The organism is Paenibacillus sp. GCM10027626 (genome assembly GCF_042676285.1).
Taxonomy (GTDB): domain Bacteria; phylum Bacillota; class Bacilli; order Paenibacillales; family Paenibacillaceae; genus Paenibacillus_Z.
Genome location: NZ_JBHTHC010000006.1, coordinates 57,672 through 115,342 on the forward strand (window position 1 = coordinate 57,672; position 57,671 = coordinate 115,342).

Annotated in this window: 49 protein-coding genes, 1 tRNA gene and 1 pseudogene (2 of these 51 cut by a window edge); 31 read left to right on the top strand and 20 right to left on the bottom strand. The window is 49.2% G+C overall.

The genetic code is table 11. From position 1 onward, the window contains the following. Both ACFQ0N_RS13375 and ACFQ0N_RS13380 read right to left on the bottom strand, forming a co-directional pair. A protein-coding gene (locus ACFQ0N_RS13375) for an MFS transporter (RefSeq protein ID WP_379326786.1) crosses the window boundary here: on the bottom strand, positions 1-1,108 show its 5' portion. It extends 137 nt beyond the left edge of the window; 1,108 of the gene's 1,245 nt are visible here — the first part of the coding sequence; its start codon is at positions 1,106-1,108; its stop codon lies off the left edge, out of view. A gap of 65 nt (positions 1,109-1,173) precedes the next feature. After that, a complete protein-coding gene (locus tag ACFQ0N_RS13380; RefSeq protein ID WP_379326788.1) occupies positions 1,174-1,773 on the bottom strand; it encodes a TetR/AcrR family transcriptional regulator in 600 nt (199 codons plus the stop codon). 385 nt (positions 1,774-2,158) lie between these two features. Between ACFQ0N_RS13380 and ACFQ0N_RS13385 the strand changes: the two genes are divergently transcribed. The 6 genes from ACFQ0N_RS13385 (at position 2,159) to ACFQ0N_RS13410 (ending at position 11,200) form a co-directional block, all read left to right on the top strand. Further along, positions 2,159-3,976 carry a sensor histidine kinase gene (locus tag ACFQ0N_RS13385; protein ID WP_379326790.1) on the top strand — a complete coding sequence of 606 codons (1,818 nt, stop codon included), beginning with the start codon at positions 2,159-2,161 and terminating at the stop codon, positions 3,974-3,976. Continuing rightward, the gene (locus tag ACFQ0N_RS13390) at positions 3,948-5,606 is read left to right on the top strand and encodes a response regulator transcription factor (RefSeq protein WP_379326792.1); all 1,659 of its coding nucleotides are present in this window, start codon (positions 3,948-3,950) and stop codon (positions 5,604-5,606) included. The genes ACFQ0N_RS13385 and ACFQ0N_RS13390 overlap by 29 nt, the downstream gene beginning before the upstream one ends. A 99-nt stretch (positions 5,607-5,705) precedes the next feature. Further along, the gene (locus ACFQ0N_RS13395; protein ID WP_379326794.1) at positions 5,706-7,427 is read left to right on the top strand and encodes an extracellular solute-binding protein; all 1,722 of its coding nucleotides are present in this window, start codon (positions 5,706-5,708) and stop codon (positions 7,425-7,427) included. A gap of 83 nt (positions 7,428-7,510) precedes the next feature. Further along, on the top strand, positions 7,511-8,425 hold the full coding sequence (locus ACFQ0N_RS13400) for an ABC transporter permease (RefSeq protein WP_379326796.1): 915 nt from the start codon (positions 7,511-7,513) through the stop codon (positions 8,423-8,425). Positions 8,426-8,443: 18 nt separating this feature from the next. Continuing rightward, a complete protein-coding gene (locus ACFQ0N_RS13405; RefSeq protein WP_379326798.1) occupies positions 8,444-9,331 on the top strand; it encodes a carbohydrate ABC transporter permease in 888 nt (295 codons plus the stop codon). Between the two features lie 165 nt (positions 9,332-9,496). After that, complete coding sequence (locus ACFQ0N_RS13410; RefSeq protein ID WP_379326800.1) at positions 9,497-11,200, top strand: glycosyl hydrolase family 28-related protein; 1,704 nt, start codon at positions 9,497-9,499, stop codon at positions 11,198-11,200. Positions 11,201-11,409: 209 nt separating this feature from the next. Here ACFQ0N_RS13410 and ACFQ0N_RS13415 read toward each other — a convergent pair whose 3' ends face one another. Next, positions 11,410-11,781 (bottom strand): hypothetical protein, encoded by a 372-nt coding sequence (locus tag ACFQ0N_RS13415; RefSeq protein ID WP_379326802.1) that lies wholly within the window; start codon positions 11,779-11,781, stop codon positions 11,410-11,412. 297 nt (positions 11,782-12,078) lie between these two features. Here ACFQ0N_RS13415 and ACFQ0N_RS13420 point away from each other — a divergent pair, with 297 nt between their 5' ends. The 10 genes and pseudogenes from ACFQ0N_RS13420 to ACFQ0N_RS13465 all read left to right on the top strand — a co-directional run. After that, positions 12,079-13,005, top strand: coding sequence for an AraC family transcriptional regulator (locus ACFQ0N_RS13420; protein WP_379326804.1), 927 nt, complete (start codon positions 12,079-12,081; stop codon positions 13,003-13,005). Positions 13,006-13,103: 98 nt separating this feature from the next. Continuing rightward, positions 13,104-14,171: a Gfo/Idh/MocA family protein gene (locus ACFQ0N_RS13425; protein ID WP_379326805.1), complete on the top strand. Its 1,068-nt coding sequence runs from the start codon at positions 13,104-13,106 to the stop codon at positions 14,169-14,171. A gap of 3 nt (positions 14,172-14,174) precedes the next feature. Continuing rightward, complete coding sequence (locus tag ACFQ0N_RS13430; protein ID WP_379326806.1) at positions 14,175-15,050, top strand: sugar phosphate isomerase/epimerase family protein; 876 nt, start codon at positions 14,175-14,177, stop codon at positions 15,048-15,050. 187 nt (positions 15,051-15,237) lie between these two features. Next, positions 15,238-16,164 carry an ABC transporter permease gene (locus ACFQ0N_RS13435; RefSeq protein ID WP_379326808.1) on the top strand — a complete coding sequence of 309 codons (927 nt, stop codon included), beginning with the start codon at positions 15,238-15,240 and terminating at the stop codon, positions 16,162-16,164. A gap of 11 nt (positions 16,165-16,175) precedes the next feature. Continuing rightward, entirely contained in the window at positions 16,176-17,057 is an 882-nt protein-coding gene (locus ACFQ0N_RS13440) for a carbohydrate ABC transporter permease (protein ID WP_379326810.1), read from the top strand. A gap of 64 nt (positions 17,058-17,121) precedes the next feature. Next, positions 17,122-18,786, top strand: a complete 1,665-nt coding sequence (locus ACFQ0N_RS13445; RefSeq protein WP_379326812.1) for an extracellular solute-binding protein — start codon at positions 17,122-17,124, stop codon at positions 18,784-18,786. 118 nt (positions 18,787-18,904) lie between these two features. After that, positions 18,905-20,677, top strand: a complete 1,773-nt coding sequence (locus tag ACFQ0N_RS13450) for a sensor histidine kinase (RefSeq protein ID WP_379326814.1) — start codon at positions 18,905-18,907, stop codon at positions 20,675-20,677. Further along, complete coding sequence (locus ACFQ0N_RS13455; protein ID WP_379326816.1) at positions 20,646-22,193, top strand: response regulator; 1,548 nt, start codon at positions 20,646-20,648, stop codon at positions 22,191-22,193. The genes ACFQ0N_RS13450 and ACFQ0N_RS13455 overlap by 32 nt, the downstream gene beginning before the upstream one ends. A gap of 248 nt (positions 22,194-22,441) precedes the next feature. Further along, a complete protein-coding gene (locus tag ACFQ0N_RS13460) occupies positions 22,442-24,178 on the top strand; it encodes a hypothetical protein (protein ID WP_379326818.1) in 1,737 nt (578 codons plus the stop codon). Between the two features lie 237 nt (positions 24,179-24,415). After that, positions 24,416-24,595: pseudogene (locus ACFQ0N_RS13465) on the top strand (PD-(D/E)XK nuclease family transposase); the annotation flags it as partial. A gap of 227 nt (positions 24,596-24,822) precedes the next feature. Here the strand turns inward: ACFQ0N_RS13465 and ACFQ0N_RS13470 are convergent. Beyond that, positions 24,823-25,695 carry a sugar phosphate isomerase/epimerase family protein gene (locus tag ACFQ0N_RS13470; RefSeq protein WP_379326820.1) on the bottom strand — a complete coding sequence of 291 codons (873 nt, stop codon included), beginning with the start codon at positions 25,693-25,695 and terminating at the stop codon, positions 24,823-24,825. 312 nt (positions 25,696-26,007) lie between these two features. Between ACFQ0N_RS13470 and ACFQ0N_RS13475 the strand changes: the two genes are divergently transcribed. From ACFQ0N_RS13475 to ACFQ0N_RS13485, 3 genes are read left to right on the top strand one after another with little or no spacing between them, the layout of a single operon-like run. Beyond that, positions 26,008-28,317, top strand: coding sequence for a glycosyl hydrolase family 28-related protein (locus ACFQ0N_RS13475; protein WP_379326822.1), 2,310 nt, complete (start codon positions 26,008-26,010; stop codon positions 28,315-28,317). A gap of 23 nt (positions 28,318-28,340) precedes the next feature. Continuing rightward, the gene (locus tag ACFQ0N_RS13480; RefSeq protein ID WP_379326824.1) at positions 28,341-29,360 is read left to right on the top strand and encodes a Gfo/Idh/MocA family protein; all 1,020 of its coding nucleotides are present in this window, start codon (positions 28,341-28,343) and stop codon (positions 29,358-29,360) included. Next, positions 29,357-30,361, top strand: a complete 1,005-nt coding sequence (locus ACFQ0N_RS13485; protein ID WP_379326826.1) for a Gfo/Idh/MocA family protein — start codon at positions 29,357-29,359, stop codon at positions 30,359-30,361. Before ACFQ0N_RS13480 ends, ACFQ0N_RS13485 begins: the two co-directional genes overlap by 4 nt. Positions 30,362-30,941: 580 nt before the next feature. Here the strand turns inward: ACFQ0N_RS13485 and ACFQ0N_RS13490 are convergent. Beyond that, positions 30,942-31,844 carry an AraC family transcriptional regulator gene (locus ACFQ0N_RS13490; protein WP_379326828.1) on the bottom strand — a complete coding sequence of 301 codons (903 nt, stop codon included), beginning with the start codon at positions 31,842-31,844 and terminating at the stop codon, positions 30,942-30,944. Between the two features lie 202 nt (positions 31,845-32,046). Here ACFQ0N_RS13490 and ACFQ0N_RS13495 point away from each other — a divergent pair, with 202 nt between their 5' ends. From ACFQ0N_RS13495 to ACFQ0N_RS13525, 7 genes are all read left to right on the top strand, one after another. Then, positions 32,047-32,859, top strand: coding sequence for a sugar phosphate isomerase/epimerase family protein (locus tag ACFQ0N_RS13495; RefSeq protein WP_379326830.1), 813 nt, complete (start codon positions 32,047-32,049; stop codon positions 32,857-32,859). A gap of 32 nt (positions 32,860-32,891) precedes the next feature. Further along, positions 32,892-33,842, top strand: coding sequence for a sugar phosphate isomerase family (locus ACFQ0N_RS13500; RefSeq protein ID WP_379326832.1), 951 nt, complete (start codon positions 32,892-32,894; stop codon positions 33,840-33,842). 33 nt (positions 33,843-33,875) lie between these two features. Beyond that, a complete protein-coding gene (locus tag ACFQ0N_RS13505; RefSeq protein WP_379326834.1) occupies positions 33,876-34,580 on the top strand; it encodes a PIG-L deacetylase family protein in 705 nt (234 codons plus the stop codon). Positions 34,581-34,604: 24 nt separating this feature from the next. Further along, on the top strand, positions 34,605-35,633 hold the full coding sequence (locus tag ACFQ0N_RS13510; protein WP_379326836.1) for a Gfo/Idh/MocA family protein: 1,029 nt from the start codon (positions 34,605-34,607) through the stop codon (positions 35,631-35,633). Positions 35,634-35,669: 36 nt separating this feature from the next. Beyond that, positions 35,670-37,172, top strand: coding sequence for a type 2 periplasmic-binding domain-containing protein (locus ACFQ0N_RS13515; RefSeq protein WP_379326838.1), 1,503 nt, complete (start codon positions 35,670-35,672; stop codon positions 37,170-37,172). Between the two features lie 130 nt (positions 37,173-37,302). Then, positions 37,303-38,235, top strand: a complete 933-nt coding sequence (locus ACFQ0N_RS13520) for a carbohydrate ABC transporter permease (RefSeq protein WP_379326840.1) — start codon at positions 37,303-37,305, stop codon at positions 38,233-38,235. A 30-nt stretch (positions 38,236-38,265) separates the two neighbouring features. Next, entirely contained in the window at positions 38,266-39,102 is an 837-nt protein-coding gene (locus tag ACFQ0N_RS13525; protein ID WP_379326842.1) for a carbohydrate ABC transporter permease, read from the top strand. Between the two features lie 339 nt (positions 39,103-39,441). Here ACFQ0N_RS13525 and ACFQ0N_RS13530 read toward each other — a convergent pair whose 3' ends face one another. The 3 genes from ACFQ0N_RS13530 to ACFQ0N_RS13540 all read right to left on the bottom strand — a co-directional run bounded on the left by ACFQ0N_RS13530 (position 39,442) and on the right by ACFQ0N_RS13540 (position 42,604). Further along, complete coding sequence (locus ACFQ0N_RS13530) at positions 39,442-40,281, bottom strand: carbohydrate ABC transporter permease (protein ID WP_379326845.1); 840 nt, start codon at positions 40,279-40,281, stop codon at positions 39,442-39,444. Between the two features lie 16 nt (positions 40,282-40,297). Continuing rightward, positions 40,298-41,176, bottom strand: a complete 879-nt coding sequence (locus ACFQ0N_RS13535) for a carbohydrate ABC transporter permease (RefSeq protein WP_379326847.1) — start codon at positions 41,174-41,176, stop codon at positions 40,298-40,300. Between the two features lie 87 nt (positions 41,177-41,263). Next, the gene (locus ACFQ0N_RS13540; RefSeq protein WP_379326849.1) at positions 41,264-42,604 is read right to left on the bottom strand and encodes an ABC transporter substrate-binding protein; all 1,341 of its coding nucleotides are present in this window, start codon (positions 42,602-42,604) and stop codon (positions 41,264-41,266) included. Between the two features lie 199 nt (positions 42,605-42,803). Here ACFQ0N_RS13540 and ACFQ0N_RS13545 point away from each other — a divergent pair, with 199 nt between their 5' ends. Both ACFQ0N_RS13545 and ACFQ0N_RS13550 read left to right on the top strand, forming a co-directional pair. After that, positions 42,804-44,612 carry a sensor histidine kinase gene (locus tag ACFQ0N_RS13545; protein ID WP_379326851.1) on the top strand — a complete coding sequence of 603 codons (1,809 nt, stop codon included), beginning with the start codon at positions 42,804-42,806 and terminating at the stop codon, positions 44,610-44,612. After that, positions 44,609-46,210 carry a response regulator transcription factor gene (locus ACFQ0N_RS13550; protein WP_379326853.1) on the top strand — a complete coding sequence of 534 codons (1,602 nt, stop codon included), beginning with the start codon at positions 44,609-44,611 and terminating at the stop codon, positions 46,208-46,210. Before ACFQ0N_RS13545 ends, ACFQ0N_RS13550 begins: the two co-directional genes overlap by 4 nt. Positions 46,211-46,466: 256 nt before the next feature. Here ACFQ0N_RS13550 and ACFQ0N_RS13555 read toward each other — a convergent pair whose 3' ends face one another. From ACFQ0N_RS13555 to ACFQ0N_RS13575, 5 genes are read right to left on the bottom strand one after another with little or no spacing between them, the layout of a single operon-like run. Beyond that, entirely contained in the window at positions 46,467-48,020 is a 1,554-nt protein-coding gene (locus ACFQ0N_RS13555) for an AAA family ATPase (RefSeq protein WP_379326855.1), read from the bottom strand. Then, positions 48,017-48,556: a hypothetical protein gene (locus ACFQ0N_RS13560; protein WP_379326857.1), complete on the bottom strand. Its 540-nt coding sequence runs from the start codon at positions 48,554-48,556 to the stop codon at positions 48,017-48,019. The genes ACFQ0N_RS13555 and ACFQ0N_RS13560 overlap by 4 nt, the downstream gene beginning before the upstream one ends. After that, complete coding sequence (locus tag ACFQ0N_RS13565) at positions 48,553-48,744, bottom strand: hypothetical protein (RefSeq protein WP_379326859.1); 192 nt, start codon at positions 48,742-48,744, stop codon at positions 48,553-48,555. Before ACFQ0N_RS13565 ends, ACFQ0N_RS13560 begins: the two co-directional genes overlap by 4 nt. Before the next feature lie 14 nt (positions 48,745-48,758). Further along, the gene (locus ACFQ0N_RS13570) at positions 48,759-50,504 is read right to left on the bottom strand and encodes a hypothetical protein (protein ID WP_379326860.1); all 1,746 of its coding nucleotides are present in this window, start codon (positions 50,502-50,504) and stop codon (positions 48,759-48,761) included. Positions 50,505-50,509: 5 nt separating this feature from the next. After that, on the bottom strand, positions 50,510-50,986 hold the full coding sequence (locus tag ACFQ0N_RS13575; protein ID WP_379326862.1) for a hypothetical protein: 477 nt from the start codon (positions 50,984-50,986) through the stop codon (positions 50,510-50,512). 172 nt (positions 50,987-51,158) lie between these two features. Here ACFQ0N_RS13575 and ACFQ0N_RS13580 point away from each other — a divergent pair, with 172 nt between their 5' ends. Continuing rightward, positions 51,159-51,500 (top strand): enolase-like domain-containing protein, encoded by a 342-nt coding sequence (locus ACFQ0N_RS13580; protein ID WP_379326864.1) that lies wholly within the window; start codon positions 51,159-51,161, stop codon positions 51,498-51,500. Positions 51,501-51,704: 204 nt separating this feature from the next. Here the strand turns inward: ACFQ0N_RS13580 and ACFQ0N_RS13585 are convergent, their stop codons facing one another. The 5 genes from ACFQ0N_RS13585 to ACFQ0N_RS13605 all read right to left on the bottom strand — a co-directional run bounded on the left by ACFQ0N_RS13585 (position 51,705) and on the right by ACFQ0N_RS13605 (position 55,179). Next, on the bottom strand, positions 51,705-52,166 hold the full coding sequence (locus ACFQ0N_RS13585; protein ID WP_379326866.1) for an MFS transporter: 462 nt from the start codon (positions 52,164-52,166) through the stop codon (positions 51,705-51,707). A gap of 34 nt (positions 52,167-52,200) precedes the next feature. Beyond that, positions 52,201-53,487 carry a glycoside hydrolase family 18 protein gene (locus tag ACFQ0N_RS13590; RefSeq protein ID WP_379326868.1) on the bottom strand — a complete coding sequence of 429 codons (1,287 nt, stop codon included), beginning with the start codon at positions 53,485-53,487 and terminating at the stop codon, positions 52,201-52,203. A gap of 123 nt (positions 53,488-53,610) precedes the next feature. After that, positions 53,611-53,733, bottom strand: coding sequence for a carbohydrate-binding protein (locus ACFQ0N_RS13595; protein WP_379326870.1), 123 nt, complete (start codon positions 53,731-53,733; stop codon positions 53,611-53,613). A 1-nt stretch (position 53,734) separates the two neighbouring features. Then, on the bottom strand, positions 53,735-54,556 hold the full coding sequence (locus tag ACFQ0N_RS13600) for a helix-turn-helix transcriptional regulator (protein ID WP_379326872.1): 822 nt from the start codon (positions 54,554-54,556) through the stop codon (positions 53,735-53,737). A gap of 546 nt (positions 54,557-55,102) precedes the next feature. Further along, positions 55,103-55,179 (bottom strand) — tRNA-Arg (locus ACFQ0N_RS13605). Between the two features lie 337 nt (positions 55,180-55,516). Between ACFQ0N_RS13605 and ACFQ0N_RS13610 the strand changes: the two genes are divergently transcribed. Continuing rightward, positions 55,517-55,702, top strand: a complete 186-nt coding sequence (locus tag ACFQ0N_RS13610) for a Spo0E family sporulation regulatory protein-aspartic acid phosphatase (RefSeq protein WP_379326874.1) — start codon at positions 55,517-55,519, stop codon at positions 55,700-55,702. 118 nt (positions 55,703-55,820) lie between these two features. On the opposite strand, the gene tadA is transcribed toward ACFQ0N_RS13610, so the two are convergent. Continuing rightward, positions 55,821-56,297: a tRNA adenosine(34) deaminase TadA gene (gene tadA / locus ACFQ0N_RS13615; RefSeq protein ID WP_379326876.1), complete on the bottom strand. Its 477-nt coding sequence runs from the start codon at positions 56,295-56,297 to the stop codon at positions 55,821-55,823. Positions 56,298-56,574: 277 nt separating this feature from the next. Between tadA and rluF the strand changes: the two genes are divergently transcribed. Next, positions 56,575-57,270, top strand: coding sequence for a 23S rRNA pseudouridine(2604) synthase RluF (gene rluF / locus ACFQ0N_RS13620; RefSeq protein WP_379326878.1), 696 nt, complete (start codon positions 56,575-56,577; stop codon positions 57,268-57,270). Between the two features lie 53 nt (positions 57,271-57,323). Here rluF and motB read toward each other — a convergent pair whose 3' ends face one another. Then, on the bottom strand, positions 57,324-57,671 hold the end of the coding sequence (gene motB, locus ACFQ0N_RS13625) for a flagellar motor protein MotB (RefSeq protein ID WP_379326880.1). The gene runs 471 nt beyond the window's last position; the window shows 348 of its 819 coding nt (coding positions 472-819); its start codon lies off the right edge, out of view; it ends in the stop codon at positions 57,324-57,326.

The window sequence follows — 57,671 nt, forward strand, 5'->3', positions numbered from 1 at the left end:
CGACGATCGGGCCGACGATGTTGCCAAGGCTTGTAAACGCTGAATTGAGGCCGGCGACATAGCCTTGCTGCTCTTTGGCCAGCATCGACATCTGGGTGCTGATTGCGGGCCGCAATATATCGGTGGCTAAGAAGACGAGAAAGGTAACAGCAAAGATAAGCCAATATTTATGCACGAATAGCGTCAAGAGAACGAACACACTAGCGGAGAGCAGGGAAGTAAAGATGACTCTCGTTTCTCCAAACCGGCTCATAATCCAGCCAAACGCTGTTACCTGGATCACAGCCCCGGCAATCGAGCCGAAGGTAATGATAAAGGCGATGTCCTTTGTGGTAAAGCCGAATTTATGATCTACAAACAGGCCGAACAATGTCTCGTAATTCGCCAGTCCGAAGGACATGACAAATACGATAATAAGGCTCAAAAAGTAGGGCTCGCGGTAGGAGTACAGCAGCTGGGAGAAAAAGCCGCGTTTGGCCGGCGCATCAGACGTCGGAGCAGTGTTTTCGTCCCCCTCTTCTTTTTCTTCTTCTTCTTCTGTTACACGCACCGATTCCGGCAGCACAATCGCTGTAACGGCCGCTGCCAGCAGCCCGGCGACAGCCGCGGAATAGAACGGAACGCGCAGGCCAAATTCAGCAATATAGCCGCCGATGCCGGGCCCGATAATAAAACCGGTCGTAATGGAGGCGTTAATAAAGCCCATGCCGGTTGCCCGTTCCTCTTTTTTCGTCACGTCAGCCGAGTAGGCCATGACCGCAGGCATAATGAGTGCGCCGCTCACACCGCCGAGCATTCTGGATACGAACAGCAGGACAGGAGAGGTGGCGATGCCGAACAGCCATTCTGACAAGGCAAACACGAGCATTCCCAAAACGATCATCCGTTTGCGCCCGAAGGAATCGGACAAGCGGCCGGCGATCGGCGAGAAAATAAGCTGTGTAAAGGCAAAGGCGGCAACTAGCAAGCCGACGATGCTGCCAGTAACGCCAAGCTCCTCCATAAATTTGGGCAAAATCGGAATGACCAGCCCGATGCCGGTGAACACTAAAAAAAGATTAAGCATAAGGAGCAGCATTGCGCCCCGGTTTTTAAGCAGTAAAGACATATAGACTTCCTCCAAATCCAAAAACAAAATACTGAATATTTATTCTAATTTGTTTGCGAAAAAAGTTAACCTGGCGCTCTAACGATGCCATACAGGAAGACATCCATAGCCAGGCGGTATAGCGCCAGCGTTTCATCGATGGTCAATTTGCGGGAGTGCTGACTTAAGCCAACCAACAGGCTATCCAAAATAATAGCCAGCGATGCCGTATCCTTTTGTTCAAACTCGCCGCGCTCTACCCCCTGCTGCAGCAATTGCCGGTTAAAATCAAGATACCCGTTAACCATTTCGGTCATACGCTCTTCGGCAGCGGATGCTTTTTCGGCGTTGTTAAAAAATTCGTCGGCAGCTTTCGTGAGCGGATGATTCAATTGATCATGCGCAAGATGCTCGCCCAGCCCTCGCAGCTTATCGATAGTTGTCGTATAAATCGGTTCTTGCCGGACCCACGTCTCCTCCCATTCCCGATTCCACTCTTCAATCAGATAAAGGAAAAGCCCTTCTTTGCTTTGAAAATGGTAATAAATATTGCCGGCGCTGCAGCCGGTCGCTTTGACAATATCTTCAATCGATGTAGCTTTATAGCCTTTTTGGATGAACAAGGCGCGAGCTGCATCGGCAACCTTTTTCTTTGTTTGTTCGCTTTGCAGCTTCTTTTTATTCATTGCAAACACCTCGCACAAATACTGAACGTTTATTCAGTATTTTACATGATATGGCCCGTTTTGTGCAAGTACCCGCATAAAGGCTGCTGTTACGACTTACTTGAGCCTGCCGCGCGAAAGTCTCGCGGAGAACGTCCGGTCTGTTCATGGGGCTGGCCTGCGGGAATGTAGACAAGTGAACGGGATTTGAAGGTTTTTTTGCATCTTTTACAAGGAGGGCGAATAAAGCATTCCAGCTATTTTTCTAACTCGCATGGACTGTCAACGGTCCGTCAATCCGTTCTTCCCTGACCGTTATTTCTTGCTGGATAAGAGGGAATACCGTCGAGGCGGCGAAATAAAGGAGTCAGCATAGCAGATCTACTATTGTCGGGAAGGTGTAAAAATGACTGCAATCAAAGTTTTTCTTCTCCGAAACCGGAACAAGTCCATTTTCGGCCGGCTGGTCTTGACGTTCCTTTTGATTATTTCCCCGCTGTATGTACTCAGCATCGAAATGTATCGCTGGGCCATCGAGACGCAAAAGCAGGATATTTCCCATACGATGCTCTCCCAGGTGAACTTTTACGTCGAAAGTCTGGAAAAAGAAATTCAGCGGATCAAACTGCTGCTGTATTACGCAACGGACGACATCAATTTGCAGCAGCTTGCCAATGTCCCTGAATCGCTGGACGATTTCGACAAATCCGTATCCATTCTCCAACTGCAGCAGCGGCTGCTGGCGATTGCGAGCAGCAGCTCGTACATTAAAAATACAAGCGCTTACATTGTGTCGCTTGACAGGGTAGTTTCTTCCGGGACGTACAAAAGCTCAATTCCCGATGAAGAGTTCCGGATCCTGGATTTGAATTCCCGTCATTCCCCGGAAGCGCAGACGGTTTATTGGCAAAATCGCCTATTTATGAGCGTCTCCAGCCTGGCCAGCACCTTCCTTGAATCCAAAGACGTGGTCCGAAAGCACGCGTCTTTCATTCTTTCCGTTGAATTCGACCTTCATGCCCTGGAACAAGCGTTGAAGCAATTCAATGATTACAGCGACGGAGGAGCCGTTATGATCGATCTCAAAAACGGCCTCCAATTATTCAGCGCCAGCAACAAGGAACAAAACGAGAAAATGGCGGAGCTTGTGAACGAGGCGGTCTTAACGGAAAAAAACGGGTCCATGGTAAACGAAATCAAGGATAAGTCGTATTGGTCGGCTTATACAAGCTCCGACTATCTGGGAATCGCCTTGGCCAAGTACATCCCGGAACAAGGCGTTTTGACTCATTTGCAGCGGTATTTCAACTGGTTTTGGGTGTTTACGGTTACGTCTGTCCTGCTGATCGTCCTTTATTCGTTATTCACCTATCGGTTGATCTACAAACCGCTTTCCACGCTGGTGAAATCTTTCCGCAAAGTGGAAAAGGGGGACTTGAACTTCTCCATCACGCATAAAACCCGGGACGAATTCAGGTATCTTTACACGGCGTTCAACCAGATGATGGCCAGACTCGCCGCGCTCATCCAACAGGTGTACCAGCAGAAAATTCTTACCCAGAACGCGCAGCTCAAGCAGCTTCAGACGCAGATCGTGCCCCATTTTCTGTACAATAGTTACTTTATCCTGCACCGCATGGTTATTGACGAGGATCAGGAGAATGCCGCCCGTTTCTCGCTGCTGCTTGGACGTTATCTGAAATTTATTACCCGGAACGCCGGGGAAGAGGTGGCGCTGGATAAGGAAATCGATCATGCGCGGATCTATACGGAAATTATGAGTATGCGTTTTGCTAGCCGAATGAGTCTCGAGTTCGGAACTCCGCCGGACGAATGCCGCTTGATCCGGGTTCCCCGTCTGATCCTTCAGCCGATCGTCGAAAACGCAATCGTGCACGGAATAGAGCGGAAAGCCGCCGGAGGGATTTTATCGGTTTCCTTCCTTAGGGCTGAGGAAGCGCTTGGCATTATCGTAGAGGATAACGGAACCCGAGTAAGCGACGAGGAGTTGGACAGAATGCAGCAATCTCTTATCGAGAAGGCAGGCTTTGATGAAGTGGAAACGACCGGCATCCAAAATATCCACCGGCGGCTTCAATACCGGTTCGGCGGCAGAAGCGGCCTGTCGTTCTCGCGAAGCGAATTGGGCGGCCTAAAGGCCGTCATCAGAATCCCATGGAAAGAAGGGCGGCAACATGATGTACAAATTGTTGATCGTGGATGATGAGCCGTTGATTGTGGATTGGCTTTACCGGCTTTTTGGCGGATTAACGCACTTGGAGCTGGATTTATACAAGGCGTATACGGGAGAGCAGGCGATCGGGTGGCTGAATCGCGCAAAAATCGACATTGTGCTGACCGATATTCATATGCCGGAGATGGACGGTATGATGCTGCTGGAAAATATCAAGAAAAGCTGGCCGCACTGCCGGGTGATCTTTTTGACCGGCTATAACCATTTCGAATACGTATACACGGCGATTCAGCATGAAGGCGTCAGCTACCTGCTGAAAACGGAGGAAGATTCCGTTATCGTCGGCGCGGTGGAAAAGGCCGTTAAGGAGCTGGACCAAAGCTGCAGCAACGCCGAATTGATGAACAAGGTCAGGCAGCAGGTCGGCAGAGCGCTCCCGCTTATGCAGCGGGAATACCTGACTGCGCTGCTGAGAGGGGAGAAATCTGTCCTCCCGGTTACGCAGCAGCAGCTGGACGAGGTGGAAATTCCCCTGCAAGCGGATTCCCCGCTGTTGGTCCTGCTCGGAAGATTGGACAACGTGTCCAAGGACCTGGACCAGACGGAGAAAAACCGGCTTGTTTATTCCGTAAAAAACCTGGTGGAGCTCTACTTGTTCGGCTCCATTCATTCCGCCTTCGCTTATTTTGAAGACTCTTATTTCATATGGCTGATCCAGCCGGCCGATCTGCAAACCGCGCGGGAAAGAATGGTCCTTTTTGTCAGGGAGATGCTCGAAACGGCCCAGAGAGCTTGTATGGAATCTTTGCAGGCGGGGCTGTCTTTTGTGGTCGCCAAGGAGAGCTGCGTCTGGGAGCAGGTCTCCGGGAAATATTATTCGCTCAAACAGCTGCTGAATTATCGGATCGGCTCAAAAAGCGGGATGATCCTGACCGCGAAGGAGCCTGGCGACGGTAATCGGGATGCGGGAGCGGAATTATATTTGAAGAGCGGAAACGGCAAGGCGCTGCTTAATAAGATTGACCAATTGGAAAGCTGTCTGGAGCGGGGGCAGAAGCAGGAGTACTTCGAGTTGTTTTCCGAGATTGCCGTACCTTTGAGCGGATTTCGCGATATGCAGAGCATTCCGGCGCTGGAAATTTATTTTTCGCTCTCTCTGAAGCTGCTGTCGTATATCAACCGGTGGGGTCTGGCTGCCGAAAGCTCGTTTCATGCGAATCTTTATAAGCTTACAAGCGTGGCGGATTTCCGGAGCTGGGACGAAGCGGCGGACTATCTGCGAATGATTTCGGGGGATCTCTTTATGCTGCAGGAGCAGGAACAGGAAATGCAAGAGAAGAACACGGTCATGCAGCTGCAGCAGTATATTTATGACCATATTGGCGAAGATATCTCGCTTGTGAAATTGGGGGAACTGGCTCATTTCAATCCGGCTTACCTGTCCCGGTTGTTCAAACAGATCACCGGCATCAACATTACGGACTATGTGCAGCAGGTCCGGTTAAACAAGGCCAAGGCGCTCCTGGGTGAAAGTCAGATGAAAATCTACGAAATTTCCGCCGCTGTCGGGCTTGATTCCCCAGCATACTTCGCCAAGATTTTCAAAAAGGCGACGAATATGACCCCTCAGGAATACCGGGAGAGCATGGCGAGGACGTAAATAAAACGCTCAAAAGTAAAAATTGTTTTGTGTAAAACGCTTTCATTCCCGGATATAATCAACTCGATACCACACTATACAATGAAAAGGGAGGCTTGTATGAAACACAGAAAAATCTTTAAATTTGCTTCATTCGTCCTGCTGAGTTCTTTGGTGGCCGCATCGGCAGCGTGCAGCTCCAAGACGGCGACGGATCCGCCGGGGGAAGCATCTGAATCCGATTCCGGAAAGCCCGACCCCGGCGAGGGTTCACCATCCGCCGCACTATCGGAAACTGGCGGTCCTCTGGGAAAATATGACCCGGCGATTACGGTGACCAGCTTCCGGGCTGATCTCGGACCCGCTTATAAGTACGGCCCGGAAGAAACGATCGACAACAATGTGTGGACGAAAGCGTATGAAGACACGCTCGGCATCAAGCTGAAGTACGATTGGGTCGTTCCCAGCGAGCAGTACCAGCAAAAATTTGGCGTTGCCATCTCTTCGGGTGAACTGCCCGACGTGTTCGATGTGGATATGAAAAATTTGAAGCTGCTTGCTGATAATGATATGCTGGCCGATCTAACGGATGTCTACGAAAAGTACGCTTCACCGCTCACAAAAAGCGTCATTGAAGGGGACGGCGGTTTAATGCTCGGCACAGGTAAGATCGGCGGCAAGCTGGTCGGCATCCCGGAGACGGCATCGATGCTGGACGGCGCCCTGGTATTGTGGGTCCGCAAGGATTGGCTAGACAAATTAAACCTGCCGGTCCCGAAGACGCTGGATGATGTGATGAAGACCGCGGAGGCTTTCGTCACACAAGATCCTGACGGCAACGGCAAGGCGGATACGTTCGGTATTGCTATCAATAAAGATGCTGTCGGCGGATCGGCCATCGGCGTTTCGGACATCGCTCCAATCTTCTATGCTTTCCACGCCTACCCGAACGGGTGGATCAAGGACGCCTCAGGCAATTTGGTGAACGGGACGATCCAGCCCGAAGTAAAACAAGCGCTGGCGTTTTTGCATGAGATGTACGCCAAAGGTTTGATCGACCGAGAATTCGGCGTGAAAGATGTAAACAAGGTAGCCGAATCTACGACCGCCGGGAAAGTCGGAATGCAATTTGGCGCCATGTGGAACTCCATTTTTCCGCTGAATTCGAGCAAGGAAAATCCGAATGATCCCGCTGACTGGATTCCGGTCGCGCCGGTTTCCTCGGACGAAAAGCCGGTGTTGTCCCTGGTTTCGTCTCCGGTCTCGAACTTCCATGTGGTCAGCAAAGATTTCGAGCATCCCGAAGCGCTGATCAAAATGCTCAACCTTTGGGTGGAAAACACCGTTGGCCCAAATGCCGACAACTATAAATTCGGCACTACGACGGAAGGCAAGGAAGTTTTCAAAATGTCCATGTTTCGCGTTTGGAAACCGAAGCAAAACCTGGAAAGCTACCAAGCGGTGAAGGCTGCGCTGGAGAGCCGGGATCCGTCCGGATTGAATAGTACCGACAAGGCGAACTATGACCATGTGATCGCTTATCAGGGCGGATCGGTTAAAGACTGGGGCTACGCGGCGGTATTCGGCCCGAACGGCTCGCAATCAATCCTGGAGGAAATCGACAGAAACAATCTGACGATGTTCAACGAGTTTTACGGCGCTCCCACGCAAACAATGATCGACAAGACGGCTACGCTAGCGAAGATTCAGACGGAAACCTTCCTGAAGATCATTATGGGCAAGGCGCCAGTCGACGACTTCGACAAATTCGTTGCGCAATGGAAGCAACTGGGCGGCGACGAAATCACCAAGGAAGTGAACGATTGGTACAAAAATAAATAAAAACAGCTCCGCTCAAGGGAAGGAGATTGGCTCCGCCAGCTTCCTTTTCTTTGCCGGGCGGGGGCTGACATGGAGGAGTGGCCATGGAGGCTGTATTCCAAAAACGAAAAAGATGGGCAAGAGAGGCGCCCTTGCATCTGATGATGGTACCGGGTATCGTTCTGCTGCTCATCTTCAGCTACGGTCCCATGATAGGCATCATCATGGCATTTCAAAGATTTAACCCCATCAAAGGCTTCTTTAAATCTCAATGGATCGGTTTCGACAATTTCCAGTTTATCCTGCAAATTCCCGATGTGCGCCAGGTCGTCTGGAATACGGTGTTCATCGCGTTTATGAAGATCGCGGCCGGGCTGATCGTTCCCGTCATTTTGGCGCTGCTGCTGAACGAGTTAAAGTCCAGGTACATGAAACGAAGCATCCAAACGATTATTTATCTTCCATATTTCTTGTCCTGGGTGCTCCTTGCCGGCATCCTGATCGACATTTTGTCGCCTGCAGGCGGGATCGTCAATCAGTTCTTGGGCCTTTTCGGGGCGCAGCCGGTTTTTTTTCTGGGCAACGAGAAGATTTTTCCGTATTTGCTTGTCGTCACGAACGTCTGGAAAGATGCCGGCTTCGGCACCATTATTTATCTTGCCGCTTTGACGGGGATCGATCCTACGCTGTATGAAGCCGCCATTATGGACGGCGCGAACCGTTGGAAGCAGACCTGGCACGTTACACTGCCCGGCATTACGCCGATCGTTATGCTGCTCACCGTTTTGAGTCTGGGCAGCATTCTGAACGCCGGCTTCGACCAGGTGTACAATCTTTACAACCCTCTCGTGTACAGCACTGGCGATATTATCGATACGATGGTGTACAGAATGGGCTTGATCGATACCCAATACAGCTTGGCGGCCGCAGTCGGCCTGTTTAAGTCCGTCGTATCCGTGGTGCTCATTATGGTTTCGTACAAATTAGCGGACAAGTATGCGGGGTATCGGGTGCTATGACCTTTACGGAGGAAATCTATGAATAAACCATTAACTTTTGGCAGGATGGTGTTTCCCATCCTCAACTATGCCATTCTCATAGGCTTCGCGCTGCTTTGCCTGCTGCCGATGGTTCACTTATTGGCTATTTCGCTGAGCAGCGGACCGGCAGCGGCAGCAGGCTACGTCACATTTTTGCCCGTAGATCTCACGTTCAAGGCCTATCAGTTCGTGGCAAATAAACCGGAGTTTCTTCGTTCGATGGGCGTCTCGTTACAAAGAGTGCTTATCGGCGTGCCGCTGGACATTTTTTTAACGCTATTAATTGCCTACCCGCTTTCCAAGGATGAACGCACGCTGTCTTTCCGCAAAGGGTACATCACCTTTTTTATGATCACGATCCTGTTCGGCGGCGGCTTGATTCCATGGTACATGGTAATTAAAATGACCGGGCTGCTGGACAGCATTTTCGCGCTGATTTTGCCGGGAGCCGTGTCGGTGTTCAATGTCATTTTGCTGTTCAATTTCTTCCGGAACCTTCCCAAGGAAATCGAAGAGGCGGCATTTATCGACGGGGCCGGCCATTGGTATGCGCTGTGGAAAATATTCGTACCGCTTTCCATGCCGGCCATCGCTACGCTGATTCTGTTCACTGCGGTAGGCCATTGGAACAGCTGGTTTGACGGGATTATTTTGATGAACCGGACCGAGCATTACCCTTTGCAAAGCTATTTGCAAACCGTCATCGTGCAAGAGGGGCTGCAGAAAATGATGACTATACAGGATACCGCGCTGATGCAGGAGGTGTCCAACAGAACGAACAAAGCGGCGCAAATCTTTATCGGGGCGCTTCCGATTCTTTTGGTTTACCCATTTTTGCAACGGTATTTTATGAGCGGAATCGTGCTTGGAAGCGTTAAGGGCTAATCCCCCCCATTGCCGGCCGACGATGCGCTCTCCTCATGCAAAGACTGCGCCAAGTATGCGAAAACCTTGAGAGCATCAGATTTTCCGGCCGCTGCAGCGCATCATGATGTTTCCTTCATTTGATAGCGATGAAAACGTGATCTTAAAACAAAGGAGACGATCGAAATGTCAACCGAAACGAATCAAGAAGAAAAAAAGGTTGTCAGCAGAAGAAAATTTCTCGCATCTCTGGGCATGGCGGGGGTTGTCGCCGCTTCCGGAGGCTTGCTCCGCACTGCCCATGCCAGCGATCTTGTTGGTGAAGATGTGTCCGGGAAATCGTCCGGCGACATCGAGCACATGATAGAAAAGGCGCTTGGCGCCAATCAAATTCGGATCGTTACCATTGCCGAATTGCGCGCCATCGTCAAGAATCCGCCGGTAAAAACTTTATTTTACGTCAAAGACCAAGGGCAAGAAGGAGTTTTCCGGTATGACAAAGCGGATGCGGAAACGGCGGACAACACGGGGACTGTGCTGGTGTCGGCTTCAGGCGCCCGTTTCAAGCGTGTGTTCGAAGGTGCGCTCAATATTAAATGGTTCGGCGCAAAAGGCGACGACGTTGCGGATGACACGCAGGCGATCCAGAAATGCATGAATGCCGCGAAAAACGGGACAGTGTACATTCCGGAGGGCCTTTACAAAGTCACTTCCCCGATCCGGGTGCCCGAATTGACGTCCGTCTGCGGGGATGGTTACGCTTCGAAGCTGCACGGCCATGCCTGCGATTGCTTGTCGTTCGACCTCTCGAACGGCCTGTCGCCGATCGTGGTGGAGAAGTTTGCGATACTCGGCGATGAAGCGGCGGATTATACGGCGATTGTTGTGCCCGGCGCACAAACGCTTCAGCGGACGACGGGGATTACGTTCTCCAATATTTACATCGCTTATTACGGGACGGGAATGAGTTTGCGCGGTTTGTGGCATTCGAGAGTTTACGGCTGTTACATGAATGAGGTGTGGGACGGCATCAAACTAATCGGACAGTCGGTCAAAAACGTGATCGACAGCTGCCAAATCATTCGAGGAAGCGGATCGATCCAAAAGAGCGGGGATTCCACCGCCATTTATGTGGATTCGGCTTTTGACTATGCGCCGGGAAATACGGAGCACCGTCCGGAGGACGTCAACATTACGAAGACGCTTACGTTCGGCTTCGATATTGGCGTGAACTGGTCCCGATGTCTTTATGGCGCGATCAAAGAATGCGACCTCGATTATTGCGGCAAATACGGCATCTATTATATGCAGACCGAGGGCGGATTGACCATAAGCAACAACTGGATCGCTTTGACCGAGAGCAACGCCCTTGCGGGCATTCGGGCGGAAAATATGAGCGCTCCGGGTACCTCCGCTCACTGTTTGATCCAGCATAACACGATCGGCCATTACGTCGGTACGAACGTACAGTGCAAAGGGATCAGCATCGGCTGGAATCAGAACAATACGATCATTGACGGCAACCATCTTACTAATATGGTAACAGCGGACATCCACGTGGATTACTGCCGAAATGTTCATGTTACAAGAAATACGCTCACTTCCGCCGTGGAAAGCTCCATCCAGGTCGACAGCACGCAATATCCGGTGTATGTGAATGATAATCAAACCGCTGGAAAGATCGTGTACAATCCCAATACGGAGCAAATCATGATCAACAACCGGTTCGTGAAGAAGAGCGTGCCCGCCGGGGGCGTATGGTCGAAAGGAGATGCGGTTTACAATACGAAACCGGAACCGGCAAACGGTAAAGTCGTAATGGGCTGGTATCGGGTAACGGACGGAACCGGCCATGTTGAAGGGACGGACTGGATCGCATTCGGCAACTAAAGCTTCTAATGCCGCACATTGCGGCCGGCATGCGCGAGAGCATGGCAAATCCGGCGATGAACGCGACTAGCCTCCGGCTGTCAGACGGGCGAAGCGAAGTTTTGCGGCTGCCAGGAGCTCCGAAAAACTTCGCTGCCGTCGGTTGCACGGGATGAAAAAGGCGCTGGTGCAAGCGTCCAAGACCGCCATCCGCCAAATAATTTCGCTGCCTACCGCTCGCCATTCCTTACGCACTCAAAAAGCCTCTCGGCGGCCGCCGCCACAGACACGGCTGTATCCGGTCCCATGGAATTGGTTTCCTCATAATGGCTTCTTCCGAAGGCGTCCACGCCTCTTTCCGCATAGGGGCGGGAGGGATGTACGAAGAAATCGTTGGGAGGAACGATATAGCCGATCATATCGTTGGCGAGCCCGAAAATAAGGAGATCGTCTCTTCCGGCAATTTCCTGCAGCGTCCTCGGGTTCCGCTTCTCCGGCGCCGCCGCCAGCCCCGCCTCGGCAAAGCCTCCTTTCGCCAGTTCAGGAAAGAGTTCTCCAGGCATAAGAAGGATCGGCACATCCCCGAGGGAAAGATAACTCACCTCCGTAGGCTCCGTTGACATATCTATTGCGCCATTAGGGTAAAAAGTTTTAATTAAGTTTACATTCGCATCCTTAATGTTATAGTATTGTGTATCATTATGACGAACCTAGTCGCTTTCGCTAGAATACTTTAGTCTTTCTTGTATTAAGAGTACAATAGAAAGCGCATGCAGTCTTTGCACTGCGTGTTTCTCCTATTGAATTAATCCTCTTTATTCGCAAGCGAAAATGCTCATGTTTAGAAAAAATAATTGTACATTATCGACATTCAATTAAGCTGCGGGGTGGGCGGGTACATGTTCGAGGATCGGAAAGCCGTAAGAAAAGGGGCAAAATTTCATTTTGACAATATTTATTACAACAATCCTATCTCCTACGACGCTATCCTTCTCTATCAGGTTGGCGATCTTGGCAGTAGCTCCGGATTTTCGATTGGGGGTCATGATCAGTTTTGTTATGAGATTAGCTACATCGCTTCGGGCAGCGGTTATTACTGCAGCAACGACAAAAGCTATCCGGTCAAAGCCGGAGACATTTACATAAGCTTGCCAGGTGAGCGTCACGACGGTCATGCAGATGCGAGTGATCCCTTCCGATATTATTATATCGGCTTCGGATTTGATGCATCGAGAAGCGAGTACAGCAGCTTTGCCCAGGTTCAGCGGATGCTCGACCAAGTGAAGATACCGATAACCACGGATAAATTCGGAATCGAAACGGCTTTTAGGGGCATTTTCAACGAACTGATTAATCTGAGGGAATACTCGGATGCGCTGATTAAATCCTATATCTATCAACTTATTTTCCTCACCTATCGAAGCTTCTTCGACAGTTGGGAGAAACAGTATTCCCGTCAGTATGAAACCGATGTGAACCACGGGATCATTTACGAAATCATCCACCATATCGACAGCAATCTGGAGAACGGAACCATAATTAAGCTGCCCCAGCTCGGAGAGGCGCTTGGCTACAGCTATTCCCATCTTTCGCACCTTTTTTCACAAAAAACAGGCCACACCATCAAACAGTACTTTAATCGCAGACGCTTTGAAAAGGCGTTGGAATGGCTCAAGGGGTCAACCTTAAGTGTTACGGAAATTTCCGCAAAGCTGGGCTATCAATCTATTCATACGTTCAGCAAAGCGTTCCGTATAAACTACGGATTTTCCCCAACGGACTACCAACAAATGATCGGCAATCACAAAAAAAGAACAATAGATTAACGGTTATGGCTAAAGACACCTCCGGCGGCTTCCTGTTACGATTCGAGTGAGAAGCAAGCTACCCCATTCACTCAGAAGAGGAAAGGAAGAAGCCATCTATGAGCAAGCTGAGAGTCGGTATTATCGGTACAGGAGGTATTGCCGAGATTCATATGAACTCCTACGCCGCCAATCCGGATGTCGAATTATACGCGATTTGCGATCTAGTGGAAGAGCGGGCCGCCAAAAAAGCGGAGCAACGTGGGATTAGCCGCATTTACACGGATTTCCGTCAAATGTTGAATGACCCCCAGCTTGATGCCATAAGTATCTGCACCCCTAATAGTGCCCATGCACCAATATCCATTGCCGCTCTTCAAGCTGGCAAGCATGTACTGGTCGAAAAACCTCTATGTATAACAGTCGAAGAGGCATTAGAAGTAGAGAAGGCAGTACGGGCAAGCAATTGCGTACTGCAGGTCGGATTTGTACGCCGATATGGCAACAATACGAAACTTGTGAAACGATTTATCGAAGCAGGAGAAATTGGCGAAGTTTATTACGCTAAGGCCTCATGCTTGCGCAAAATCGGCAACCCTGGAGGCTGGTTCTCTGACCAGAAGCGGTCAGGAGGGGGGCCGCTGATCGATCTGGGTGTGCACGTCATCGACCTATGCTGGTATTTGATGGGCAGACCGAAGGTCAAATCGGTGAGCGGCAATACGTATAAGAAGCTTGGTAACCGCGCCAATATTCAGAACCTTGCCTACTATAAGTGTTCGGATTACGATCCGGACAAGAACGATGTCGAGGATCTAGCGAATGCGATGATCCGTTTTGAGAACGGCGCTTCCCTTCTCGTAGACGTTAGCTTCTCCCTTCATGCGAAGCAGGATGAAATTACGGCCAAGATCTACGGGGAAAAGGGCGGCGCAGAGCTTGAACCCGAACTGATGTTGGTCAGCGAAAAGCATGATACGATTCTGAACATCACGCCTCAGGTAGATAATCTTGCCTTCGATGGTATTCAGAGCTTCGCGAATGAAATCAACCATTTCGTCGACTCGTGCCTCGGCCGAATCCAAACGCTCAGTCCCGTAGAAGACGGCGTGGAAATGATGAAAATATTATGCGGTATTTATGAATCGGCGAGGATCGGAAGAGAAATTCATTTCGAGGGGGAATAGCGGGTGAAGCTGACGAACAAAATCGGCGTGATCGTCGACAGCTTCGGCGTCGGTGTGCGCGAAGGGTTGAAGAATGCAGCAGAAGTCGGAGCCGAGGGTGTTCAAATCTATGCGGTTAGCGGAGAGATGGATCCGGCCACCTTGTCGACCACAGATCGCAAGGAGCTTAAAGCATATATTGATTCAATGGGGCTGGAAATCGCCGCTCTATGCGGCGACCTCGGAGGGTATGGCTTTCAGGATGCAACGGTAAATCGTGAGAAAGTCGCGAAGTCGAAGCAGATCCTCGATCTGGCCCTGGACCTTGGCACGAACATCGTTACAACACATATTGGCATCGTGCCTGAGGAATCGCATCCTTACTATCAGCCGATGCTTGAAGCTTGCGCAGAGTTAGCTGCATATGCAGCAGAGAGAAATGCTTATTTCGCGATTGAGACCGGCCCTGAAACCGCCTTGCACCTCAAGACGTTTCTGGACAAGCTAAGCTCCAGAGGGGTTGCCGTCAACTTCGACCCCGCGAACTTCGTTATGGTTACCGGGGACGACCCTGTGCAAGGGGTTTATACCCTCAAGGACCACATTGTGCACACGCATGTCAAAGACGGCCTCAAGTTCCACGACTTCGTGGATCCAATAGCCATCTACGGCTTCCTCGGGCACAAAGGCATGTCGCATGAGGAGATTTCCGATATGGCTGCCGCAGGAGAGGCTTTCCGTGAGGTGCCGCTCGGCGAAGGTAGCGTCAAGTTCGACGACTTTTTTGCGGCGCTTTCGGAAATTGGTTATACAGGTTATTTAACCATCGAACGCGAAGTTGGAGACAATCCGAAGGCTGACATCCACCGAGCGGTCGAGTTTATTAAGAAATTTCGTTAGCTTGGCAGCAACAAGCACGCGAGAAAGGCTGTGAGATCAGAGGTCGTCCTCTGATCTCACAGCCTTTTCTTTTGCAAAAAATCTGTCCGTGCACATTCTCAGTCTCTGAGTGTACATTTTCCGACAGCGAGGCATGGTATATTTAGTCCAAGAAAACGCTACCATTACATCAGAAAGGAGTCATCACATGTCTCTGCCTTATCGAAAAAAGACATTATGGATGAGAATCGTTCAGCACCGCACCTTATATTTGCTGTTCTTGCCCATTGTCGCTTATTACATCGTCTTTCGTTATTGGCCGATTGGACTGGCCTGGGTCGTCGCCTTCAAAGATCTGCAGTTAGGGAGCGGCACATTTGCAAGTCCGTGGGTCGGACTAGACAATTTCCGAATGATGTATACCGACCCAGTCTTACCGACAGTCATCAGAAACACGGTGGAAATCAGTCTACTGCGTATTGTATTCGGTTTCTTTCCGCCTATCATTTTGGCTATCATTTTCCATGACTTGGTCACAAAGAGATTCAAAAAATGGATGCAGACTCTTGTGTACATCCCCCACTTTTTCTCGTGGGTTATCGTGTTCGGAATCGTATTCGGTTTTTTCTCGGTAGGATCTGGCTTCATCAACAATACGCTCAATTTTTTCGGGTTTGACCGCCATGAGTTTTTACTGGATGAAAGCTGGTTTCGTCCCATATTAATCAGTTCCGGTATATGGAAGGAAGTAGGTTGGAGTACCATCATCTACTTGGCCGCATTAGCGACGGTTGATCCTATGCTTTACGAAGCAGCCGTTATGGACGGTGCAGGACCGATGCGGCGGTTATGGCATATAACGCTTCCAGGAATAACGCCCGTCATTACTTTTGTGTTGTGCTTAAGCCTTGGCAACATTCTCAATGCAGGTGGCGAACAGATTCTATTGTTCTACAATCAAGCCGTACTAGCTGTCGCGGACGTGATCGATACTTGGGTATATCGTGAGGGACTAGCAAGTCTACAGCTCAGCTTGGGTGTTGCAATGGGATTATTCCAATCGTTGATCGGGATGATTCTTGTGCTGATCAGCAACTATTTATCCAAGAGATTTACCGGCCGTGGAATCTGGTAGGAGGCAAACTTATGTATTTTAGATCTAGATCGGAAACCTTGTATCAAGTCATCCTGCATGTCATTGTTATTATTGTAGCCATAGCTTCCGTATTTCCGCTCATTTATGTTCTTGGCATGTCACTAACGACACAGCCCGAGCTGATCGCGCGCCATTATTTCGTAATCATTCCACACGAACCTACGCTCGAAGCGTATAGACGGATCATTACCTCTCCGTTAATATGGAATTCTTTCCTTATATCCGTGATCCGTAGCGTAGTCGGTCCGCTTCTAACCTTGGTGTTTACGCTGATCGGCGCGTACGTGCTGTCCCATAGAACTTTGCCTGGACGGAACGCAATGCTATTCTTTATTCTTGCGACAATCCTGTTTGGCGGCGGGTTGATCCCGACCTACCTGGTCGTGAAAGACTTGCATTTAATCGATTCGCTATGGTCGCTCATCATTCCTGGGCTAGTTGATAGTTTCGGCCTACTCGTTATTAAAATTTTCATCGAAAATCTGCCGGATGGCTTAATGGATTCCGCTAAAATTGACGGAGCCGGTGAAATCCAAACCCTAGTCCATGTAGTCATTCCGCTTGCAGCCCCAGCCTTGGCCGCGATTGGCCTGTTCGGCGTCGTAGGCCACTGGAACAGCTGGTTCGATGCGCTCATTTACTTGAACGATGCCAACAAGTACCCACTACAGCTTATATTGAAGAATATGCTGACTGGGCAGGTGATCGGTGACCAATTCAGGGAAACGATTATTCTGGATTCGGCGCGAATCACTCCGGAATCGATGAAGATGGCGACTGTAATTTTCGGTATTCTCCCTATTTTATGTGTGTACCCGTTTCTGCAAAAGCATTTTATTAAAGGGATGTATTTGGGTGCGGTAAAAGGGTAGGTTGTGATGAGATTTCCTAAAGGGAATCTCCTACAATATAATAAATATGAAAAGGGGTCGTTCAATGAGGAACAAAGGAGTACAAGTCTCACTAGCAATGGTATTGCTGTTATCACTGTTACTAAGCGCATGCAGCGAGGGCAAGGACAAAACGGCCGACAGCAGCACGGGTAATTCCGTAAACGGTACAGAGCCATTGAAGGAACTGACGTTTCCCGACGCTTTTCCGGAGGTACCGAAGGCCGTTGATCCGGGAAGCTACGATTATGACGACATGAGCAAGCACTATGATATCGAGGTCGCACTGGTCGGCAATACGAATACGCCGGCATCGGAAGACCCAATCGCCGACTATTTGAACAAACAATTGAATATTTCACTCAAACTAACGAATATGGCTTCCGGTGATCTGATCAACAAAATAACGGTTCGTTTCGCATCAGCGCAACCGCCGGACTTGACTTATATCGGAGATAAAGATGTAGCCTTTTCGCTCTATAAACAAGGCCAATTGGTCGACGCACTGGAAGTTCTCCCTTACATGCCGCAGATGATGAACTATGTAACGAAGGATTTCAAGAACTGGTCAACACTAGACGGCCATATGGTCGGCATTCCGCGCTATTCCACATTTCCCCCGAACTGGGGCCTTTTCATCCGACAAGATTGGCTCAAGCAGTTTGGCATGAGTATGCCAACGACCGAGGATGAGCTGTTTGCTTATGCGAAGGCTGTCGTGGAAAAAGACCCTAATAAAAACAACAAAGCCGACACTTACTTTATGGGGACCGGCGCGAATGGCCAAGGCTTCGGCATGATGGATGCTTTAAGAGCCATGTATGGCCATACGAGTTGGAATGTCGTAGACGGGACAGTCAATCATCCTATGCTTGACGGTTCAACCAAACGATACCTGGAGTTCGTCAAAAAATTGAATGATAACAAGCTGTTATCGCCTGACTGGTACACGATCGGCTGGGAACAATTTAAATCCTATACGCTGAATGACCAGATCGGTATGGTTAATTATCCAGGTTTCAACCTGCTGGCTGAACAATACACGGCAAAGAAGAACGATCCGGAAACACTGGATTACTGGGCCCCGATTCAGCCTTTAAAATCAAACGACGGTAAGGGCGGCATGAACTTACCTACCGGGGCTCCAGAAGGCTTGTACCTTATTTCCAAAGAAGCAGCAAAAGATCCGGGTAAATTAAAACGGATCGCGCATTTCCTTGATTCGGTTATCTATCCTAACGTTAATTATTGGGCTCCCGTGCAGGGTGGCGGACCGGAAATTTATCCGGATCTGGTAAAGGTCGAGAAACATGACAACGGCACTTATACGATCATCAAGGATCCCAAAAACACACCGATCGATAATCAACCGGAATTGAAAGGAGCTGGCGACTGGCAAAATCTCGCTTACTCCCTGATTTGGGAAGTACACCAGCAATCCGACCTCATTCCCTATAACGAACTAGGGGACAAATATAATCTGGACGTTATGGCGATGCCGCGGTATAAGAACTATGACATGTTCCTCACTTTGGATGGCCCAACCACGAATCGGTTAGGGGAGTTTATAAAGAAAAATGAGATTGCTTTCGTCCTCGGTAAGAGAAGCTTTGACGAGTGGGATAAATATGTCGATGAATGGAAGCGCTCAGGCGGCGATGCTTTAATAAAGCAAGTGGCTGAACAGTTGAAAGTTTCCCCGCCGAAATAATTATTATTATTTACATTTAATGTACTTACTGGAAAAGGTGCATCTTGTTGATGCTCTTATCCAGTAAGTATACTTATGTTAAGGGGTAACATTAGTTTAACCGAATGGAGAGGAATGGATGATAATCGGGAAGAAGATCAGTTCGCGGATGAAGTTAATCCTGCTGTTAATCATCCCGAGTACGCTTCTCGTAGCTGTCGTCATTTATGTCGCGCAGCATCAAACTGTTCGCTATCTGCGTCAAACACAGGTCGAAGCGCTAAGCGGAATGAGTCGTCAGGTTGCATACCTAATCGAGAAGCAAATGGACGATGTTGTACTTAACATGCTTGAGATCGAACAAACGGCCAGTAAAGATAAGGCACCGGACAAACTGCTGGAATCGATGAATACGCTTATTCGGATTCGCAGCGATTTAATTCGTGGGATCGTATATATCGATCAGCGAGGTTCTATAACCGGATATCCCGAGCACTTCTGGGGATATTTCTCCGAACAGGAGCAGAAGCTAATCCAAGAGCAGTCTAAGGAAGGCAGCCCCACCATCGCCTGGTCCGATCCATTTCGTTCTAGCATAGGCCGCTTAAATGTTTTTAGCCCTGTCAGCATCATTAGCAAAAACGTCTATGATGAGAACGGCGTTTCCATCGGCAAGCTGGCGTTTGTTGTGGATTTGACTTACTTTCTGCAGGGTAGTGCCGCTTTCACAGGCAATTACGATACACAGACCTTATTGTTCGATCGTAACAACCAGCTGATCGATACATTGACCATAAGCAGAGATAATCCAAATCAGCCGACCAGCTACAAAGACAAGCATATCCAAACGCTCCCGGAAGCACTGAAGTACTTCTCAGGCAATAGCAAGTACTACGCGACAACTAAATTATCAGATCATCCGAACTGGAAAATCGTTATTGTCGGAGATGTACAAAAGTTAGAGCAGCAATTCGATCCTGTCATCCACTTAGCTATCCTCGTTTGTACTATCGGTATCGCTGGACTCGCGCTCATCTATATTATAGTCTCCTGGTGGTTTACGCGGCCGATCCTAGTAATATCTCGCGGTATCCGAACGGTCGCTAAAGGGGATTTGGACTATACATTCCCCATCATTCGAAAGGATGAATTTGGCGAACTGGCGCTTGAGATCAACCGGATGATGCGAACAATCAAACAATTGATCGTTGATTTGACGGCGACGGAAGAGAAAAAGCGGCAGGCAGATTTTCAAGTTCTGCTGTCGCAGATCAACCCTCATTTTTTATACAACACGCTGAATACGATCGATATCCTGATTGATTTCGGAGAGAAAAGAGAACTTCATCAAGTGATGTCCGCATTGACAAGGCTTCTGAAATATGGCTTAGACCGTGCGACGGATTTGCGTCCGCTTCATGACGAATTGCATAACATCAAAGATTATTTATACATTTTATCAATTCGCTATGGCAACCGATTCACATTCAACGTGGTCGATCCAGGTGAACTAACCAATAGCATGGTATTAAAGCTTATCCTGCAGCCGATTGTGGAGAACGCCGTGTTCCACGGCCTCCATCCGCTCACAGATCGCGCTGGAAGGCTAATGGTGACAGCTGTGGCAGAAGGAAATGACATCCGAATTGTGGTGGAAGATAATGGCGTTGGTATGGCGAAGAACAAAGTCCTAGGGTTGCAGGCTACATTTGAGCTGGAAGGAATGCCGCAGGAGAATAACATAGGGTTACAAAATGTAAATAGGCGAATTCAGCTGTATTATGGCTTGAACTACGGCCTGCAGATTGACAGCGAGGAGGGTGTCGGCACGACCGTAACGGTTAGGCTCAAGATCCAGAAGGAGAAGGAGGAAGAGCAACATGCACGAAGCGATCACACTGATGGTCGTTGATGATGAGCCGTTGACTAGACGCAAATTGCGCAGCTTTAGGCTTGCCGAGCATGGCTACAAGATTATCGGAGAAGCTGAAAATGGTGTTCAGGCGCTTGAACAAATAGACAGGCTCAAGCCGGATATTATACTCGCAGATATCGGGATGCCGGTCATGGATGGGTTAGAGCTTTTAATGCAAATTCAGAAGCGTAACGAGCCGCCAAAGGTTATCATGCTAACCTGTTATGAAGACTTTACCAAAGCTCAGACTGCTATCCGTTTAGGGGCTTTCGATTATTTAACAAAGCTTCTACTCAGCGAGGAGGACCTTCTTAGAGGTTTGGACAAAGCAGCACGTCAATTACGCAAGGAGCGAAATGCTGCGGAACAAACGATCCGCTTCATGCTGCAAGAGCTAATCTTATTTCCATCGGAGCGTATACTATCGCAACTTCAGCAGATTCCATTTAAGCCGCGCCAATTCGCATTGGCAACGATCCGTGCCGATTTGACAGCCGATCAATGGCTAATTGCTAGTTATCCCTTATTGGAAACCGTGTGCGAACCTTATCGCTCCATCGTCATACGCATGCCAGAACGCCTATGGAGCATCCTATTTGTTTCATTCGCAGAAAACGACACATGCAATTTCCATAGCTGGTGCGCCCAGCAATGTTCTTCGTTTAGCTCTATTATGAGTGGTTCGCTGGAACGGAATCATTATTTGATGTCATTCATCCCAGTCCGATACCGTGTAATGGAATTGTTCAAAGCGTATAAGGAGAGCGTTGAATTATTCGACTCCGGCTTTTATTTAGATCAAGGGAAGCTGTTGCAGGAGCATGACAACAGAACGTTTGCCGCTGACAGCATCAAACCGCTTGAGTCAAAAACTGAAAGCATTCGGAAAGCGGTAGCAGAACGGGATTATAAGGAGGCTTCATCCGGCATTCGCGAATGGTTGGAGCTGACCAAGCAATTACAACCGCATCCAGATCACATCAAGGAACTAGGCAAGGAAATCGTTATTATTGTTGCTGGCCATGTTGGAATGTATGGAAGCCACTACGAACCACTACTTCTCGAACTTAAGCCATCGCTAATAGGAAGATTAACTACGGCTCTGCATCATTCTGAGGTATTCGACGCCATGCAAACGCTTACTGAATTTGTTCATTTATTGAACAGTTCCCCCCTAACAATGCGTACGGAAATCAAGAAGGCAATCCACTACATTCATAAACATTATCGCGATATTGATATCACTTCTGCGGCTGAATACGTCAATCTAAGTCCAAGCTGGTTTAAAACATTGTTTCGTAAGGAAACTGGAGTGAGCTTTCATGAGTTTGTTCAATCCTATCAATTAGAAATGGCTAAACAGCTCATGGTAACGACGGACATGAAGGTGTACGAAGTGGCCGAGGCTGTCGGCATCACGAATCCCCGTTACTTCTCACGGTTGTTTACCAAAAGCTTCTCCGTGCCGCCCCTTGACTACCGCAAACAAAATGGATCCCTCTTCATTCCTTGAAGCTGGGGCCATTTTGTTTTGTTTGAAGCGTGCAACTCATGTAACCGAACAGTGCACATGGTTTTTCAATAAAATCTATCTGTGCACATTTACAGTCCCTGAGTGTACATTTTCCGACGGCTAGGCATGGTACATTAATTAAAGAAAGCGCTAACATTTAATGAGGTTATCAAGGAAATATTTGAGGAGGTGATTAAGGAAGTTGGTTTTCTTGTTCAAATGAATTTGTAGAGGAGTGAGTTATAAACATGAAGAAAATCACAAGTATGCTGCTCATTGCTGCATTTGCGGCAACATTTCTTTACACTCAGAATGAGGCTGAAGCGAAGAAAGTGTCAATTCCACCAAGGCCCAACGGCCCAGTGCAACAAATGGATGTACCCTTCCCTATTGGGGTGTTCTGGATTCAACCAGCTGGCGATATTACCGACGCCAGTATGGAAGATATCAAGAATATGAATGTTAATTTTCTTGTCCCTCATAATGGCACGAATAGCTTCGCTACGAATGATCGAGTCATGGATTTTGCTGAAGCTCATAATTTGAAGGTAATGGCCTTCGATGAACGCTTCAATTATCAATTCACCAACAAAAGTGAACCTTTATCCGAGGAAGTACTCTCAGCTCCTCAAGATAATGTAGATCATTACAAGGGTAGACGAGGATTGTTGGGTTACAACATTGTTGACGAACCAACTGGCTATGAGTCAATTGATAATGTAGCTCAAGTACAGGACTTATTCAGGTCGCATGATCCAGATCGTATGACCTTCGTCAATCTGAATGGTTACTGGGATACTTTTGATCATACGGGGTATTCGAAAGATGTATCGGGGGAATTTGCAAAGCCAGATTCTCCGATTGGTCAAAGCTTCCGGACAATGCCGGACGAGAAGAAAATAACGTCCATTCAAGTGTGGCTCGACTTTAATCAATTCAAGGATGATGAGAAGTTAACGATGAGCATCTGGGATTCTCCCAAAAAGAAGAAGCTTATCGATAGCAGCACACTCACTCCGGAATCAGCCAGATTATTCACAACGTTTAATTTTGATGCGAAGGTCAAAGAAAACACCAATTATTACTGGGAGATCGTCCATGAAGGCGGGGGCGACAACAGTGTCGGATGGATCGTACGGTCGAAGGATGATGAGGACTGGTATCCGCAGGGAACAGGTTATGTGCAAGGGACACCATTAAATTCAGACTTCTTCTTCTTTATCAATTCTTCTTTCTATGAGAACTATGTATCTCAATGGGCAAGTAAAAACCCGGATATGTTAAGCTTCGACTATTATCCGTTCGGGCATAACGGCAGTATCTATGAACACACCTATAGAACCTTGGAAATTGTGCGGCGTCAATCTTTGAAGCATAATCTGGACCTATGGTCTTATATGCAAACCGTTGGAACCGAATCGATGCGAGTGCCGAATGAAGGCGAGATGAGATATAATCTCTACACGAATTTGGCTTATGGCGTCAAAGGAATCATCTACTTCACCTATGGTACGCCACAGATTCCAGGTTTCCAAGATGGGTTGCTTAATTCGAATAATGAAAAAACAAACAAATATTACTATGCGCAGCAGAATAACGCGGAGTTGTTACAGTTGGGAGAAACCTTGAAACAATTAACTTCGCTAGAGGTATATCATACAGGCAGCACAATACCCGCGGCAACGAACCGCCTTCCGGCTAAATCGGCCGTTCAACCTGCGGATGGCAACGAGCCCTATATTATCTCTTATTTCGAACATCAGAATGGGGATCCCTATGTTATGATTGTGAATCGGGATTTCGACAATGCGAGAGTGGGTACGTTTACGTTGAAACATAAGCCTAAATGGATCAAAGAAATATCGAAAGTAGACGGGACAGCCGTTGATACGAACTATGACAAGAAAACCGGGCAACTGACGCTTTCCTTCAAACAAGGTGAAGGCATCCTTCTGAAGCTTCCTGCAGGTTATGATCTAGACTAATTCTGATTGAAAAGATTACCTTCTCAGATGATGAGGATACCGCAGACGTTGGGCACCCTGCCTGACGTCTATTATCATATTAAAACCCGAGAGCCCTTTCTGTAGACAATCACGGGTTTCATATTAGGATTGCGCGAAATGTGACCGGCCTATGGCGCGTTTATCCTCATGTGCGCCGAGATGAGCCTCGCTAAGCCATGATCGGATAGCTGACCTTCCTACCACCGTACGTTTCGGATACGGTGGTTCAACCGTTTACGTGCAATTGACGAAGATGCTCTGATTGAGATCATCTTGATGAATCCCTATACAGACAAAGATTCTCCTCGAGACAAGCAATCCATTTTTGACATCCAAGCTAAGACGGCTGAGGGGAAACTTATCAATGTCGAGATGCAGCGATTTAATAAATATGACAATGCGCATGGTGAGCAAGGGCATCTCCTAGAGCGATCAGATCGCTCGGAAGATGCTCTTTTCATTTTGCTACCACGGAAGCATTTCAAGCGTTTCTCCCTCTCCTCACTCTTGGCCCTCAAAAAACGCAAATAAAAAAATCCCTTACGTATCAAGGGATTTCAGCTTCTTAAGTATGGTGCGGTCGAGAGGACTCGAACCTCCACGGTATTGCTACCGCCAGCCCCTCAAGCTTCTTCCCAGAACCGTTTTACATTGTCCATGCCGATTTTGGAACCGGTGCGGCAATCTTCCATTCCCTCGAACTCGACGGTCACATATCCATCGTATCCGGATTGCTTGATCAGTTTAATAACTTCGCGCATTTCGATGTCGCCATGGCCGATAATAGCGCCCCGCAAATAATTCCCGTTCGCAGTAAGAAACCAGTCTCCCCCGGTTGGTGGCTGATAGTATGGGCGGACATAAAAATCTTTAATATGTATAAGTGAGGCATACGGCAGATTTTTCTTAACGCCGACCAATGGTGCTTCATCCGCGCACAAAAAGTTGCCTACATCGAGCGTCGTTTTGAAGTTGGGCCGGTCAACGGCATGCAACACGCGCTGTACTCTGTCGCTGGCCTGCACGGAAAAACCGTGGTTTTCAATCGTTGTTGTAATCCCGAACTGAGCCGCGTAATCGGCAATCCGGCGGCTTCCCTCGACGATCAGGGAGAGGTTGTCCTCCACGTATTGGATCGTCATTTTCTCCTGCGGCAGCGTAAACGCCGTCACATCATGGCGCATATGGCGAATTCCCATGCGAGCCAAGAGGTCGACATGCTGCTTCAGGCGCGCCACTTCTTCCTGGAAAGCAGCATCTGTCTCCTGGACAAAATTGGCCGGAAGCGAATAGTTGGATAGTTCGATCCCAACCGCGGCCGCTTTCTCCCTGACTGCATCAGCCAGCTCCAGGTTGTCAACGAGCGTAAAGCCGTAGGGGACGATCTCCATATGGCTGCCGCCGTTTTCTTTGATCCAGTCGATAACGTCAAGAACGGTCATTTCGCCTGCTTTAATGGCAGGCAGCAAACTGTAAGTGCTAAGTCCGATTTTCATCGCGATTACTCATCCTCCAGCTATCAAATTGTTATGCATGGCACTAGGTTGTCGAGCTCTGGAATGGCGCAGATAAATGCTTGAAGCATTATTCTGAGAAAGCGGTTCCCTCGCTCATACTTTGTATTCTATACCGGAAACAGCCGGATTTGAAGAACAATTGTGCAAACGAACCGGATTAATAGATAAATGACAGTGCAAAAAGAGCGGACAATCAGATAAAGCAGCGGCAGATCTTCCTGTGTATAATAGTAATCACTAAAGATGATAGCGCTTTCCATACTTATACTTTTATGAGGAGGATGCAAGCACATGTCAGAGAAAAAACGTTCGATTTCCGAGCAAGAGGTCAAGAAGCCGGATATGACCCGCAGACAGCTGCTGACGACGATCGGGATAGCCGGTATCGCGGCAGCGTCTGGCAGTTTATTCGGCGGGGGAGTCGGAAAGGCGTTTGCCAATGAAGCGAACCCGGAGAGCCTGGCTGGCAGCCCGGACAATCTTGTTATTAAGGATCTGCTCGATCTTGGCTTGTGCGTAACACTTACGATCGCCGAGCTGCGGGCGTGGACGAAGGCCCCGCTAAACGGGCTTTACTACATACGCGATGCTGGCAAAGAAGGGCCGTTCGTCTATGATCCGAGCGATACGACAGCGGCGGATAATACCGGCACAGTGCTTGTATCGGCGGCAGGGGCGCGGTTTAAGCGCATCATCGATAAAGACGGAGTCAATATTAAATGGTTCGGGGCAGCCGGCGACGGCATTACAGACGATACGCAGAGCATTCAGGATACGATTGATGCTGTAGCGGCTATGGGCGGCGGCACAGTGTTCATCCCGAAGGGTACGTATATCGTTTCTCCAAGCGGCAAGAAGCGGATTGCGCTGCGCAGCAATGTGAATATTGTAGGCGCAGGCCATGAGGCCGTTGTCAAGGTGAAGGATGATGCAGGCGACTACTGGACGATCTTCGGCGGTTTTTGGGGAGAGGAAAAGGTGGAAAATGTGCGGATCAGCAACTTCCGCATCGACCAGAACCCGCTTAAAAATACGACATGCAGCATTGATCCGAAAAAAGACAATGTGCAAGACTACGATTGGCGCCAATTTAGTATATCGCTGTTTAATTTCGAAAACATTGCGATCGATAATATGCGTTTCGATCCGACCTGCGGCGTCAATACGATCACAATCAACAATACGGCATGCAAAAATGTCTTTATTTCGGATTGCTATTTTAATTTTGTAATGGCCAAGGGGGATCCGGATTACGATAATTCCGCTGTGTATATGAACAACCGGTCGCATACGATTACCAATTGCCGTTTTTATGCTGCACCAGGCAACAAAGCGATTGGCGCAATGGAAACGCACACGGGACAAAGTGTGATTTCCAACAATATTTCCGACGGGTATGTAACCGGCATTCATCTGCAGGCAAGCGAGGTGAGCGATGCCTATTGCGATATGACGATTGTTGGCAATACATTCAGCAATGCCAATCAGGCGATTCAGCTGTGGCCGCGGCATGAGCATCCGATCAAGAATGTCACCATTACCGGCAACACGATCAGCATCAACAACAAGACCTATAACCGGGCGATGCAATACGGGATTGGCTCTTTTGCCGGCGAGTTTTTGCCGGATACGGGAGCATTCGAGAATATTACCGTAACGGGCAACACGATCCAGTTCCAGGAGGAGCTGACGAAGCGCCAGACGCTGGTGGAGATCTACGCCTTCGGGATCGGTTTTATCCGGGCAGCTGACCTGCGGAATGTCATTATTAGCGACAATGTCATTAAAAATCCGCCGCTCACCGGCATCCGGGTCGGCAACCGCAAAAAAATCGGCGTCGTTTCCAATGTGCAGATTACCAACAATGTCATCATCAATCCGGGGCATTATCCGGCGGATGCCGAGCTGCTGCGGACGGGCATTCTGGTTATGTCGACGGCTGATGGCGTCGATATATCGGGCAACTATATTACTGATACTTTCGATGCGCTTAAAGGCCTGTACTCGATCCGGCTTAGTGACGAGGATGGCTCGTTCTCGAATGCGTGCGTCAGGAATAACTTCATTACCGCCAAGCAAGGCGGTTTCTGGCTCGATTTGAGCAAAGCTGTCCAAACGGATGAGATGGAACAGGCTTTCCGCTTTGCGCCTGCATTCCCGCCTGCTTCAGGCAGCTATGAAGCGGGGGCGATTCTTTATATTACCGGAGCCGATGCCACCGACGGCCCTGTCGGATACAAAGTGACGTCTGCCGGCACGGCTGGCACGCTTGTTGGCGTCAAGGCGACTGGCAGCGGCTCGGCCATTACCGTTACGAATTCGGCCCAACTGCGGGTAGGGCAGTGGATCGTGCTGGCATCCGGCAATCAGACCCGCCGCATTATGCATATTGCCGGAGACGTGGTGCGTTTGAATGAAAGTTTGTCCGCTTCGGTCAATGGCACATCAGTAGCATTTGCCGCGCCAGTCTTCAAGCCGTTCGGAAATATCGGCAAGCTGCCGGCGATTGGCAATACCAACGGTCTAAATGTGAAGAAGCTGGAGCAGGAATTGAACCTCGTGAAGCAAGCTTTGCGGGATTACGGCATGATTCACGGGTAGAGAGCGGATAGGAGTGGTTGGAAATGAAATTCGGCATTATTGGCTGCCGACACGGACACATCAGCTCTTTTATAACAGAGATGATCGAGCTCGGCCATACTTGTGCAGGCATCTATGAACAGGATAAAGCCTTCGCAGCACAAATTGCTGCCCCCTTCGGCATTCCTGTGCTGGATTCGGAGGAGCCGCTATTGGCAGATGATATCGAAATTATCGGATCTTCCGCCATAAACAGCGAGAAAATTGCCATTATCGAACAATGCGAGCGTTACGGCAAAGCGATTATGGTCGATAAACCGGCCGTGGTGAATCGGGCGCAGCTGGAAAGGCTGAAGGCCGTACTGGACCGGGGGCTGATTCAGGTGGGGATGATGCTGACAGAAAGATTCCGCAGCTCGACCGCCGCGCTGCATCGCCTTATTCAAGAAGGCAGGCTGGGACGGATTGTAAGCATATCGACGCGCAAGCCGCACCGGCTATCTCCGGAAGCCAGGCAGCCATGGCATTTTGAGAAGGAGCATAATGGAGGCATTATAGCCGATCTGTTTATCCACGATTTCGATTTGCTGCGCTGGCTGACAGGATGCGAGATTACCGGCATTCACAGTATGATGAGCAAACGGATCATGCCGGATAAGCCAACCTTTTATGATGCGGCGACGGCGCAGGTTATGCTGGGAGGTGGCGTCATGGCGCAGCTGTATGCGGATTGGCATACGCCGGCCAAAAGCTGGACATGGGGAGATTGCCGCCTGTTTGTCGTTGGTACGGAAGGAAGCGCGGAGCTGCGCCTGAATGGCGATCCGCTGGTTGCTCACGAAGAGCTGCTGCTTTGGGTGTCCAACGATCATGCTTATGAGCGGCTGGAGCTTGATGCGGTACCGGTTAACTGCACGGCTGATTTTCTGAACCGGATTGCAGGGAAGCCTGCTCTAGTAAGCCATGAAGATATGTACATGGCATGCCGGGCTACTGTGCTGGCCGATGAACAGGCGGTTATTTACAATCATTTCGAGAGCGAATTGCAGGAGGCCGAACGATGATTGTGGAACGAAAAATTCGTTTTGCCGTGCTTGGCTGTGGCGTTATATCAAAGTTTCATATTGAAGGCATTACCCGGGCGGCAGAAGCGGAGCTGGTGGCCGTATGCGATGCGGATGAGCGGCGGGCGCATGAGACGGCGGCGCGCCATGGCGTCAAGGCGTACACCAGCTATGAGGAAATGCTCCAGCGGCCGGATATTGATGCGGTCTGCATCTGTACGCCAAGCGGCATGCATGCCGGGCAAACTGTGCTGGCCGCCGCGGCTGGCAAGCATGTCGTATGCGAGAAGCCGATGGCGCTGAGGCTGGAGGATATCGATACGATGATTGCGGCCTGTGAGCGGGCAGGCGTTTATTTGGCGACGATCTTTCCGCGCCGCATGTCGCCGGCCGCCAGGTATGTGAAGGCGCTGCTTGAGGAAGGTCGGCTGGGCAAGCTGAGCTTATGCGCAGGCTACGTAAAATGCTACCGCGACCAAGCCTACTATGACAGTGCCGGCTGGCGAGGGACATGGGCAATGGACGGCGGCGGAGCGATGATGAATCAAGGCATTCATACGATCGATTTATTGCAATGGCTTGCAGGGCCGGTGGAGCGGTTGTATGCCTATGCGAGCCATGTGCTGCGTACAATCGAAGTGGAGGATACCGCGGTCGCTGCGCTTTGTTACCGCAGCGGCGCGCTCGGCTCGATTGAAGCGACGACAACGGCTTATAATCAGCCGGACCATCGGATCGTGATTCATGGGGACAAGGGAACCGTCATTTTGACCGGCGATGAGATCACGACATTGGATCTGCTGGGAGAGCAGGTGGAAATCCCGGCATTCCCGCCGTTTCAAGTGCTGCCGGATGGCCATGCCGAACAAATCCGCGACATGGCGCAAGCAATACTGGAAGGGCGGCCGCCGTGTATTACAGGGGAGGACGGGCGGCATTCGCTGGAAATTATTTTGGGCGCCTATGAGTCGCAGCGCCTTCGCCAGGAAATAACATTGTAAAAAAAGCTTCGCTTTCAGTTTCGGCTGAGAGCGGAAGCTTTTTTTGATTACACGCCAGAATTTATAAAAGTTCTCATCACTCGCCGATTTTGCTAACGAAACCTACAATCGTTATTCGGGCAAAATGGGGCTTGAAGAGCTTGCCGCACATTTGAGGGTCTCAGAGCGCCAAACGATACTCTTCATGAATTAGTAGACAAATATTTTCTTTCCATTGCATGCGGGATTCAGCAGTATCGTACATACCGCCTGGCGCATGAGCGCTAACGGATGTCACGGCCGCTATTTTCGAAAATTCGACCGATCTGAAATTGTAACGGAAGTGTGTTCCGCTATTTGACGATATTTAGCACGGTTTCGCGAGAAAAAGGCCAATTAAGGTCGCTCAAATCCGTTAGATTTCAAAAAGAGGTTCTATTGGCGAAATAACGTCGGTGACTTCCGTTAGATCAAACGACTCTTCTTTAGTTTTTCGTTTTTCGCCCTAAAGAAGCCAATTAGTTACATAAAGTCCATTTAGTTGTATTTTCCCTGAAAATCGGGGCGCCGCCAGGCTCCGCACCGGCCGTCCAAACAGCGATTAATGAAGCTTCATCCAGTAAGAGCCGGCGTTCAAGGTACGGGCATACTCGGACGGGGTCATGCTCGTCGTTTTTTTAAATTGGCGGGAGAAGTAGTGAACGCTGCTATAGCCGAGCAGGGCCGAGATTTCGGTTAAATTGTAGATATCTTCCCGTATATACAGCTTCGCCCGTTCGATCTTCATCCGGTTCAAATATTCCATTACCGCACAGCCTAATTGCTTCTTAAACAGCAGGCTGAGCTGGGTCCGGCTAATGGAGAACTGATCGCATAGATGCTCCAGCATCAGCTTGTCGGCCAGATGCTCCTCCATGTAAGCTTTCATTTTATCAATTAACTGCGCCTCCTGATTTTCCCGGGTGCTGGAGGACAGATGGTGTTTGTTGTCTGTATCGCAGCCATGGCGAATCAAGTGGATTAGCAGCGCTTCCAAGTAGAAGCGGAACAGCTGCTGGCTGCCGAAAGGGGCATCCGCGCGCACATGCAATCGCTTGCCGAGACCGACTGTGTCGGGTGTAAAGGCGTTGAAGCCTTCCTTCATCAGCATAGAGAGAATGATTTTCTCTTCATTGCGCAGGCGGAATTTTTTGTGCTGCAGAAAGAAGGACATCGCCGGCGAGTCGCACTCAAAGGTAACGATGAACACATTGGGGGCGATTTTGCCGTTGCTTTTAGGAATATGAAATTCGTTTGGCTCGTGAAAAAGCAGGTCGCCCTGCTTCAATATATAGTTCCCGGAGTCGGTCTCCAGCTCGATCTCGCCTTTATCTACATAGTAAAGCTCCCAGAAATCATGCTGCTCTCCGGCATAATGATAGTCTTTGGACAATTCAAAGTAGTACAGGCTAATCAATTTCCTGATTTCAATTTCAACCTGAATTTCATGCCGCGGAAATCGCATCGCTCTTGCCCCTTTCACTATCACGAATTCTCTTTATTTCAATTCCACAATCGGCCCCCGAACTCCTTTCAACAAGAAGTGCAAAAAAACGGAATAATGGTGCAAAATCGTGTGCAAAAAACAAAGCGCATCGTCTAAAGAAATCCGGCGTATTCCGCGTTAAGATAACGGTGAGACGAGAGGATGAAAGGGGGAGACGCACTTGGAGATCGGTGTTGTCAACCTGTTGAAAAATGAAGGACGCTGCTTCGAGCATGTAAGCCGATTCGGGTTACAGGTATGCCAGCTGATGGGCTGGGAGCCTCATCTGTGTACGCCGGAAATCGCTGATACTGTGCGGCAGGAGTCTGCCAAGCATCAGGTCCGCGTCTGTGCGATGTGGGGCTGGGTATCTGGGCCGGGGCAGTGGAATTTTACGGAAGGCCCAACGACCCTTGGCCTAATTCCGGAGCAGTACCGGGAGGAGCGGGTGCAGACGCTGAAGAACTGGGCTGATTTTGCCGAAAAAATCGGCGCTCCGGCGCTCGTGACCCATTGCGGTTTTATTCCGGAAAATATGACGGATGATAACTATGACGGCGTGGTTGAGGCCATTCGGGAAGTAGCCGTTTATTGCAAAAGTAAAGGGCTGGAGTTTTGGTTTGAGACCGGCCAGGAGACGCCGGTTGTACTGCTTCGCACGATAGAGCGGGTAGGTACGGGCAATCTGGGCATCAATCTCGATCCGGCCAATCTGATTCTGTATGGCAAGGGCAACCCGATCGATGCGCTGGATGTTATCGGACCCTATATAAGGAATGTGCATGTGAAGGATGGCATGTACCCGACCGATGGCGACAAGCTGGGCAAGGAAGTGCTCGTCGGCACAGGCAAAGTTAATTTTCCGGCATTTATCGCCAAGCTGCAGGAAATCGGCTACACTGGCGAGCTCATTATTGAGCGTGAAATATCGGGAGAAGAACAGGCGCGCGATATTCAGAAGACGGTCGACAATTTGCGGCGCTGGATTGGCTAAAGCGGCGCATGATGAATAGGAGGGCAAATAAGATGAATTTTCTTTCAACCTGTAAAGGATCGCTGATGGAAAGCTTTTTCCCGCAGGGCTGGGATTTGGCGAAGATCGATCAATGCGCGAGCGGAAGTAAAGCGGATTTTTACTTGCGCCAGCCGCATTGGCATGAAGGCTTCCAGCCGGTGCCTTGCGAAAGTTTGGAGCAGTTCAATGCTTATATGGGGCATGAAATTGCCTGGACAATCAAGGAAGCGCGCGACCGCGGCGAGAAGCTGGCATTGATTCTTCCCGTGGGACCGATGGGGATGTACCAATGGACGGTCTACTTTTTAAAAGCGTGGAATGTTAGCGCTTCCCATGTGTATGGCTTCAATATGGATGAATGGAGCGATGCGGAGGGCAACACACTGCCGCCGACCAATTCGGGCGCATTCCAGTATGCGATGGAAAACAGTTTCTACAATCTGCTCGGCGAAGGGACAATACCGGTCAATCAGCGCTATTTTGCCACAAAGGAGCAGCTTCCGACCTATGCCGCAAAAATTGCCGAATTGAAGCAGGACGGAGCCAAGCTGGCCGTCATCTACGGGATCGGCCGCGTATTCCATATTGCCTTCTGGGAGCCGCAGTTTGCCGGCGAATACGGTAGCGAGGCTGAATGGGCTGCGCAGACTCACCGCATCGGCGCGAAGCTGCACCCGCTTACGATTGAGCAGAATGCGATTACGAGCTTCAAAAGCCGGACGACGCTTGTACCCTGCTATGCCAATACGATCGGGCCAGGGCTATTCCTCCAAGCCGATTATGCGATCGGCGGGGCGGACGGGGCACTGGGGCGCGGCATGATGTGGCAAGGGATGTCGCTGCGCACGACGCTGAAGTACGGGCCTGACCCATGGATCCCGTCAAGCTATATGCCGACATTGCCTGGCAAGCTGTTCTTCCTGGAGGAGCTGGCCGCGCCGCTTGAGCCGGAGTTGAACTAATACAAATCACAGCACAAGGGAAGGAGTGTATCTATGAATATACTAGCGGTTGGCGCACACCCGGACGATCTGGAGATTTCCTGTGCGGGCACACTCGCCAAGCTGAAGCGGGCCGGACATCATATCATCATGTGCAACGCCTGCAAGGGCGACAAGGGCCATTATCATATTCCGCCGGATGAATTGACGGAAATTCGCCGCAAGGAAGCATTGGCATCCGCCGCGCTTATTTCATCCGAGGTGCTGACGCTTGGATTTGGCGATGGCGAGCTGCTGGCGGAGAGCCAGGAGAATCGTATGAAATTTATCGACTTGGTGCGCTACGCCCGCCCTGACATTGTCATTACGCATGCACCGAATGATTATATGCCTGACCACATTGCCGTAAGCCAGCTGATGTTTCATGCGACCTTTTTTGCCACACTGCCATCGTTCCGTACAGAAAATCCGGCGGCGGATAAAGTGCCGGCGCTCTATTATATGGACAATTTATCGGGATTGGAATTTAACCCCACATTCTATGTCGATGTGACCGATACGTTCCAGACCAAGCTGGATATGCTCGAAAAGCATCAAAGCCAGCTGGTATGGCTGAAGGAGCATGATCAAGTAGACATTATGGATTTTGTGACAACATTCGGCAAGACGCGCGGTATCCAGGCGGGATGCACCTATGCCGAAGGCTTCGTACAGCATATGGCGTGGACGCGCCCGAACGCGGTCCGCTTCCCGGTCTAGATGAAGAGAGAAGGAGAGAGACGAATGCTCAAGATTGGTTTAGTGGGCCTTGGCTTTATGGGGCGTACGCATTTTCGCAGCTATTTGCGCCTGCAGGAAGCGGGCGTCCCCATTCAGCTGACAGCCATTTGCGATGGCGATGACAATAAGTTTAACGGCAAGTTTGCCGAAGGCAATCTCGAGGTCGATCATTCGGGCGCGGATTGGAGCCAGTACAATCTTTATTCCGATCTGGAGACGATGCTGGCGGAGGAAGAGCTGGATGTCGTAGACATTACACTGCCGACCTTTCTCCATGCCGAGACGGTCATTAAAGCGCTCAATAAGGGCCACCATGTCCTTTGTGAGAAGCCGATGGCGATGACTAGCGAGGAAGGCCAAGCAATGATCGAGGCTGCCCGGAGGAGCGGCAAGACGCTGATGATCGCGCAATGCCTGCGCTTCTGGCCGGCATACGAATATTTGAAGGATACCGTCGCCAGCGGCCGTTACGGCGCAGTTTTGTCCGCCAGCTTTTTCCGCGGCGGCAATCCGCCCATCTGGACGCATAACAACTGGATGGTGCGAAAGGAGGCGAGCGGCGGCGGCTTGCTGGATTTGCATATTCATGACGTCGACCTGATCAATTGGCTGTTCGGGCCGCCGGACGCCGTCTCGACAATTGCCCGGGATGTGCTGCCGGAAAGCGTATACGATATTGTGTCCACCAACTATATATACCCAGATCAAAAGGTCGTCAATGCGCAGATGGACCGTACGCTATGTGGCGATTTCGGCTTCAAAATGATGTACCGCGTCAACTTTGAAGGCGGGAACCTTGTTTTCGAGAACGGTGTTCTGACCGATAACCCGCAAGCGGAGAAGGGATTTGTCCCCAATTTGCCGAATGAAACAGGTTATTATCGGGAAATTGACTACTTTATTCAATCGATCCTTGAAAACCGTCCGGTAGAACGGGCCTTGCCGGAAGATACGCTGCGGACGCTGTTCATTGCTGAGGCGGAGCGCGATTCTGCCGAGCGGAATGGTGCAATTATAGCATTGGCGAAATAGGATGCGAACAAGATCACTTTATAGGGGGCTGTTAGGATGAAGAAGGCGAATAAGTCACTGGGTATTTTGATCATTAGTGCAGGGCTGATTAGCTCATTAGCCGCTTGCGGCAGCAACAGCACAGGCAGCGACGGCAGCAGCACGGGCGGCAACGGCAATAAAAAGCCAGTCCAGCAGGAAGAAAAGGGAAACACAACCACACCGGATCAGCAAGCCAAAGAAGAAGTGTATGAAGAGAACGGGCTGCCTAAAGATCAGAAGGTTACCCTGAAGCTGGCATTTTGGGAAAATGCCGGGGGCAGAGAATGGATCGACAAGGCGAAGGACTCATTCACGGCTAAATTCCCGAATGTCACCTTCGATGTGACCTATTCGCCGAAGATCGACACGATTATTGGCACCAAAATTGCCGCCAATGATGATGACGATATGTTTGATATCTTCTCGACCAACATCGGCAACAATGTCAATCCGCTTGTCGATAACAACAAAATCGAGGTTTTAGATGACCTGTGGGATCACAAATCATATGACGAGAGCGGCAAAACGCTGAAGGAGCTGGCACAGCAGGGCACCTACGAGGTTCGCCCGAGAATTAAAGGCAAAATGTATGCGCTTCCGATCAGCATGAGCGGTACAGGGCTGTTTTTCAACAAAAATCTGTTTGAGCAAAAGGGCTGGAACCAAAATCCGAAAACATGGACAGAGTTCAATCAGCTTGTGGATGCTATTAAAGCGGACGGACTGATTCCGATTACCTATCCGGGACAATACATCAATTACCTGGAATATTCGCTCGGCTTCGCCAAAATGTTTGAGCTCGCAGAAGCCAATGGCAATCTCGAAACCTTTACGAACAGCTTCCGCAACCATGTGCTGCCGGAATATACCTCTCCGGAATGGACAGAAGTGTATCAGCGCATTTATGAGCTCGGCAAAAAAGGGACGTTCCCTGAAGGCGTAGCGGCACTTACACATACGCAGTCGCAAATGCAGATGCTGCAAGGACAGGCGGCGATGGTCTCGACAGGCGTATGGGTTGAGAACGAAATGAAGGATTCGACGCCGGCCGATTTCAAATGGGGTTATATGGTCATTCCGATGACGGAAAATCCTGATGCGACCAAATATTATCAAACGTCATTGTCCAATGGCCATTATATCTGGTCAGGCAAGCCGGAGCTCAATAAAAAATGGGCAAAAGAATTTCTTGTCTGGCTGTGGAACCTCGACGTACAGCAGTCGGTTGTTGAATCCGGTTCCCTGCCGATCCGCGCCGATTATTTGACTGATCCGCAGCGTGCAGCGAAGCTGCAGGACGCACCGAAGGCGCTTTTGGAGTATTTGAGCAATAACAAAATGATGGGCGAGAACGGTGTACGGAATGTAACGCTTTCCGACCCGACCGTTTTGCAAGCGAAGAAAGTGATGGATGAAGCAACGAACAACATCGTGCTGGGCAAGCAGGATCCGCTCCCGAAACTGCAGGAGGCTGAGGCACTGCTGAAGAAGGCAATTGACGCCCAGGCTGCACAGTAATCAGGTGCTTGCTGCAGAGAGGTTAGGTTAGGCGCCTCCCTGCAGCAAACTTACCCAGAGCGAGTCAATTTCATTATGCCGCTGGCGGCTGTAATCCATTATGAAATTGACTCAAAAAAGGAGCATGTTTATGAGTGAAACAGCGGTACCAAAAGTAAAAACAAAAATGATGCACAAGCTGCAAGTGCAAAAATGGTTTTTTATTTCCCTTTCGGTCATTCCCGCTTTCGGGGGCTATGTCCTGTTTACCTTGTATCCCAATATTTTGTCAGTCTATTATTCGCTTCTGCAATGGGACGGGATATCGGATCCGATCTTCGTCGGCCTTAAAAACTATGTCGTCATGCTGCAGGATAAGTATATGTGGCGGGCTCTGTGGCATAACCTGATCTTTATGCTGACCATCCCTCCGCTCGTCATTTTTATTTCGCTGATTCTCGGTTATCTGTTAACGAACAAGGGTTACAAAGGCAGCGGTTTTTTTAAAATATTATTTTTCTTTCCTAACGTACTTTCCACGGTTGTTATTGCTTTGCTCTGGGCATTTATCTATGACGGCTCGTTCGGCATTTTGAATTCCTTTCTGAAGCTGATTGGCATCCCGATCGGTAATTTCTACTGGCTGGGAGATGAAAGTACGGCTATCTGGGCGATTATTCCTCCATATGTATGGGGGGGAGTCGGCTTTTACATTATCATTTTCGTCAATGCGATGGTCACGATACCGAAATCGCTCTATGAGTCGGCCATATTAGAAGGAGCCACCCATATGCAGCGTTTGTTTCGCATTACGATTCCGCTAATTATGCCGGTTATCCGGGTTGGTATTTTGTTTCAGGTACTGGGTGCGCTCAAAGGATTCGAGAAAGTGCTCATTTTGACCAATGGCGGACCTTCAGGCTCCACGGATGTGATCGGCTTGTACATGTTCAATCTGGCCTTTGGAAGCGAATATCACAATTACGGCTACGCATCAGCAATCGGCATGTTCCTGTTCGTCGTGCTGGTAGCCTCAAAATTGCTTATGGATAAATTTATACCGGATCGGTCGGTTGAATATTAGTGTTGCGTGCTAGCTGGGAGGTCAAACGGCATGAGTGAAAAAAGAACGCTGTTGGATGTATTTTGGTGGATTGTTTTGATCGGCTGGGGATTGACCATTGTGTTCCCCCTCTGCTGGGTTTTGTATGAAGCGTTAAAGACGAATATGGAGTTTTTTCAGGACGTATGGAAGCTGCCGGAGACCCTTCATTGGGAGAACTTCAAAAAAGCATGGTACGACTACAATATCGGACAATCGATGTTAAACACCTTCTATTATGTAGCCGTTAGTCTCGTGGCCGGAACTTTGCTCACAACGCTCAATGCCTACTCTCTGACAAGACTGGAGTTTCGCGGCCGAAAGCTGATATGGGGCGTCATTATGCTCTCTTTGTTCCTGCCGGGCGTCAATGCGCTTATCCCGCAATATGTTCTGATGCGCGATATGCATCTGACGAATAAATTGACCGGGATCATCATTCTCGATGTTCTGGGGGAAAGTGTATTTTTCCTGATGCTGCTTGGCGGCTTTATGCAGTCGCTGCCGAAGGAGCTGGAAGAAAGCGCGTTAATCGACGGGGCGTCGTTGTTCCAATCGTTTTTCCGCATTATATTTCCGCTGTCGATGCCAGGTATTGTAACGGTTGCCATTTTCAAGTTTATGGGGTTATACAATAACTTTTTGGGGCCGTTCATTTATTTGAGCGATCAGAAGAAGTATACGATTGGCGTCAATATGTATCAGGCGAATCAGATGATGCAGTATTCCGCTGATTGGGTGACGATGTTCGCTGGCGTATTGATTGCGATGGTTCCATCCGTCATTATCTTTATATTCTTCCAGCGCTGGATTGTCGAAGGGGCAACGCTGGGTGCGGTTAAGGGGTAGATGGGGGCTGTCAAGTCCGCGAACCCGCTGTTTTGCCGCAGAAGTGGGCAACTGTGAGCCATGCGGACGTACGATCCGCTATTTTGTCGATAACCGGCTCATTCGGAGGTTTCGCGGACACACGATCCGTTATTTGCCGATCTTGCTGGGGTTTAGCGGCGATTTGAGGCCAATAACGGATCTACGGTCCGCGAGCAAGCCGTTTTTTCTGTTTTGTTCACAGATAACGGATCCATGGTCCGCGTGCAGCCCGCTTCGCCCGCGCTAACAGATGTCCACAAAGAATCGACAGCCTTCTAGGGTCCGCGAAGCACAAGGAAAATAGCGGCCCCTTTCGTGTTATTTTACACCGCCATCGGCCAAGCCGGAGATGACATAGCGCTGTGCGAGCAAGTATAGAAACACAGCTGGCAGCGATGCGATGACGGATGAGCTCATCAGCAAGCCCCATACATAGGAATCGGACATCTTGAAGCTGGCAATCCCGATGGTCGCCGTCTGTTGACTTGGGCTGGTCGTCATAACAAGAGCATATAAGTATTCATTCCAGGCCATCGTAAATGCGAAGGTAGCCACTACGGCAATGCCGGGCGCGGCAATCGGCACGATGATTTTGTATAAGGTTTGCAGCTTGTTGCAGCCATCGATCATGGCTGATTCTTCCAGCGCTGCCGGGATGGCTTTGAAATAACTGATCAGCATATAGCAGCAATAAGGAACGACCAAGGTGGGATAGACCAGCAGCAGAGCATTCTTGTTGTCAGCGAGCCCCAAGCGGCTAATGCTGACATACATCGGGATGAACAGCACAGCAGCCGGGAGCAAGTAGGAAAGAATGATCGTTCGCACGAAGAACAGACGGCCGCGATAACGCAGGCGTGTCATGCTGTACGAGCCGATAATGCTGACGAACAGCGAAATAATTGTCGTTAAGCCTGCTACATAGACACTGTTTTTCAAATATTGCATAAAGGTTGTTTTCGTAAACAAATCTTTATAATGGACGAATGTCACCTTTTCCGGCAGCAGCTTCGGCTTCACGGAATACATCGACTCATTGGGTGTCAGTGAGGATTTGACCATCCAGTAGAACGGAAACAACGAGCAAATGACGGCGATCACAACGATTGTATAAATGAGTATTTGCTTGCGTAGCATGCCCCATTTTCTTCTGCTCACACCCAATCACCTCATCTCAATCATCATTGTGCAGTTTTTTCGTAGAAAAGATAATCATTATTACGAGCAATGGAATGACAGATCCGGCTACGCTGAGCGCCTTGCCAAGCTCTCTTTGCATGAATGCCACTTCATACGTATAAGTCGAAATAACTGCAGAGGCATGGAGCGGACCGCCGCCTGTGATCAGGAAGATATTCTCAAAGTCATTGAAGGTCCAGATTGCCGACAGCAAGGTGGCTACCTTAATAACCGGCATAATCGATGGCAATGTGATGGCCCAGAATTGTCTGAGCCAGCTGGCGCCATCAATGCGAGCTGCCTCGTACATTTGGTGGTCTATCGTCTGCAAGCCGCCGAGAATGCTAAAGATGAAGAATGGCACGCCCCGCCATATATTTACGATAATGACGGATACCAGCGCGATATTCGTTCCGCTAAGCCAAGGGATAGGCAGATCAATCAAGCCGGTGCTCATCAGCATGGAATTGATAATACCGTAGGTATCGTCGTACATCCATTTCCAGGTGATTGCCGCTACCATCCCTGACAGCGCCCACGGAATAAGCAGCAGCATCCGGACGACCGAGCGTCCAAAAAACTTCTCATTAACGACAAGTGCCAGAATTGTACCGATCAGCAGCTTCAAGCCTACGCCTGCTATCATGTAAATAAAGGTATTCCACAGCACTTTCCAATAATCAGAATTCGATAAAATCTCAATATAGTTATTCAGGCCGATAAATTGCGGGTCTGCCCCTACTACTTTATCTGTAAAGCTCAAATAGAGCGCGTTGAAGAATGGCATGCCAATGATGACAAAAACAAGGAAAATAATCGGAATAATTAAGGTGTAGCCAAGTATGCCGTCTGATCTTAACCGCAATTTGTGCATTGTCTTCACCTGCTTTACATAATGCTAGCGATAAAAAGGATATGTGCACCGCCCATCATGCGAACTGTGCACACTCCGACAGGTCTGCTATTGTTTCCGGTAGACGCGTTTATAGTCTGCTTCCAGCTCATCCAACGCCTGCTGCGGATCCATTTTGTTCACGACAATTTTTTGCACAGCCTTTACTAGCAACTGCTCGCTGACTGTTTTCATGCTCACTTCATTGGACTCGGCAGGGTGGGTAGCCGGCACTGTGGACTCAGCTGATTTCAACCAGCCTTGATTCTCAGGCTTCTTCCAGAATTCCGTCTCCTCCATGCCTTTAACCGCAGGCTGCCAGTGACCGCCCAGCTGCTCGATCAGGGAGTTATAAAATTCCGGCTGGAAAAATTCTTCGATAAACAGCTTTGCTGCAGCGGTGTTTTTTCCATTCTTGAATACAATAAAGACGTTTGCTGAACCGGCGTTGAAGCGGGATACTGGCCCTGCTGGCATAGGCAGAATGACCGTATTTTTCAATAGCTCAGGCTTCTCTGCCGCCATCGCAGCCTGTACACTGCCTGAGTTGAAGATAATACCCGCTGTACCTGCCAAATAAGCAGTATTGTTGCCCATATCGTCCCAAGTTACAGAAGCTGGAGGCGTCAGGTTGAGTTCGTAGAATTTTGCCGCCAATTTAAGCGCTTCCAGCGTTTCCGGCGAGTTGATGGTAATGTTATCATTCTCGTCCACCGGCATTCCGCCGTAGCCGTGTACGACAGACAGCAGCCAGGACATTGCATCACCTCCGCCGGATGCACCAATCGGAAAGCCTACCGCATAGAAGCCGTTTTTCGGATCATTGACTTGCTGTGCCGTATCGAGCACTTCTTGCCATGTATCCGGGTAGTCCAGGCCCTTCTCATCCCATTTGTCTTTACGCAAGTACATGGCGCCGGCCAGGATCGCTTGCGGAATAACGTATTCGCCTTTTTTTGTGTAGGCGACTTTCTTGCCTGTGTCGGTGAAATCCACCTTCTGATAAATATCCGACATATCAACCAATTGATCCATTGCTGCAAATTGCTTGCCAGACGTATCATGCGTCATAACAAGGTCCGGCGGATTTTTGCCTTCAACGGCTGCCATCAGTTTAGCTTCCATATCATTCGGCGACACGATGACATATTCCACTTCAATCCCATGTTCTTTGCCGAATTGCTCGGCGCGTTCCTTCATCATGGCATTGTATTCAGCTACATACTCTGACTTATCCCAGAACACCATTTTTTCTTTCTTGACTGGCTTCTCCGGTTGCTGCGAGCCGCCAGAGGCGTCTTGAGAGCTGCCGCCATCCTGGGATGGCGTGTTGGAACAGCCAATCAAAGCGATGATCATGATCATAGCAAGCATCATGGCAACCGGTGACTTAAAAATGTTTTTCTTCATCCCTTTTCTCCTTTTCTGCCAGATCAATCCCGGCCAGCTGCTGCCGTCAGAAATTGATCTTCTGTCTTGATTTTTCGTTAAAAGGTCTGTACACTTTATAGCACCATTCCAGAAGTTACGTTTAGTTTAACTGAGCGGCTAGCGGAATTGAATGCTCCGTTTCAGGAAAAAGTGTATCCTTTTTTAAGATTTGGAGTGAATGGCGCTGCGAACAACCTTTCTTCGTTTCTTAAAGAAAAGCTTTTTTATTCGCATCCTGATGCTTATGCTGCTTGTATCCGTCCTCCCGCTGATTGGACTGGCATACTTGTCTATGCAGGCCTTCTCGGATACGTTCGAGAAGGAAGTGAACAAGCTAAATTATCAGGTTGTGGCCCAGATGAACGAGCGGATCGATCTGACGATGACCCGTCTGCAGCAGCTCAGCTTTCATTATGCATTACTGGCGCCAATCGAGAACGCGCTGCAGTCCCCTTCACATACTTTCGCCGATTTTGTGCGCAAGAAGGAGTTGATTACAACACTCGAATCCGGCATTGCGGTCATGGGCGATGTACAGTCATTAAGCCTGTATTTGCGCAGCGAGGAGCATATTATTTCAACCTATGAGTCATATATGCAGATTTCCGAGTCGGCATATTATCCGATGCTAAACCATTATATTGCAGCCAGAGAACCCTTCATGTTCTACGATTTGGATCGGCTGGAAGCAGCACCGCAGCTGCTAAAACAATCTTCGTTCTTCTTGCGTAAAATTCCGGTAGGCTCGGAGGATGATTTTGAAGGCGTACTTATTTTTTCTATCAGCAATAAGCAATTCGATAATCTGCTGAAAAACATACATACCGATACTTCAGCAGCTGCCTACGTCCTGACTCCGGGGCTGAATATTGTTGCTACGAATAATACTTGGCCGGATGAGGAGAAGCGGATGCGGCTGGAAAGTACCTTACGGGAATGGCATGAGCAGGGCGAGCCTAAGCAATTCCAACATGATGGTGCATTAATCTCGATTCAGCAGTCTGAGACGTTCCACCGCTGGATTGTACTGTCCGAAATCCCATTAAAGGAAGCGCTTTCGAATACAGCAATGATTAAGCGGACGGTATCAGTGATGCTGCTATGCATGATTACGATCGGGCTTATCATTACGATTTGTGTCGGCTACTATCTGTACAAGCCGTTGCAGTCGGTGAAGCGTCAGCTGCATATGATCAAGCAGGGACGCTGGGATGTGCGCGTGCCGATTCGTGTCAACAATGAGATTGGCGAGCTTGGCGAGATGCTGCACGCCACTGCAGATACGCTGCAATCGCTTGTCCAGGAGCTGAGGAAGACGGAATCGCTCAAGCGGCGCAATGAAATTCGTGCCCTGCAATCACAGATTAACCCCCATTTTATTTACAATAGTCTGAACACGATTACGATGTTTGCCATGCTGAAGGATTACGCGAAAATTAAGGAAATGATGACCCGACTGACATCCTTACTGCGCTACTCCATGGAAAACATGGAGCAGACGGCATCGATTCAGCAGGAGATCGATTATTTGCAGGATTACATTCATATGCTGCAGCTTCGTTATGATTGCCAGCTTAACCTGCAGGTCGTAATTGAGCCGGAATATCGGGAGAAGCTCATTCCGAAACTCTTGCTTCAGCCGCTCATCGAAAATGCGATTTTTCATGGCATTCTTGCCAAGGAGACGAATGCCGGGACAATTACGCTGCATATTCATACTGCAAAAGAGCATCCACAGCTGATGGAGCTGATCGTGGCGGATGATGGCGCCGGTATGAGTGCACAGCGCTTGCAGCAGATGGAAAGCCAGCTGATGAATGCAGGTTCGGATGATAATATTGGCCTGAAAAATGTCTGGGAGCGCATCAAGCTGTTCTATGGTCCGCAATGTGAAATTGCGCTTAGCAGCGAGCCAATGAAAGGCACTATAATTACGATGACCATTCCAAAGGAGAAAGAGTCTGTTCACTCTGAGGAGGACATATGAGCGCCTACAAAGTATTGATTGTCGAGGATGAGAAGCCAGCAAGAGAAATTATTCGGCAGATGGTCATGCAGGAGGAACGATTGTTTGAAGTGGTTGGTGTGGCGCAGAACGGCAGGCAAGGCTTGGAAGTGTATGAGAAGCTGAATCCGCACTTTGTGATTACAGATATTACGATGCCCATCATGGGCGGCATGGAACTGTTGACGGAGATCAATCAAATGGATACACAGCCGCAGACGATTATTCTCAGCTGTCATCAAGACTTTCATTTTGCCCAGCAGGCTATTCGATTAGGCGCAGCAAGCTATCTGCTCAAGGATGATTGTCTGGCCGATGAGCAGTTGCTGATTCGCACGATGAAGGAGCTATTGCCTTCGGTTGAGAACAAGCAGCATATGAACGACAAGCAAGCCTTGCTTGAGACAGCGCTTCGCACGAACCAGATCGATTTGGATCGCAGCTGCTTTCTCGATATTTTGCGCGGCAAGGAGGATAGCTGGCAGCAGCTTCTCACTGCCGATCCCGATTTAGCGACTGCTACTTACAGTCTGATCTATGCCGAGCTGGATCGCAGCTCGATCCGTTTTCCGATTGAGGAGACCGAGGAGCTGAAAATTTGGCAGTTCGCAGGTGTTAACGTCCTGCAGGAGCTGTTAGGCGTATATGGCTGGACTAAGACGATTGCACTGGATCGCGGCCGATTCATCAGCTTCTGCCGCTGCATCGACCTGCCGGAGAAGATGCCGGCTGTGCTGGTGAAAGCTTTCCAGACCTACTTGAAGATGAATGTGTATGTGCATCTATGCGCCCCTCTATCTATCGGTTCAAGTACGGAGTGGACTTATCTGAAGGCTCTTTGTAAAGAAAATCATCTATTCTTCTATGAACCGCTGCAAAGGGTTGCTTATCCAGGAGCCGCTGTCGAGCCGCGCTATCGCGATATTCCGGCAGAGGAAGTCTCTTATTGGAGCCAAGTGATCCAGGATGTTTTCATGCAAATGCAGTTCTCCTCAGAGCAGCCGGCACAGTGGCAGCGGTTTCTGACGGCTGCTCAGGCAGAGCGCTGGGAACCGGAGCAGATCAAGCAATTATACCGAAAAGCTTGTCAGCAATCGCTCAAATGGATCGACAATGTCCCGACGGATACACCCGTCAATTGGGAGCTTGATGAGGTGTTGCAGAAGGTGGCAAGCGTTCAGACGCTCCATCAAGTGCAGCCTACAATTGAGCAGGCTATGCGCGGGCTTCGCGATGCGCTGCAACGCAGCAATCCGGTCAGTGCTGCAATGGCGCAGCTGCTGAACCGCCTTGAGAATGAATTGCCTGAGCATGTTTCACTGGAGGGGCTGGCCAGGGAAATGGATTACAGTCCTCCACATTTCAGCTTTTTATTCAAGAAGATGACCGGACTTCCGTTAACCCAATACATTCGCAATCTGCGCATGAACAAAGCGAAGCTGCTGCTGCTTCATACCAACTTGAAGACCTTCGAAATTGCGGAGCGGATCGGTATTGAGAACTATCGGCACTTCAATAAGCTGTTCAAGCAGCAGTTCGGGATGAGCCCCACGGAATACCGCCGAACGATGGAGCAGTAAGAGGTTCCAGCGGCCGAAAAGATAAAAAAGACGTCTCCTCATTCACAGTCTGAATAAGGAGCGTCTTTCCGTTTGCTGGACGGCGGCTTGGGACATTGAGGTGCAATTGTTGCACGGAATGCTATGGCCAATTTCCCCCAGGTTGCCCTAAATCGATCATCCGATCTGCAATCGGCGCCGTACCTGGTCCAGGGACACAAGTCGACGCCGTACCGTCCACCGGTTCATTTCGAATTTCAGCAATTTGTAAAAGCTTCTATACAATCACTTTACGTCCTATCGTTCGCGCTGCCCCGCTGCCAGCGTTTTCCTCGACATGCCGCCCTGCCGGAACTGCTCTTTCTTTGCCCCATGCACGGATGGCGTCAATCTGTTCTGGACTGGTTTGCGATAACGGCACGATGTTGGTGAAATAATTAATGAAGGTTTGATCGGTAATCGTCTCATCACCTTTGACAAATGCCTGTTTGACGACATCTCTGACCGCGGCTTCCAGATCAGCGCCCGCAAAGCCTGCCGATAAACGCACCAGTTCAGTCATTAATTCGGAAGAGATACTGCGCTTCAATCCTTTTTGCACATAAATACGGATAATTTCTTCTCTCTCGGCAGCTGTCGGCAAATCTACGAAGAACAATTCATCGAATCTGCCCCTGCGCAATAGTTCTGGCGGCAGTTTCGACACATCATTGGCTGTCGCCACTACGAAGACTCTGGCCATGCTTTCTTGCAGCCAGTACAAAAATTGACCCACCAATCTTGTAGAGGTGCCGCCATCGCCGCCCCCTAAAGCACCTGCCAGTCCTTTTTCAATTTCATCGATCCACAACACGCAAGGGGCTACATGATCGGCTGTCGATAACGCTTCTTTCAATCTGCTTTCGCTCTGCCCCAGATACTGGCCGTGAATCGTGGATAAATCAAGACGATACAGCGGGAGCCTCCATAGCGAGGCAATTGCTTTGGCGGATAACGATTTTCCACAGCCAGGTACGCCAACCAACAACACTCCTCTGGGAGGACGAATTCCCCGTTCACGTAAATCGGCCGTAAGCAATTTTTCGTTTGCTTCCAGCCATAGCTTTAATCCTTCAAGGCCGCCTACTTGATAATCCTCGCGAACCGGAACGCGTTCTATGCCGTTTATATCCGCAAAAATCCGATCTTTAGCATGCATTAGCTCTTTTAGATCGTCGTTCATTATGGAGCCGTTGGCAAGCAGAGTGGCAATGACATTTTCGGCTTCAATTTGGCTAATGCCCGCCAGTATTGCTGCAGCCTGTTTCTCTTCTGCTTCTCCCCATTGAATATGCATTTCACTGCGATACGGATCGATCTGGTCCTTAATTATGTGCAGCATTTCATCTTCATTCGGCGGGGACAGAACGATCGACATGCCTAGACGCTGCAAGGGTCCCCAGATCGGATTGTTGGTAATAACAATAAGACTGCCGCCTGTTTCTGTCGCAAGCATAACGGCATCCTGCAGTTGTCTTGTCATCAGGTTATCGTCTTCGATATCCTGCACTTCAGTGAAAATAAACGTTTGATTCTGCTGCTGTCCGATCTTCTGCGTCGCGAAATCCAGTCCGCCCATAACGGAACGGTCTTCATTGACTAAGCGATTGCTTGTCAGATCCCGCATTCCTTGCGACAAAGTGTGGTATCCCATTGAGAGCCCCAGCTTGTTCGCCAGCTGCCCGAGAACTGCTAACGCTCTTCCGCGTTCTGATGTGCGGACTGAAATAAAAGGGATCCTTGCTTTCAGGTATTGCTCCATTGTTTTTTTGTAGTTGTTTAAATCATTCATCGAAACAGCACCCTTCTTCTATTCGTCGTTTTGCCATTGCCATAGTTGACAGGGTTGTTTGGCGAGGGCGAAGGCGCCTCGGCTTGTCTATAGTCCAATAAAGAGTTGCTCTTTACGAGATAAGCCAGTCTTCCGCTCCGGTCATGCCGGGTGCTCGCAACGAGCGCATTCTGCGAATCGTTAACGAATTGGTTCAGCACTTCAAGCAAGATGTCCTTTACTTCGTCGGGAAACGCCTTAATTTGACAAAAGCGATGAACGAAGGAGAACCGCTTTCGCGTATTTATGAGCGCTTTAATCAGTGCAGCTTCTTCTCCTTCTAACCGCTTTAATTCCGTCAGCAGCAATTCTGACGTCGATTGCAACCTGTTCTCAATGACTTTCAGGGATAAAGATCCTATTTTTTCTCCTACGCCGGCCGTCCATTCAATGCTTCCTTGTTCAAGCATACACAAAATTTCTTCATCATTGTCGGAGATTTTTCTCAAACTTGTGAGAAGTGCCGACCATTCCGCATAGGTTACAGGGGGCTTCATAAGATTCGGCTGCTCCTTCTTTTGATTAATGTTGCGGGAGGCTTCAGGTCCCATTCCGGGAATTGTTCGGCCAATGCTTTATTAACTGTCGCTAAATGAATTTCTTCCAGCTTCTTTTCCAATTTGGTTTCTGTCTCAGCCGCGCGATCCATAACGCCTGTAACAACCGATTTGGCTCTGTTCAACATTGCACGTTTCCCCCCTAGGTAGAATGAATGACCGCTCGCGCCGTATCAAAACTAGTAAATGTATATTGTTCGGGAGTAATTGTCTCTAAAAATGCATCAATCTTATCTGCGCACGCGTCTTCTTCTTCGTACTCTCTGCGGTAATCTACAATGTCTGCGATAACGGCACGAACAATGTCCTTGCAGCTGGCGAGCAGCTTGTCATAATCTTCCGCAATTTTGCTCTTATTCGCTTTTATCTTCAAATATTTAACAAGGAAAATTAGATAGAATATAATTGCAAACGCGAATAGGAATGGAACTTGGATGCCGAAGAATGTGAAGAAAGCGCCGGCCGCTAATGTTAACCAGTTTCGAAAACGCAGCTTATTTTCGCGCAAGGCTTTCGCTTTGCGTTCATTCATATGGGTGGACAAATCTTCGATCAGTTCCAATTCGTTGGAACCATTTCTTGTCATCCCGCTCCAAGTGTCTACTTCAATCTCGATTAATTGCGGAACCTGGTTGCGGTTCTTCAGCGTGAGGTCCCCGTGAGCGTGGCTAATCCATTCTTTCGATAAGGCCAAAGACAGCTTTTGAGTAGCCACAGACGCATTCGATACTTCGGGATACATCGAGAAATTGGTTAGCAATTGCGTAAATGATACACGATCTTCAAACAGTTTCTCATTGTTAAACTTGGCTTCGGCGGCTGCCTTATCCCCATCTTCATTGACAATTAAATTGTATAATCTTTCATCTCTGCGCAGCGGCATTTCTTCATCATCATAGTTGCTGACCAGATTATCCAGCAATTCATCTACGGCGAATGCAATATTTTTGGAAGGGGTAATTTCCCGGGCGAAAATTTCTGTAAAGTAATCATAAATAATGGTATGCAGCTTTGCTCCTTCCAACGACTTCTTTAGTTGCGTCCATGTCGGACTATATTGCCGCAAGTAATGATAGTTTTCGCCATCAAGCGGCTTCAGCTTGGATTGCAGCGCTTTTTTCCATTGCTCTCTCTGCTCTTCTACAAAACCTACCTGTTGCGAGAGCTCCGCAATCCAGTTTTCGATCATCTTGCCGCATTTTGTTCTGGCATCGGGTCCGAATATGCCGTTCGTGAAGCCATCGATCAGTATGACAATTTCTCTTTGCAATTGCTGCGGATCTTGATAGCCCAAGTAACGTTCCAGCCATTCGCGGCTGGCTTTATATCGCGCGGCTCTGCGCGAAACCAATGCGAAAAAAAGCGACGTTTTCTCGTCGTCCCTCCGCAGTGCCTCCATCACTGCCCGCTCGGCAAGCTCCTTGTTGTCGTTAATCCACGCCGACAGGGCGATTAGGCACGGTGCCAGCCAGTAACGGGGGGCTGCAAGCAATTGTTCCTCGGACGCATTTTCGATCGTTTCTTTTTTGACGAGTTGCACATCTACTGCTTGCAGGATGCCTACTGCCCGTCTACGCACCTCTTCATAATGCCCATATTTGTCTTCGAGCTCTTGTCTGACCTTCACAAGCCGGGTTTCTGCCAACTGCAGTTGTTTGGCACGCGCGTCTTGCTGCACAAATTCGTTGAACGCCTCTCTTAATAACTCGAGACTACTTTCCGCCGCTTCAACTCGTTGGTTGACGTGTTCTACCTGCTCGGACACAACCGCCAGGTTATGAGCAACCGTCTGGATCGATTCCTCGATTCTAGGCAGAGCGTTTTCAATCCTCGGGAGAGAGCTTTGAATCCGATCCAGATTCGCTTGCGAAATAATGCGATCGGTCACGATAATCACCCCTTAATCATAGATACGTTGCCGGAATGGGTTACAGCACAAATGGAATCGGAAAATACTTCGATGTAGGCATAACCGGGATGCAATGCCAGCGCCCTGCCTTTCTCCAGTTCGGAAGGAAGGGCGTGTCCCGCTTTATAGTGCTCAATAATTGCCAAGGCTGCATTTAAAGTGTGGACTTCATAAGGGCTGCCCAAATAACATTTGGAAATAATTCCGTTGGGAAACTGATGCGGTTTCAGTTCCGGAAATTCGTTTGCAATCATTTGTAGAAGCTCCTGAACCTTATCCGTACGGCAGACGACCCCTCCGGCATCCAGTTGTGTAACTGCTTCGGTATAGGCGTCGGAACGTTTTTTTCGCAATCTTTTTTCCAATTCAAGTCCTTTCAATTCGATGGTAGCCTGGTGTTGGACGGATGTGTTTAGTCTTGTTTCCGTCTCTTTTTTAACTCCTAAGATAGGACGTCTCATAGGTTCCCCTCGCTTCTTGCTTACTATAAGTCTCGCAGTAAATATTTTCTATATAAGTATACGATTCCTGTCGAATATTGTAAATGAAACAATGTGTCAAAAAACTAATCCGACGATTGTGCAATTAATAGACCGGATGCCAAATATTTCATGATATCAAGGTCAAGCAATTGTGGGAAAAGATGAGGTTCAGTCCGATGCACTGGATCGACGGAGCAGGAATCGCGCATATGGCGCTGGCGGCAGTCGATATGCCTTGTGGGATATTATGGCGAAGGCAGCGGCCAAACCGCTCTGGCAGTATCTTGACGGTCATAAAGCGGAGAAGATTAAAGCCTACAACACGAATGGAGGTTGGCTGAACTGGAGCAAGGAGCGGTTGATTGCCGATATGACCAGCATTCTTGAGGAGGGTTTTACCGCATCGTCACATCAGCAAATCGAACCATCTACCGGGTGGTGCCCCGTCCTGCCAGCAGCGACAAAGAGTGCTAAATGGATTTTATCCAGCTAATTTGCTTCTATAGGCGAGGAAACGAAAAACTAAATGGAAAGATTCCATCTATTTTATCTAAAAAGGGCGATATCGCCAAGAATCATCCATTTTAACTGTAGTTTTTCCAGCTAGTTTGGTCCGCATTTCGCGGTAATTTACCTGCAAAAAATCCAGTTAGACGCCCATGCCGCTCCTGCGGCACCATCGGTTTGGATGATCGCCCTACAGCGATTCGGCTTTTCCGTGAACGCCGCGTTCACGCTTGCTGTCTGCCGCACGCACGGCCTGCCACAGCAGCAAAAATCCGAGCGCTCCCGCCGCGGTGGCGGCCAGACGGATCCGATACAGCACCGCCGCGCCGAGCTCTTCGAACATCCAGCCGCCAAGCACCCCTGCGGCAATGCCGGAAATACCGCCCCACGTCAGCCCGTATACAACCTGCCCGCTGGAGCGGTATTCGCTGGGTACGAGATGCGAGGTCAGCTGAGTGCCGATATAGTAGTATCCGCCGAAGGTGATAGAGTGCAGCAATTGTACAAATACAACCTGGTACGCCGAGGAGGCCAGAGACATGAGCAGCCAGCGGAAGGAGAACAGCAGGCAAATGATGATGAGCCAGCCGAGCATCGTCTCCGACCGTTTTTTCAAATATTTGTCCAGCAGCAGAAAGACAGGCACTTCCAATATGGCTTTCTTCGTCTTACAATTCTGCTTCCGATCAGCGCTTCACAATATCAAAGTTTTCTTCAAGCAGCAGCCAGTTTTGCGGGAAGCTTAGCCCAAGCTTCCAATAGCTGATTCCGCGGAGCTGCAGCTCCCGCAGCAGATCGAATTTCGCCTGGATCGAGCGGGCATCCTCGAACCAGACGATATGCTCCTTCGCCTCCTTGTCCCAGTAACGGAACATTGGCGCTTGGGCGGCATAATCGTATTCGATGCGGGCATTGTGCTGTCTGGCAGTGGCAATCGCCTCCTGCGGGCTGAGCGCCTTGGCGTAGGCGCCTCCCGGAACGTAGGGGAGCGTCCAGTCATAGCCGTACATATTTTGTCCCATCATAATTTTATCTACCGGAATTTCGGTGAGTGCGTACTCCAGCACTTCGCGTACGGGACCGATTGGCGAGACAGGCATCGGCGGTCCGCCGCTATACCCCCATTCATAGGTCATAATAATGACAAAATCGGCAATTTCCCCATGCGTCCTGTAGTCGTGGGCGGTGTACCATGCTCCATGCTGGGAAGCGCTCGTTTTCGGTGCAAGGGCGGTCGACAGCAGATAGCCCTCCTGATGAATGCGGGCAGCAGCTTTGCGCAGAAAGCTATTATATGCGTCTCTGTCCTCGGGGCGAAGATGCTCGAGATCGAAGTGTATATCCCGGAAGCGCTCGCCTCTGGCGGTTTCAATAATGTTGTCGAGCAATTTGTTCTGGAACTGCTCGTCATTAAGAATGAGGGCACCCAAGTCAGCACTAAACTGGCCATGTTCCAGATTCGTTACCACCATCATCAGCACAACGCGATCCTGCCTGGCAATGTCCGGAAGATCGCCAAGCGGCGGAGCTGTAAGCGTGGCATCCCGATTAATCCGGTAGCTGAAAGGGGCGAGGTAGGTGAGATGCGGAGCCGCCTCCTGCGCCGAACGGGAAAGGGCTGCGCTCACTTCCGTACCGTGCGGTTCAATATAGGCATTGACCTCGGCGGGCCTTTTGGGGCGTGGCGGAATGTAAAGCTGCTGTCCGGTACGCAGCACGTCATTCATGTTCAAACCGTTGACTTGAGCGAGCGTGTCCGCGCGGATGCCGTATTTTGCGGCAATCGATGTTAAAGTATCGCCAGGTGCTACCCAGTAATACTGTCCTATAATCGGAACGACAAGCGCTTGCCCGATGACAAGTGTATTCGCGGGATTGATTTGATTGGCCTCTGCAATTTCCTGATAGGTCACATGATACGTCCGTGCAATACTGTACAAGGTTTGTCCCTGCTGCACCACATGAATTTGCATCTGTTATACCTCCTTGCCGGATCACTAACGCTATTTCTAACGTATTCGGCAAGGAGGAGGCGCATGAGTGAAACATAGGACAAAAAACCGCCAACCTCGGCCATTAAAAGCCGAGATTGACGGTTAGTTCAACGGATATTGACTGTCTCCGAGCAGCTGCCATACATCCCATTGGCCGCTTTTCAGATCAGGACGTTCGTTTTGCGTCCACCATTTGGCTTGATACTTTTTCCCGTTATAGGTCACTTCAGGGCGAATACAGCTGCCTGTAAGCCGATGGCGTAAACCCGGTATGCTCGCGAAAGAGGCGCGAGAAATAGAACTGCGTCATACCGACTTGCTCGGCAATATCAGACACGGTCAGCTCTGTGGCGCTTAGCAATTGCTTGGCGCGCTCGATCCGCAGCCCATTCAAATACTGCACCGGAGTACGGCCGGTAAACTGTTTGAACATTTGAATGAAGTAATTGGGATGATAATGAACAAGACCGGCCAGTTCCTCGATCGTCAAATGCTCATTCAACCGCTGCTCCATACAGCGGGTAACAGTATACATTTTATCCACAATTGTGGAAGAACGGTTGAACCTAATATCCCCAGCCTGCTCTATAAAACAGGCGACCATCTCCATCATGACGGCATTGAGCCGAAATACGGCTGAAAGCGAAGTGCTTTGCGCGGCTTCAATCAGTGCGCGGAAAAGCGAGACCCATTGTTCCCATAGTATGGCATCCTCTATTGTGAGCAGATACGGAGTCTCCATAATATCAAACAGCTGCAGCTCGCCAATTGTCGCCGTAAAGTGGCACCAATACTTGGTGTAGGTTTGCTCATTAATGGCAGAATAGCTTTGCCGCACGCCCGCCGGCATTAAGACAAGCTGCCCTTTGACAGGGCGCAGCTCGATATCCTTGATCCGGATCAGTCCCTCCCCATCCTCAATCAGGTAGAAACGGTTAAAATCCGGCGTAAAATCAAAGTCTCTCCACGACTGAGCAACCTTGGTATAGGCGGCGGTTCGAACGTGAAGGCGCGTGGCATTCATGAGCTCTTTCCACAATTCATTCATTGCAGCCTGCCCTCCCCTGTTTGCATTGCAAAAAAAGCAGTTTCATTCATGATAGCAAGCATGAGGACATTTGTGAATGCGTATAGTTTTGCTTATTGCGGTCACTCGAGACTCAAACTGCAATCGTTGAGCGCCTTTTACGTTCGAGGACGGTGGAGAGGCAGGTTTGAACAGTCTGCTGGACCGTAGATCCCTATCTGTGAACAGCAAGACTGATCGCAGAAGTTTAACCTGGTTAAAAAACACAATTATAACATAAAATCAAAATCGGAGTCTGTCGATTTTTGTCGGTTAACAAAGAAAATTCAATCCCTTGAATTGTTATTTACAATAGCAGCCAATTACATAATAATTATGGTAAAGAAAAGCAAAGAGAATCTGACTCAAGATGTAAAATGAGCATACCAAATGATAAGGATCATCTGCAGGCATTAGGGAGAATATATAAAGGGGCCTGACGGGTAGACAAAAGAATGTTCATATTACATGGGGAAGTCGGAGGACAGCAGTGAAGGGCCATTCGTGCGGATAAACAGCAGTGGAATGTGGCGCGCCCGATACGATTCGAACGTACGACCTGCAGTTTAGGAAACTGTTGCTCTATCCTGCTGAGCTACGGGCGCGCGATAAGGTTAATAATAGCATGAACACCAGGAGAGACGCAAGCATCTCCATACTTCCAGCAGAGCATTTGTTACCTCCCCAACACCGAAGAAATTCATTCACCGGTTTCGCACAAGCAAAGACACCCTCAAAAACTTACATCTCAATTAGCGGCAGTTCATAGAGTATGAATGATGGTGACATTATGATGATGTCAGCACGCGTAGAGGCATATAGTGTTCCAAATGAGAGAATTTTTACAAAAAATTTAAAGTAAAGGGGTATAATAGAATCGTTACTGCTGAATGTAACCTTCTTGTAAACCTTCGATGGGATAGGAGCGAATCTCGGAGCGTCATGAAAGACAAGAATCAATTACTCGACGAACTGCATGCGCTTCGCCTAAAGCTACTAGAGACCGCGGAAGCGCGGGGCAGTCTGACCGACCCTGACGTACTTGCCATTAGTGAGGAGGCTGACCAGCTAATCGTATCCCTGCAGCAGCTGCAGAAAGAGGAGCTTACACGGATACGCACCAGATGATCAGCTGTAATTCCATGTTATGCTGCAATATCAAGCATATAGATTGCAATGATTTTTCTATCTGTACGTGCTTGCTTCGATCTAATTATCGATTTTTTAAAAATGATTATCTATATGTTTATTTTGCTGTGCGCTTTCTCAGCTTGCGAAAAAAATTCGTCAGCAGAGCGGCGCATTCTTCTTTTAATACACCGCTAAGCACAACTGTCTCGTGGTTGAACCGGGGCTCCTGCAGCAGATTCATTAATGTGCCTGCACAGCCGGCTTTTGGATCCACTGTTCCGTATACGACCTTAGGAATCCGGCTCTGTACCAGGGCGCCGGCACACATTGGGCAAGGCTCAAGGGTGACATATAATGTGCAGTCTAGAAGCCGCCATGCTTCCAGCTGCTTGCTTGCTTCACGAATGGCGATTATTTCGGCATGAGCCGTAGAATCAAGCAAGGTTTCCCGCAAATTATGGCCTCTGCCAATAATTTGTCCTTGATGAACGATTACGGCGCCGATCGGAACTTCCCCAATAGCCTCCGCTTTTCTGGCTTCAGCGATAGCTTCCCGCATCCATTGTTCATCTTCTTCGCGTATATATTGCATGTCTGTGCTTCCTTTCTATTTTTCGGGGTTCAACCTTTCCACATATTCAGCGAACGTTCATTCGTTTGTTAACATGCTGTGAATAAAGTTGTGGATAACTCGTTATTTATGCACAGAGTTATGCACATATTATTAGAACTATCAACAGCGGCATGTTGAAAAGCTCTCTCAATAAGGTGACAGGGTGACCGTTTCTTCTCATGCCTTAATATGATATCATTTTTGGGTGGAAGATGGGACAGTTATACACATCTGGGCAACAGGGAGAAGATCAAAGTTGAGAATAAATAAATTTATAAGCGAGACAGGCTTTTGTTCCCGCCGCGAAGCTGACAAGCTGGTGGAGAGCGGGCAGGTCACTATTAATGGACAGGTCGCTGAGCTCGGCAGCCAAGCCGAAATTGGCGACGATGTCCGCATTAACGGGACGCCAATCGGCGAGCATAAGCAGCATGTCTATATTGCATTAAATAAACCGGTTGGAATTACTTGCACGACGGAATTGGATGTAAAAGGAAACATCGTGGACTATGTGGGCCACAAGGAGCGGATATTCCCGATTGGCCGTTTGGATAAGGACTCGGAAGGATTGATTCTGCTTACCAATGACGGCGACATCGTCAATCGGATTTTGCGGTCGGAAGGCCGCCATGAAAAAGAGTATATCGTAACGGTAGATCGTCCTGTGACGCCCCGTTTTCTGAAAGGAATGAGCGAAGGGGTGCGCGTACTCGGCAGTCTGACTTTGCCTTGCGTTGTGAAGCAAGAGGAAGAGCGGGTTTTTCGCATTATTTTGACGGAAGGCCGCAACCGGCAAATCCGCCGAATGTGCGCCGCATTCGGATATCATGTCCGCAAGCTGCGCCGTGTGCGGATTTTGAATATTGAGCTGGGGACGCTGCGTTATGGCAAGTGGCGAGATTTAACCCAGGCGGAATTAAAGCAATTGTTTGCCATTTTGGAACACCATTAATGCACATAAAGCCCTCCCCATTTTTTAAGCTGGCAGAGGGCTTCTGTACCCTGTTATTTCTCAGGCGTGACCTGGATCGAAGCGGAATTGTCCGGATCGGCATATTTGCGAATGAGCGCTACTTCTACGCGGCGGTTTTTGGCACGGCCAAGCGTAGTGTCATTCGTATCGACCGGCCGGTATTCGCCGTAACCGATGGCACTGAACAGATGCGGATCAAGCACTGAATTGGAGAGCAAGATATCCATAAAGCGAATCGCCCGCGATGAACTCAAGTCCCAATTGGATTTGAACTCGACGTTGGAGATCGGCTGATCATCCGTATGTCCAGATACAATAACCTCGAATCCAGGGTAATTGGCCAGCATATTAGCGATGGCCAGCGCCAAATTGCGCGATTC

Excerpts from the sequence above, each read along its gene's own strand:
- ACFQ0N_RS13520 (WP_379326840.1), top strand. The coding sequence starts at position 37,303 with ATGAGTGAAACAGCGGTACCAAAAGTAAAAACAAAAATGATGCACAAG.
- ACFQ0N_RS13390 (WP_379326792.1), top strand. The coding sequence starts at position 3,948 with ATGATGTACAAATTGTTGATCGTGGATGATGAGCCGTTGATTGTGGAT.
- ACFQ0N_RS13610 (WP_379326874.1), top strand. The coding sequence starts at position 55,517 with ATGAAAGACAAGAATCAATTACTCGACGAACTGCATGCGCTTCGCCTA.
- ACFQ0N_RS13380 (WP_379326788.1), bottom strand. The coding sequence starts at position 1,773 with ATGAATAAAAAGAAGCTGCAAAGCGAACAAACAAAGAAAAAGGTTGCC.
- ACFQ0N_RS13445 (WP_379326812.1), top strand. The coding sequence starts at position 17,122 with ATGAGGAACAAAGGAGTACAAGTCTCACTAGCAATGGTATTGCTGTTA.
- ACFQ0N_RS13505 (WP_379326834.1), top strand. The coding sequence starts at position 33,876 with ATGAATATACTAGCGGTTGGCGCACACCCGGACGATCTGGAGATTTCC.
- ACFQ0N_RS13590 (WP_379326868.1), bottom strand. The coding sequence starts at position 53,487 with ATGCAAATTCATGTGGTGCAGCAGGGACAAACCTTGTACAGTATTGCA.
- ACFQ0N_RS13545 (WP_379326851.1), top strand. The coding sequence starts at position 42,804 with ATGGCGCTGCGAACAACCTTTCTTCGTTTCTTAAAGAAAAGCTTTTTT.
- ACFQ0N_RS13525 (WP_379326842.1), top strand. The coding sequence starts at position 38,266 with ATGAGTGAAAAAAGAACGCTGTTGGATGTATTTTGGTGGATTGTTTTG.
- ACFQ0N_RS13565 (WP_379326859.1), bottom strand. The coding sequence starts at position 48,744 with ATGTTGAACAGAGCCAAATCGGTTGTTACAGGCGTTATGGATCGCGCG.
- ACFQ0N_RS13515 (WP_379326838.1), top strand. The coding sequence starts at position 35,670 with ATGAAGAAGGCGAATAAGTCACTGGGTATTTTGATCATTAGTGCAGGG.
- ACFQ0N_RS13575 (WP_379326862.1), bottom strand. The coding sequence starts at position 50,986 with ATGAGACGTCCTATCTTAGGAGTTAAAAAAGAGACGGAAACAAGACTA.
- ACFQ0N_RS13400 (WP_379326796.1), top strand. The coding sequence starts at position 7,511 with ATGGAGGCTGTATTCCAAAAACGAAAAAGATGGGCAAGAGAGGCGCCC.
- ACFQ0N_RS13385 (WP_379326790.1), top strand. The coding sequence starts at position 2,159 with ATGACTGCAATCAAAGTTTTTCTTCTCCGAAACCGGAACAAGTCCATT.
- ACFQ0N_RS13510 (WP_379326836.1), top strand. The coding sequence starts at position 34,605 with ATGCTCAAGATTGGTTTAGTGGGCCTTGGCTTTATGGGGCGTACGCAT.
- ACFQ0N_RS13490 (WP_379326828.1), bottom strand. The coding sequence starts at position 31,844 with ATGCGATTTCCGCGGCATGAAATTCAGGTTGAAATTGAAATCAGGAAA.
- ACFQ0N_RS13460 (WP_379326818.1), top strand. The coding sequence starts at position 22,442 with ATGAAGAAAATCACAAGTATGCTGCTCATTGCTGCATTTGCGGCAACA.
- ACFQ0N_RS13455 (WP_379326816.1), top strand. The coding sequence starts at position 20,646 with ATGCACGAAGCGATCACACTGATGGTCGTTGATGATGAGCCGTTGACT.
- ACFQ0N_RS13470 (WP_379326820.1), bottom strand. The coding sequence starts at position 25,695 with ATGAAAATCGGACTTAGCACTTACAGTTTGCTGCCTGCCATTAAAGCA.
- ACFQ0N_RS13600 (WP_379326872.1), bottom strand. The coding sequence starts at position 54,556 with ATGAATGAATTGTGGAAAGAGCTCATGAATGCCACGCGCCTTCACGTT.
- ACFQ0N_RS13555 (WP_379326855.1), bottom strand. The coding sequence starts at position 48,020 with ATGAATGATTTAAACAACTACAAAAAAACAATGGAGCAATACCTGAAA.
- ACFQ0N_RS13410 (WP_379326800.1), top strand. The coding sequence starts at position 9,497 with ATGTCAACCGAAACGAATCAAGAAGAAAAAAAGGTTGTCAGCAGAAGA.
- ACFQ0N_RS13475 (WP_379326822.1), top strand. The coding sequence starts at position 26,008 with ATGTCAGAGAAAAAACGTTCGATTTCCGAGCAAGAGGTCAAGAAGCCG.
- ACFQ0N_RS13395 (WP_379326794.1), top strand. The coding sequence starts at position 5,706 with ATGAAACACAGAAAAATCTTTAAATTTGCTTCATTCGTCCTGCTGAGT.
- ACFQ0N_RS13420 (WP_379326804.1), top strand. The coding sequence starts at position 12,079 with ATGTTCGAGGATCGGAAAGCCGTAAGAAAAGGGGCAAAATTTCATTTT.
- ACFQ0N_RS13450 (WP_379326814.1), top strand. The coding sequence starts at position 18,905 with ATGATAATCGGGAAGAAGATCAGTTCGCGGATGAAGTTAATCCTGCTG.
- ACFQ0N_RS13440 (WP_379326810.1), top strand. The coding sequence starts at position 16,176 with ATGTATTTTAGATCTAGATCGGAAACCTTGTATCAAGTCATCCTGCAT.
- ACFQ0N_RS13540 (WP_379326849.1), bottom strand. The coding sequence starts at position 42,604 with ATGAAGAAAAACATTTTTAAGTCACCGGTTGCCATGATGCTTGCTATG.
- ACFQ0N_RS13425 (WP_379326805.1), top strand. The coding sequence starts at position 13,104 with ATGAGCAAGCTGAGAGTCGGTATTATCGGTACAGGAGGTATTGCCGAG.
- ACFQ0N_RS13500 (WP_379326832.1), top strand. The coding sequence starts at position 32,892 with ATGAATTTTCTTTCAACCTGTAAAGGATCGCTGATGGAAAGCTTTTTC.
- ACFQ0N_RS13485 (WP_379326826.1), top strand. The coding sequence starts at position 29,357 with ATGATTGTGGAACGAAAAATTCGTTTTGCCGTGCTTGGCTGTGGCGTT.
- ACFQ0N_RS13435 (WP_379326808.1), top strand. The coding sequence starts at position 15,238 with ATGTCTCTGCCTTATCGAAAAAAGACATTATGGATGAGAATCGTTCAG.
- ACFQ0N_RS13560 (WP_379326857.1), bottom strand. The coding sequence starts at position 48,556 with ATGAAGCCCCCTGTAACCTATGCGGAATGGTCGGCACTTCTCACAAGT.
- ACFQ0N_RS13405 (WP_379326798.1), top strand. The coding sequence starts at position 8,444 with ATGAATAAACCATTAACTTTTGGCAGGATGGTGTTTCCCATCCTCAAC.
- tadA (WP_379326876.1), bottom strand. The coding sequence starts at position 56,297 with ATGCAATATATACGCGAAGAAGATGAACAATGGATGCGGGAAGCTATC.
- ACFQ0N_RS13550 (WP_379326853.1), top strand. The coding sequence starts at position 44,609 with ATGAGCGCCTACAAAGTATTGATTGTCGAGGATGAGAAGCCAGCAAGA.
- ACFQ0N_RS13480 (WP_379326824.1), top strand. The coding sequence starts at position 28,341 with ATGAAATTCGGCATTATTGGCTGCCGACACGGACACATCAGCTCTTTT.
- ACFQ0N_RS13535 (WP_379326847.1), bottom strand. The coding sequence starts at position 41,176 with ATGCACAAATTGCGGTTAAGATCAGACGGCATACTTGGCTACACCTTA.